This is a genomic window from Magnetovibrio blakemorei (genome assembly GCF_001746755.1).
In the GTDB taxonomy this organism is placed as follows: domain Bacteria; phylum Pseudomonadota; class Alphaproteobacteria; order Rhodospirillales; family Magnetovibrionaceae; genus Magnetovibrio; species Magnetovibrio blakemorei.
Window position 1 is genome coordinate 55,268 of the sequence record NZ_MCGG01000025.1, and the last position, 55,939, is coordinate 111,206.

A 55,939-nucleotide genomic window follows, 5' to 3' on the forward strand; every position below is an offset into this window, starting at 1 on the left:
CGTCACTGCGAGAGGCGGACGGTTTGATTCAGGGGAGTTTCGAAGCTTTTTCGTTGCTCCTGGGCAGCCGTTACGCTGTCCATGACTTGGGTCCTGAAAGCCGTCCTGCAAAATAATTAACAGGGCAGTCACGAAAGATGGCTGCCCGAGTCCGGCATCGGTATATAAGAAATTCACACTAGAAAAAAGGAAAAAAACCAAACTTTTCTAATATAATGGTGTTGCACGTGCGAAGTCGAATGGGTCAAAAACGGAAAATTTTATGAATTTAGCTCTCTTTCAGCCCGATATCCCTCAAAACACAGGCACGCTCTTGCGTACCTGCGCGTGCCTCGGCATAGAGGCCGATATCATAGAACCGTGTGGGTTTGTGTTCTCGGACCGTCATTTGAAGCGCTCTGGGATGGATTATTTGGACTTGGCGCAAATCACCCGACACGTCTCTTGGCAGGCTTTTCGCGCTAAACGCCAGGTTGCAGAGGGCCGTCGCTTGGTTTTGCTCACCACCAAAGGGGCTGTGCCTTATACTCAATTCAGCTTTATGCCGTCCGATGTGCTGCTGTTGGGATCGGAAAGCCAAGGGGTGCCCGACGATGTCCACGACGCGGTAGATGCGCGTTTGACCATCCAAATGCGGCCAGAGGCTCGCTCGCTGAACATCGCCGTGGCGGCGGCTATGGTTTTGGGTGAAGCCCTGCGTCAAATTGGAGGCCAAGCCCAGCTTCTAAGATGATGTGCCGTCGGAACGGGCTTTGATGAGTGCGTCCAACTGTTCCAAGCATTCGGTGCGATCTGGACGGAAGTCTTGTTCGCGCCACCAACTTTGCACCTGTTGGAGCAGCGCGCCCACCTGGGGGCCGCGTTGGAGGCCGCGATCCAAAACGTCTTGTCCGTGCAGGGGAAAGGAAACGGCAACAAAATCGCGGGCGGTTTCGACCATGGACTTCCAGCGTAGGGTGCGCTCCGGTGGCAGGTGGGCTTCCAGCGCCAATTCACCCGCCCAAGCGATCAAGGCGCGATCCACCATCGTGGCGTTCCCGTATTTGTCGCAGTGGATGCGCAGTTCATGATCCGACAGTTCGGACGATATTTTGGGCTCTGCTTTGCACATGGCTAAGAGGTGCGCACACTCTTTGTTGGAAAATTTTAAGCGCGCCGCCACTTGGGCCGTTTGCTCGGGCGTGATGTCGGGTTTGAGCAAGGCGGCCAATCGCCGCACCGGATCGATGTGCACGCCCTCAATTTTCACCGCGCGCTCCAGCAACCACACCAGCATGCGCAAACGACCAACATCGCCCGCCTCGGGCAAAATAAATTCGAGAACTCTTTCGCCGCGCATCAAAAATATGGTGTCGGCCGGGTGGGGGGCGGTGAGGATGCGAAACAGCTCGCCGCGGACCCTTTCGCCGGAAAGTTCGGGCAAGCGCGAGGCCAGCTTGCGACACGCGCGCAACGCCCTGCCGCTGGCCGGGGGCTTGCCGTACTGGGCGTAAAAGCGAAAGAACCGCAGCAATCGCAAGACGTCTTCGTTGATGCGCTGTTCGGCATCGCCGACAAACCGCACCCAGCCTTTACCCAAATCGGCCAGACCATCGTAAGGGTCGTAGACATTGCCCAACTCATCACACGATAAGGTGTTGATGGTGAAATCTCGCCGCGCCGCGTCTTGGGTCCAATCGTCGGTGAATTGCACGCGGGCATGACGGCCAAAATGTTCGACGTCAATGCGCAGGGTGGTGATCTCAAAGTGGTGGGCGTCAACGATCGCTGTGACGGTGCCGTGTTTGATGCCGGTGGGGATCACGTAAATATTAGCCGCTGCCAGGAGTTCCATGACCTGTTCGGGTTCTGTGGGGGTGGCGATGTCAATGTCTTTGGCCGGACGGCCCAGTACGGCATCGCGCACACACCCGCCGATAAAGCGGGCTTCGGCGCCTGCGGCACGAAACGCATCCATCACCGCTTTGGTGGACGGTGCCGTCATCCAGGGTTGGGGGGTGATCAGTCCGGTCGGTTCCACGCGCGCTGCCTCGGGTTCCTTGAATTTTTTGCCACTTACTTTGATTCTGGCTTCGATTTTGGGGTAAATCCACCCTCAATGATTACGCCGTCCTTTTCATAAGGCGCGTGATAGACGCTGTCGGGTGAATTTTGGGGGACAATAAAAACGGACAGCACCAATCCCACCACGGTCAGGGCGACGCCTGCCACGATGAGACGGAACCACGGCATTTTGATATCAAAATCCTCGGGTCTGGTGTGATCGCCCGGAATGCCGTCTGGATGACCTTCGGCTTTGGCTTTGGCGCGATTGGCCTTAATCTGTTTGCGCACCCATTGAATCCACATGAAATACAACACGCTTGGCAGGACCAAGGGCAAGATATAGGAAATGAAGATGCGGGCCATGAGCTCCCCCGTAAGGTTTTGAGCACTGTCTATGAGCACTGTGTTGCATACTGTATTTGTCGCCAATCGCGTCAAGGCTTATCAGGTCGTACTCCGTTCGTCTATGGCGCGAGATTTTGTTGACCTTTAAGGACGCGGTAGAGGTCCATGATCATGCCCGCCGTTGCTCCCCAAATGAAATGGTCTTGATACCCCATGGCGTGAAAGTATCGCTTGGTGCCCGCAAATTCGCGGGCATGACGTTGATGGTTGGTCGAATCCATGAGAAACGCCAGCGGCACTTCGAACACTTCGGCGACCTCGTGGGGGTCCGGAATGAGATCGAACGGGGGTGAGATGATGGCCACGATGGGGCTCACTTCAAATCCCGTTCGGGTCACATAGGTATCGAGCTTGCCGATGATTTCAATGTGGCTTGCGGGCAGGCCGATTTCTTCTTCGGTTTCGCGTAGGGCTGCGGCCACGGCGTCTCGATCTTCGGGTTCGATATGCCCACCGGGAAAGCTGACTTGGCCGGGATGGTGTTCCAAGTGATCGGTGCGCCGAGTGAGCAAAATGGTCAGGTGGTCACCGTGATCCACCAACCCCACCAACACGGCCGCCGGACGCAAAGGGGTGTTGGGTGGGAAATCCGGATTGAGGTCATGATCGCCATGGACGCGTCGCCCAGGGGTGAGATCTGGGGAGGTATCTGGCGCGTGCCGGGGCTTTGGTGAAGGGGCTTCATAAGCCGAGAGCCGTTGGATGATCCAGTCGCGGTTAAATGATCGTTTCAAGACAGAACACCTCGTTTTGAAGGCATCTGTTTGCTAGGCGTCAGAGTCCTGTAAGGACCCCAGTGGAAAAAAAGAGCCGGAACTCCACACGCCAAATATTTTTTCATCATCTAAATCCATCGCCGTGCCGTGTTCGACCAGATCGTAATACACGGCGCGTTCTATGCGGGCCTCAATCGCGCCCGGCATCGCTACATAAGGCGTAAGGACACCGGTCACGGGGCTTGGTTTCATTATTATGGGTACATCTTCGGAAATTGTGATCAGTTTGTCCACATTGGTGCAAAAGCTGATGATTTGATCTTCGCCTTCGCCATGGGTGAAGATTTGTGTGGCGATGAACGGCGCATCCTCGACTTCGATGCGGCCCATTTCCGTCGGTGAAATCAGCCAATACACGCCGTCTTCCGCGCGCATCAAAATGGAGGCAAACAAACACACCATCTCTTTGCGACCAATCGGCGTGCCGTTGTAATACCACACGCCCGCCTGATCGATGCGAATGTCCAAGTCGCCGCAATAACTGCGGCCTTCCAAAGGAACCGGTAAATCCAACGCGGACTGGGGGATCTCTTCGGAGAAAAAATCAAAGTCTCCCTCTTGCACGCGTCTGCCCATTGTTTTCCTGCCGCCCCTTCAACTGAAAGCCCTTGCGGACCTTTGTGGCTTCATCGGTAAATCCACACCGACAATGCTGATATAGGGATTGGACCAAGGATGAAAAGGGAAAAATGCATACAGTGAGGTGAAAAATCGTTTGGCTTTGCTTTAGCTTTCGGTCCAGCCGGGCGTGTGACGGAACCATTCAACCAAAAAGTCGACGAAGGCGCGGACCTTGGGCGAAAGGTTGCGGCTGGACGGATAAACCGCATAAACGCTAAGCGGATCATCATTAAAAGACTCCAGGGCGGGCTCCAATTTGCCCTGCAGCAAGGCGTGATCGACGATGAACGACGGCCCATAAAAAATGCCCACGCCCTGCACGGCGGCGGAACGGATCACAACATCGTTATTCGTCGTGAGGTTGCCGCTGATTTTCACACTCAAGTGTTTACCGTCTTCTTTGAAGGTCCATTCGCCGGGAGTGGAAAGATACGAATAGATGATGCTTTTGTGGTGGCGCAGCTCGCTGGGATGACTGGGTTTACCGTGTTTGCGCCAATACGCCGGAGACGCGCACAAGGTCATGGTAACAGGCGCGATACGCCGCGCAATGAGTGTGGAGTCTTGCAGTCGTGAAATGCGGATCACCGCATCAAAGCCTTCATCCACCAAATTGACCAGACGGTCAGAAAATTCGATGTCCACGTGAATCAGCGGGTAGCGTTCGATAAAGGCGGACAGGGCTTCGGACAAATGCATGGCGCCAAAGGTATGTGGCGCGCTGACGCGCAACTTTCCGCGGGGTTCTTCGCCAAGCGGGGAAACCGCGTCTTGGGCATCTTCCAAGTCGTTCAAAATGCCCCGAGCACGTTCCAGAAAAACCCGTCCTTCGTCGGTCAAGTGCAGCTTGCGGGTGGTGCGCTGAAGCAAACGCACCCGCAGATGATCTTCCAGGGCCGCCACTTGCTTGGATACGGTGGCTTTGGACGCCCCCAATTCGCGGGCCGCTTGGGAAAAGCTGCCCGAATCGATGGTGGCGACAAAGGCTCGCATGCCCGATAGAACGTCCATATCAACCGTTTCCCTTATTGAAACAGTATTGTTCAAAATGGCCTAATTGTCCATCAAAATGGTATGCCGTAAAGTGATCGTCACATGAACCTATCAGACTGTGGAGGACTGAATATGATCACCGTTTCAAATTTTCAGAACTTCGGCCATCAAGATCATGGATGGCTGAACGCCTGCCATCACTTTAGTTTTGCCGATTATTACGACCCCGCCCGCATGGGTTTTGGGCCGCTTCGGGTGTGGAATGACGATCATATCAAGGCGGGTACGGGCTTTCCGCTGCACGGCCACCGGGATATGGAAATCATCACCTATGTGCGTCAGGGTGCGGTCAGCCATGAAGACAGCCTGGGCAATCGGGGCCGCACGGCGGCGGGGCAAGTGCAAGTGATGAGCGCGGGTACCGGCATTCGTCACGCGGAGTACAACGTCGAAAATGAAGACCTGGATTTGTTTCAGATTTGGTTGGAGCCCGACGAGAGCGGGCATCAACCGCGTTGGGACATGCGCACGTTTGACCGGGATCATAATTCCCATGGCTTTGTGACGTTGGTGTCGGGGCGCCATGGCAAGCCTCAGCCAGACAGCCTGTTTATCCATCAAGACGCGGCCTTGTTGGCGGCGGTGATGGACCAAGGTCAAGTCCATCGCCTGCACATCGAGCCGGGGCGGCGCATGTATATCGTTCCTGCACGGGGTGAAATCGAAGTGAACGGCGTCAATATCACCGAGCGCGGGGCTGCCGAAATCAGCAATGAGAGCGAGCTGGTCCTCAACGCCTTGGTTGATGCGGAAGTGGTAGTGCTGGATCTTCCTTAAGCAACAATAATCAAACCTAAACGGGGATATATTTGCTAAACTGCAATCTGATACATGTTCCGGACCTAAGCGGCTGGGGCATGTGATTTGAGTGTTTAAGTTTAAGGAAGCAAAATGAAAGCAGAAGTAAAATGGCTGGGCGGGCGCGCATTTGAAGGCACGCCCGACAGTGGGCATAGCGTGATCATGGATAGTTCGCCGGCATTCGGTGGCGAAGACCGGGGCGTGCGACCCATGGAACTGCTGCTTTTGGGGATGGGGGGCTGTACCTCCATCGACGTGATGAACATCTTGGAAAAATCACGTCAAGATGTGAGCGGCTGCGTTGCCGAAATTTCCGCTGATCGTGCCGATGAAGATCCAAAGGTATTTGTGCGCATTCACGTGCATTTTAAAGTGACCGGGCGCAACGTGGAAGCCAAGCGGGTTGAACGTGCGATTGAACTGTCGGCGGAAAAATACTGCTCTGCATCCATCATGTTGGGCAAAACGGCGGAGATTACCCATGACTTTGAAATTATCGAATCCGATTAAGTTGGGCCTGGTGTTGGCTCTGGTGAGCAGCGCTGCGGCCTGCACATCGACCGGCTTCACCAACAATCCTCTGGAACGCAAATTGTCCTGGTTTTCCTACATGGAAGGTGGGGATATCCGGGCTGCGTGCGGACCGGCCACCCCCAACCGCTACCGTTTGGTCTACAACGGTGTTTATAACGAACAGGTGCGAACCTATGAGTTGATCGCTGAAAGACATCTGAATGTTGGCGTGATTGAAGCCGTGGACCTGACACAGTTTGGTGAAGGGATCGGTGGCATTCTTGCCCCTTGGCAGGCCAAAATGGTGGGCCGAGATTTGGATCAGGAGCAGTCCCGGGCACTGGTCAATGCGTTGGCTGTGGATGGTGCGTTTGGGCCACCAGCGGTGGATACCGAACTGTCGTCACGGGGCTTCTTTTGGACCATCGCCGCGTGCCATCAAGGGGCATATCATTTTACGGCGCTGGCGTGGCCGTCCCAAGCTTGGGATGACGCAACGTTTGACGATGTCCTTTTCGCTTTAGATCCGTCCCCCATTGCGGTGAATCCACCGCGCAAGACGCTTTTGGATCGCATCAATACGGGTGGGCCAAAAAATGTAGAAAGTATTTTCAACACCAAGGTGGGGGAAAACGGACTGGCGGGATTCCAGCCGCTTTTTTAGAACAGAACAAAGATTGCTGTGAGCGTCGGAGATGGCTAGACTACCCAGTCGTGGGAGAAACCAACGAGGGTAAAGGGGGCTAGAATGCCATATGTGATGCGCAACGCCGAAGGCCGGATCGTCGCCGTTTTGAGCGAACAGGTTGAAGGCAGCGAAATGGTTTCGGCCAACGATCCGGGTCTGGGACAATTCTTAGCCGCCGACAGTCCCGAGCAGCGTGCCCAACGTGAGCTGATGGAATCCGATCTGGGCTTGATCCGCGTGATTGAAGATTTGATCAACGTGCTGGTCGAGCGTGGTGTGATCATGTTCAATGACTTCCCCGAACCGGTGCAGCGCAAGTTGTTGATGCGCAGCGGCATGCGTAAAGAGTTTTCTTACGTGGACGATTTGTTCAACGCCGACGACAATGAATTTTTGCCACCACCGGATGAAGACGGCGAAGGCTTTCTTTAAGTTCTTCAAGTGCTTTTAGGCATTGATTCAGAGCGGTCTAATATTTGTGTGATCAAATAAAGATTGCGCACACCCCCAAAGAACAGTACTATTTTGTGGATTTCTGAGGGGGGGAATTGACCGTTCAATTTCTTGTGGAAATCTCCCTGCGCGTGCGCAGGTTAGAGACCCGTGAAAACGGGAGGGGACTTGTGCGTCTTCATTCATGGCGGCAAGTCGAAGAGTTTCGTTCACTTAAAACTCCAAAAAGGGGATTTTATAAATGTTGAAAAAAATCATGACCACAGCCGTTTTGTCATGTGTTGCCGCTGCGTTCATCGTTGTTGCTGTTCCGACAATGGTTAAAGCGGAAGACGATTCTTCCATCGCGCGCGGTGGAATGCTGTACGACAAATGGTTTAAGGTTATTGGGGCGCAAAAACCCTCTGAAACACATAAAGCGTGGCCTGCCGCCAACACCAAAAAATCCGGCGACGTGACCTGGCGCTGTAAATCGTGCCATGGCTGGGATATGAAGGGCAAAGACGGCGCTTACGCCAAAGGCTCTTATCTGACCGGTATCAAAGGTCTTGGCGCTATGGCCAATGCTGACAGCGCAAAAATCATTGCTGTCATTAAAGACGACACCCACGGCATGGGCGGTATGATGGCGGATCAAGATATGATGGATCTGGCCAACTTCGTCAGCAAGGGGCAGTTCGATATGGGCACCTACATCGACTATGCCACCAAAAAGGTTAAGGGCGATGTGGCCAAAGGTGCGGCTTATTACAACACCGTGTGCGCAAAGTGCCACGGTGCCGACGGTACCTTGCCCAAAGAAATGGAAGAAACCGTTGGTGGGTTGAGCAATGATAACCCGTGGGAAATCATGCACAAAATCATGAACGGCCAACCGGCGGAAAACATGCCGGCTATGCGGGCCTTTGGCCCTGAAGTGTCGGCGGATATTCTCGCCTACGCTCAATCACTTCCGGCCAAGAAGTAATTTGACAAAGCCCTCTTCTTAAGCCCGCTTTCGCGCGGGTTGGGAAGGGGGCTTTTTTCTTTCAGAAAACGGGCTGCACACGACTGTGGCCCCGACTGGTGGGGTTTTTTGATGATACGTACATTATGGCAAAGGTTGTGGCAGCCTTCCAAACGGTTTGCCATTGGGGTTATTTTTATCGTCGGTGGCGTTGGTGGGGTGATTTTTTGGGGTGGCTTTAACACCTTCATGGAACACACCAATACCTTAGAGTTCTGTATTTCGTGTCATGAAATGCGGGACACCGTTTATGAAGAATACAAAACCAGCGTGCACTATTCCAACCCGTCCGGGGTGCGCGCCATTTGTTCCGATTGCCACGTACCAAAGGCGTGGGGTCCGAAGTTGGTGCGCAAAATTCAAGCCTCCAACGAGTTGCTGCACAAAGTGCTGGGCACGATCGATACCCCTGAAAAATTTGAAGAGCATCGCTTGGAATTGGCACAGCGGGTATGGGCAGCTATGGAGGCCAACGATTCACGAGAGTGTCGCAATTGTCATAGTTTTGATGCGATGCACTGGGAAAAGCAGCGCCGCCGATCCAGCGAAAAAATGCAAGAAGCGGTCAAAAAGGGCCAGACCTGCATTGAATGTCACAAGGGCATTGCGCACAAGCGCCCCAAACAAGAACGCGACGATTAATGTTTCGATATGCAAAAAAATGAGGGCTCAAAACGGAGCCCTCATTTTTTTGTGCTCGCATTGCGTTGATCTTCGTGCGGAGGCAAGGGTCAATCATAGGATGAATGGGGAGGTGTTTTTTCATTTCTCGTCAACATATTTGTGTTAAGACGGTGCGGAATTGAGATGGCGCCTTAATAAGTCAAATGATTTTGAATAATGAGAAAGCAGGGTGGGGTTATGTCTGGAAACAATCAAATATTGAGTGACGAGATCGTCCAATTTTTGTCGCAAGGTCTATATCAACAAGCGATCGAGTTGGGGCAATCTGAAAATGGCGGAGACGCCATTGCAGCCCTGTGCCGTGTTCTTGAAGAAAATGATCGGACCAACCTGTCGGGAACCATCCAGGTGGCCGTCGAATGCGGTGATGCGATGGTGTCCATTGCAGAAATGACCCGCGACGTTCATGAAGTCAACAATCGTTCCCAAGCGATTGCCGCTGCGGCCGAAGAAATGGTTGCCTCCGTCAACGAAATCGCCCGCACCAGTGAGGCCGCCGCCGCCGATGCCAACACCGTTGAAAACAGTGCCGCCGAAGGCATGAGGTCGGCGGAACAGGCCGTGCAGACCATGGAAAATATTGCCAAGGCCGTTCAGGAAGCGGCGCACAAAGTGGACACGTTGGCGGAAGCCTCCACCAAGATCGGCCAAATTGTCGAAAGCATCGAAGCCATTGCCAAACAAACGAACCTTCTGGCGCTGAACGCCACCATCGAAGCCGCACGTGCGGGTGAGGCGGGCAAAGGTTTTGCGGTTGTGGCGGGTGAAGTTAAAAACCTTGCCAATCAAACGGCCAAGGCGACCGATGACATTCGCAGCCGTATCGATCACTTGCGTACCGAAATGACGGGCATCGTCACGTCTATGGAAAATGGCGCAGAAGCCGTTAAGGATGGTCAAAAAATCATCGTCTCTACGGGAGACGGAATGCGGGCCATCGGTGAGCAGATTACAGGCGTGACCGGCAAAATGCAGGAAATCGCGGCGATTTTGGCTCAACAAAGCGAAGCTTCTACGGAAGTGGCGCAAGGCGTAACCTCCATCGCGGATATGTCCAGTCGCAATTCCAGCGAAATCAATCAAGTTGCCGACGCAATGGACAAGGCCAACGCCGTGATCATTGGTCGTGTGCAGAGTTTGGGTGAGAGGGACATCTCTCACAAGGTCATCTATCTCGCCAAGTCGGACCACACGACGTTCAAGAAAAACATCATGGATACGTTGATTGGCCGCAAAGCGCTTAAGCCGGAAGACCTGGCAGACCACAACAACTGTCGTCTGGGTAAATGGTATTATGCCGTTACCGATAGCGACATTAAGAATTCAAGCGCTTTCAAACGCATGGCTGACCCTCATGAACGGGTCCATCGTTATGGTAAAAAAGTTCTGCAAGATTTATATGCGAACAACATGAACGATGCTTTGACCGCAGCCAAGAATATGGAGGAGGCCTCAAAAGAAGTCATCAGCCTCCTTGACGAACTGGCGGTTGAACTCGGCCATTAAGCCGTCGATCGGGCCGCGTTCATCGAGTGATGGCGCGTTGAAAATAAAAAGAGTGGCGGTCCTTATGGGGCGCCACTCTTTTTTTATGTGCAGGCTTTAAAGCCTGCACTCAGTTTGCGTCCGGGCTCCACCTCAACACCGGTTTGCGTGCGGCGGCGGTTTCGTCGAGGCGACGACGTGGGGTGAGCACCGGGGCATTTTTGAAGAACTGAGCGTCGCCGGACTGGGCGCGCGCGTTGAGCCCGCGGAGCGTTTTGATATACAGATCCAGCGTTTCCTTGGCTTCCGATTCCGTGGGCTCCATCAAAAGCGCGCCGTGCACCACCAGCGGGAAGTACATGGTCATGGGGTGAAAACCCTCGTCGATCATGGCTTTGGCGAAGTCCAAGGTGGTGACCCCGGTGTCTTTCAAGAAATGATCGTCGAACAGAACTTCGTGCATGCACATGCCGTCGAACGACACGCTCATTTGGTCTTGCAGCTCAGCGCGCAGATAATTGGCGTTGAGCACGGCATCGCTGGACGCTTGGCGCAAGCCGTCTGCACCGTGGCTCATCATGAACGCCAGGGCGCGGATGAACACGCCCATCTGGCCGTGATAGCCTTTCAGACGACCAAACGGTTTTGCGTCTGAATCCGCTTTGTGTTCTACCAAATCGAAGCCGTCTTTGCCGTGCACGATGTAAGGCAGGGGTGCAAACGGGGCGAGCGCTTCGGATAACACCACCGGACCGGCACCCGGTCCACCGCCGCCGTGGGGTGTGGAAAAGGTCTTGTGCAAATTCAAGTGCATGCAGTCGATGCCCAAGTCGCCGGGACGCACACGTCCGACAATGGCGTTGAAGTTTGCGCCGTCGCAATAAAAATATCCGCCTGCGTCGTGGATGGCGTCGGCAATTTCGATCACTTCGTTTTCAAACAGGCCGCAGGTGTTGGGGTTGGTGAGCATGATGCCCGCCACGTCCGGTCCTAATTTGGCTTTGAAGGCTGCAAAGTCCACCCGGCCCCGTTCGGTGGCAGGAATGGAATCGACGCTAAAGCCGCACGCCGCCGCGGTGGCGGGGTTCGTGCCGTGGGCGCTTTCGGGCACCAAGACACGCTTGCGGACGTCGGCTTCGCCGCGATCTTCAAGGGCGGCTTTGATGGCCATCATGCCACACAGCTCACCGTGTGCGCCCGCTGCCGGGCTCATTGCCACGGCGGGCATGGCGCACAGGGTTTTGATCCAGTGCGCCAACGTGTCGATCAGTTCCAGCGCGCCCTGGGCGGTGCTGGTGGGCTGCATCGGATGCAGATCGCCCAGGCCTTTCAGGCGGGCAATCTTTTCGTTGACCCGGGGGTTGTGCTTCATGGTGCACGATCCCAACGGATAGAAGCCGCTGTCGATGCCATAGTTTTTTTGGCTGAGACGGGTGTAGTGACGCACCACTTGCGGCTCAGATAAGCCGGGCAAGCCTACTTTGTCTTTGCGTCGCAGTCCGCCCAAGCGGTTGTCAGAGACTTTGACGTCGGCCAGATCAACGCCGGTGCGTCCGTCTTCACCCAATTCGAAAATTAGCGGTTCAGCAAAATCGAGCCCTTTGGAGCCGCTGATGGTTTGCTGGGCGGGGGCTTGAGAGCCACCCACAGGAACGTTGGTGCGGCCCTGAGAGAGATCGCGTGATTGATCGCTCATGACAAAATCTCCTCAAGGGCTTGGACCAGCGCGGTCATGTCCGCGTCGGTGTTTGTTTCGGTCACGGCAACCAACATATAATTTTTCAAATCATTTCGGTCTGGCAGCAAGCGCGTCAGGGGCACACCACCCAAGATGCCGCGCTTGGCCAAGGCTTCAACCACCTCTTCGGCGGGCTGGGAAAGCTTCACCGTGAATTCGTTGAAGAAGCTGTCGTTCATCAGTTCGACACCATCAATGGCAGCCAGTTTATCGGCCAGTGTGCAGGCGTTGGCGTGGTTGAGACGCGCCAAACGGCTTAAGCCTTCTTCGCCCAGCAAGGACGCATGGATGGTGAACGCCAGCGCGCACAGTCCGGCGTTGGTACAGATGTTCGAGGTCGCTTTTTCCCGGCGGATGTGTTGTTCGCGGGTCGATAGGGTCAACACCCAACCGCGTTGGCCTTCGACGTCCTGGGTTTGTCCTGTAACCCGACCCGGCATTTGCCGCACCAGCTTGGACGTGGTGGCAAACAGGCCCACGTAAGGGCCGCCGTAACTCAACGCAATGCCCAAAGACTGGCCCTCGGCGGTGACGATGTCCGCGCCCAAGTTACCGGGGGCCTCCAACAAACCCAGCGAGACGATTTCGGTGGTCACCGCCACCACCAGTGCGCCTTTGGCATGGGCGGCTTCAGCGATGGGGCGCAAATCGATGATGCGCCCAAACATGTCGGGGCTTTGCACCACCACACACGCGGTGTTGTCGTCGATTAAGTCAATGACACTGGCCGGATCGGCGGGGCGGGTGGGGTCAGAATCAGGATGCACCAATTCGATGTTCAACGAATGGGCGCTGGTCTTGGTGACGTCAAAATAATGTGCGTGAAGCCCACCCGCCAAAACCGCACGGTTGCGCCGGGTCGCCCTGGCCGCCATCAAAACGGCTTCGGCAGTTGCCGTTGCGCCGTCATACATGGACGCGTTGGCCACTTCCATGCCCGTCAACAGGGCGACTTGGGTTTGGAATTCGAACAAATACTGAAGCGTGCCTTGGGACACTTCCGGCTGGTAGGGGGTGTAGGCGGTGAGAAATTCTCCGCGCTGCACCATATAATCGACCGTCGCCGGAACGTGATGACGATACGCCCCCGCACCCAAAAAACTGGGTGCGATGGACGGCGACAAATTCTTGGCCGCCATGGCGCTAAAGGTGCGTTCGACCTCCATCTCACCGACGGCGAGGGGCAGGTCTACGGGGGCTTGCAACAGGGCCTTTTGGGGCACGTCGCAATACAGATCTTCAACAGTCTTTGCGCCAATGGCGTCAAGCATGTCTTTGCGGTCTTGTTCGGTATGCGGCAGGTAACGCATCAGCGCGAATTCCTTAAATTGAGAGCACTTAGTCGAGGCTTTCCACGTAAACGTCGTACTCTTCTTCATCCATCAGATCGTCAAGTTCGGACGGGTCGGACAGTCTGATTTTGAAGAACCAGCCGTCTTCTGCGGGGTCTCCGGACACAGTTGCCGGATCATCGGCAATGCCAGCGTTGCCTTCAATCACTTCGCCCGATACCGGAGCATAAACTTCGGATGCCGCTTTGACCGATTCGACAACGGCAGCTTCGTCGCCCTTGGACAGCATGCGGCCCTCGTCGGGCACTTCGACGAACACCAAGTCGCCCAATTGTCCTAAGGCATAAGCGGTGACGCCAACCGTAGCGATGTCGCCGTCTAAGTTGATCCATTCGTGGTCTTTGGTGAATTTGAGGCTCATGGTGAAATTCCCGTGTTTGTAAAGTGTGAGGTCGTTTTAAACTTTGTAGCTTTTGTCGGTGAACGGCATTTTGACGATTTTGGCCGCCAACGGTTTGTTGCGCACGATCAAGTTGACGGGCGTGCCGGGCGCGGCAAAGGCTGATTGAACATAGCCCATGGCGATGGGGCCTCCGACCGAGGGGCCAAAGCCACCACTGGTGATGGTGCCGATGGCATGGCCTTCTAAGTCTTGCACTTCGGTGCCATCCCGCGCAGGCGCACGGCCTTCGGGCAAGATGCCGACCCGTTGTTGCTCGGTGCCGTTTTGCAACTGCGCCAAAATGATATCCGCGCCGGGAAAGCCGCCTTCTTCACGGCGGCGCTTGTTCACCACCCATTTGATGTCGGCTTCAACAGGTGTCGTTTCCGTCGTGATGTCGTGACCGTAGAGGCACAACCCGGCTTCCAGACGCAAGCTGTCACGTGCGCCCAATCCGGCAGGTTCGACTTCGGGCTGGTCCAGCAATAATTTGGCGAAGGCTTCGGCCTGGGCACTGGGGACGGAAATTTCAAAGCCATCTTCACCGGTGTAGCCCGAGCGGGTGACGAAGCAGTCAATGCCATTGATGGTGACTTCTTTAAACGTCATGAAGGTCATAGCCGCGGTCTCAGGGGCCAAGCGCGCCAAAACGTCACCGGCTTTGGGGCCTTGCAGCGCCAACAGGGCGCGATCGGTGAGGACTTCAAGGGTGGCGCGACCTTTGGTACCCGCTTCGATGTGGGCGAAGTCTTGGTCTTTACATGCGGCGTTGACGACCAGATAAAGCCCGTCCGCAATGCGCGTGGCCATCAGGTCGTCCAAAATGCCACCCTGATCGTTCAGCAAAACGGTGTAGCGGGTCTTACCCACTTGCATCGCTTGGTAATCGCCGGGCACCAGGGTTTCAAAGGCTTGGATGGCATCCGCTCCGCGCAAGAAGCCCTGACCCATGTGCGAGACGTCAAACAACGACGCACTGGCGCGGGTGTGCAGATGTTCTTTGAGAATGCCTGCAGGGTATTGAACCGGCATGGCATATCCGGCAAACGGCACCATTTTGGCACCCAGCGCCCGGTGCAGGCCGTCTAAAGGCGTGATGAGTAGATCTTGCGGGTTTGTATCTTCTGAATTTGTGGCGGCGCTCATCTCAGGTCTCCTCACAGAATCTGGCAGCCACCAATCCACATGGATTTAGTGCTGCCCCACTCTGTCACGGAACCTGAAAGATTCCTCAGCTGATCCCATACGCGCGGGAGGCCAAGTTACATCTTCGGTGAGGGGGCCAGTTCTGCGGCCACCTACTTTCCAGAGCCTCGTCGCCATCACGGTCCATTTGCCTGAGAGATTCCGGGGCGGTTGCTCCTTCGGCGCTGACCTACCAAATGGTGGTGGCCAGTCTCTCCCGTGGCGGCTTTAATCGAGGAAACCAGTTTTTAATCGTTTTGTCCGGTTCTCCCAGACTCGTAACATTCTAGAGACAAGCCCACCAACGTCAATGGGGCATATGTTCTGGAAAACAGCCGATGTTGTGGATAGATAAGGACCGAATTGTCCGCTCAGCGGTTTTTGCGCTGATATTCAAGCTCGGATCGGGTGAGTTTCAGGCTTATGTAAACAAGGAAATTTTCCCCCGTTTGCCCTGCGCTCAACGGTAAAACATAGGCGTGCGGTTCCGGTTTTTGCCAGATCACGCGGGGGACGTCCTTTTGATAAGGAAGGACCAGCGGGTAGCTATATTTTTTCAAGATCGTTTTTTGCAGGTCCGTAATCGCGATAATATATTCAAAGTCCGCATCGTTGCTTTGATTGGCCGGGCCGCGGCTCGACATGATGGTCGGGGCGACAAGAACGGTGAGGGTGCCCGCGCCGATTTTATCGATATCATATACACACCCTTGGGCGAATCCGGTGAGTTCTTCTTCATGGAGAACATCGATGATGTCGGTGCCTGGGCCGGGCTTGAAGCGGGTGAGTTTTGCACCGTCGGCGGCGATCAAAACTTCCGGGCAAGGCGGCGGGGGAGCTTCGTCACTGGCGCAGGCCGCTAGCCCTAAGCTTATGCTCAGCAGGGCGAAGCCCACGAAGGGACGGCTGAAAAAAGCTTTGGCCGTGGGACGTTTGGGGAAACGTGAGGGCGCCATCAGATTTAGCCTTACAGGTTTTTGTGTTCGCCGTCGCACAATGCGCCTTTTTTGGACGCCCGACAGCCGCAAAAATAGACGTTGCCGGTTTTTTCAGCCGTATGCGCGGTCGGTGTGAATGAGCTGCCTTTGTGGCTGCCGTCGCAAAACGGCTGATTTTCGCTTTTACCACATGTGCAGTAATAGTACGTTTTACCCGCTTCTGCCTCAACAACATAAGGTGCTTTTTTGGTACAGATGGCTTCGCTCATAAATTTGTGCCTTGTTCACGTCTACAGAATTGTTGGAGGCACTCTAATGAAGCGAAGCGCTTGTGACAAGGCTGAGCCCAAGCAAAAATCCTGATTGAGGCCCCGGTCAAGGCTTAACGGGCATTGGGACGGTATGATCGGCAAGTGAGGTCATGGTCCCCGCCACTTTGCTGAGCGCCCGAGCCCGTCCCCAAGGGCTGGAAATGGTTTTGGCTTCGTCTAAGGCGACGTTGAAGACCGACCAGGCGGCATCCGTTTCTTTGCGATTTGCGCGATCTTCGGCGATGTCACACAGCATCCACACCCGGGTAAAGGGGCTGGAGATGTCGTCCGTCGCCGCGTTGGCAAAGTCTTGGGAGCGTGTGGCCCCCGCCAAATCGCCACCGCGACGGCGATCGTCAGCGATGGTCCAAAAAATGTGCGCTTTGAGGCGATCATCTTGAATCAAATGAGCCGAATTAAAGGCTTCTTCCAACAATGCAACGTCGTTGTCCAAGCTGATGCTGACGTCATTGAACGCTAAGGCGATGCGGGAATAGGCGTAGGCTTTGGCAAAAGGAAACTTGATGACTTTTGCGGCTGTTTTGGCTTTTTCCAGGGTCTCTTTGGCTTGTTCAAACTGTCCCGCACCTCCTTGGTAAGAAGCGATGCGGGCCAAAACCAAAGCACGGTAACGCATCTCTTCAATGCTGTCGGCGGTGATCAAAGCGGCGGCTGCATCCCCCGCTTGGGCCAGCCCATTGGCGGCCGCGATCAGAACGGGCGTGTCGTCGGCACCGCTTTTGACGGTCTTTAACACGTCCAATGCCTGTTGCGCCATGCCGATATCAGCGTAAGCCGCAGCAATATAGCGGCGCGCTTTGTTGAGGTTATGGGGATCGGTGATTTTGTCCAGTTGCCCTTGGCTGGCATGGATGTGGGCAAGGGCCTCTTGTTCAAATCCGGCTTTGGACAAGATGACGGCCATGCGAGCACGAAATGAAATCTGCGACAGCAGCGATTCAATGCGCTTTAAGTACGGTTCTAAATCTTTAACGGTTTGAGTCGCGTCAAACGTGTCGCTGTTTTGAGATTGAATTTCGGCGATGGCGACGTAGGCCTCGGCCTGTTGCACCGGATCGGGGATGATGTTCACGGCGGCCAGGGCTTCGTCGATTTGGCCGACCTCGGCGCGGGCTTTGGCGATGTCGCGCAACGCCACCATAATCAACCGCGGGTCATGGATGCGCCGGGTGGTGAGGGCGGCATCCTGCGCCAATCCGGCGCGGGCTTGGGCGGTCAAGATTTCGCCCAGGGCCCAATCGCGCATTTCCGGTTTGTCGATGTCGCGGGCGCTTTGCACCGCTTCAATCAGCAAGCACCGGGGTTCCGGTTTGGCCATGCAGGTTTTGGTGTCAACCTTGGCACCACGATTTTCTGGGCTGATGCCTTCGACAAGGTTGCGGGTTTGTGGGTTGGCCAGCAAGGCCTCGCGGGCTGCATCAATGGTTGAGTCGCGGGATTTTTCCAAGCGACCCAAAAGCTGGCCGACTTGTCCACCGGTTTCCAAATCACTTGCCAATTGCGAGGTGGCTTGACCATCAACTTTGAGGTCGGCACTTTTTTGGTAAGCCTTAATGGCGGCTTCGGTTTGTGGTCCATAACGCCCATCGATGGGGCCAAAGTAAAAGCCCTGATCGGCCAAGCCCTGTTGGACGCGGCGCACCACGTCTGTCGATGCAGAGCTTTGCGCAGGGGAGGTGGATTCGAGGTCTCCACCGGCGGCGGTCTCAAAGGATGCGAGACCTTCCGTATTGTCCATGGTTGACTTGCTGCCGCTGGATGCCCAAGCCAAAGGTGTGATGGTGAGCAGGACAAAAGCCATTAGAGCGGCTTCCCGTAAAACAGCTCTTGACCCTATTGGGCGGATTGGGTTTTTTTTGTTTTTGATCATGCGCCATACTAGCGCATCACCCGGGCCTGTCTACCAGGGTGTCTTTCGTTGCGCCATTATGATTTTATGATGAGGCAAGTGATTCGTTGCCCTTGCGCAAGCTTTAAGGATTTTCGCCATGGCTGTGTATACGGATATTTCAGATGAAGACCTCAGCGCGTTTGTTGCTGGGTATGGCATCGGGGAAGTCTTGTCGTGCAAGGGCATTGCGGAAGGTGTTGAAAATTCAAATTTTCTGCTGGTGACCGATCAAGCACCATTCATTCTGACGCTTTATGAAAAGCGTGTTGACGCAAACGATTTGCCGTTTTTTTTAGGGCTAACAGAACACCTGGCCGCCCAAGGCGTGCCGTGCCCGACGCCGGTGCGCGCCCAAGACGGTCAGGTCCTGCGCACGTTGAGCGGGCGTCCCGCCGCCATCGTGACGTTTTTAAATGGCATGTGGCCGAAGCGAATCCAAAATTATCATTGTGCCCAGTTGGGGCGCGCCATGGCGCAGTTGCATGTTGCGGGGGCAGACTTCAAGCTCACCCGCACCAATGCGCTGAGCGTGGAGAGTTGGCGGCCTTTGTTGGACGCCTGCCAGGGACGCGGTGACGAGGTCTTGGCGGGCCTGACGGACGAACTGTACGCGGAGCTGGATGTGTTGGAAGCGGAGTGGCCTGGAAATTTACCCCAAGGCATCATTCATGCCGACCTGTTTCCCGACAACGTGTTTTTTCGCGGTGAAAATCTTAGCGGCCTGATCGATTTCTATTTTGCCTGCACCGATCAATTCGCCTATGACGTGGCCATCTGTCTCAACGCTTGGTGCTTTGAACGCGATGGCGATTTTAATGCCACCAAAGCCCGGAAAATGTTGCAGGCCTATCGGGATGTGCGGGATTTTTCCAACGCGGAAATGCAGGCCTTGCCGCTGTTGGCGCGGGGCGCTGCCATGCGCTTTTTGCTGACGCGCTTGTATGACGGGTTGAACACGCCTGAGAACGCTCTGGTGACGCCGAAAGACCCGTTGGAATACTTAAAAAAGCTGCGCTTTCATCAGGCCGTCAGCGGCCCCGGCGCGTATGGATTGGATTGAACGATGGCTGAAGACGATGTTGTGGACATTTACACCGATGGTGCGTGCAGCGGCAACCCCGGCCCGGGCGGCTGGGGAGTGGTGATGCAATGGAAGGGTAATGAAAAGGAATTTTCCGGCGCGGAACCGGACACCACCAACAACCGCATGGAGTTGATGGCGGCTATCGTTGGCTTGGAAAAGCTCAAGCGCGGTGTTGATAATGTCCGCGTCCACACTGACAGCACCTACGTGAAAGATGGCATTTCAAAATGGATTCACGGGTGGAAAAAAAACGGCTGGAAAACGGCGGCCAAAAAGCCTGTTAAAAATCAGGACCTGTGGATGCGTCTGGACTCTAACCTTGCGGGTCATGCCGTTGAATGGCACTGGGTCAAGGGCCATTCCGGGCACCCGCAAAATGAACGCTGCGATGAACTGGCGCGCTTGGCCATCGCGCAAATGAAAGATGGTCAGACGCTTTAAGGGCGCTGAATGTGCTTTCCGATCAGCGTCGTCCTCCGCCGCCACCTCCGCCGCCACCTCCACCTCCACCTCCGCTACTGCTGCGGGATTGGCTTCCTCCGGAAAACCCTCCGCCATTTCCATTCGAAGATTTCGCGGTTTTCTGTCCACCAAAAGTTTGTGCTTTAGCCTGGTTGTGAAGCCGCTCTGTATTCTGGGTTTGCTTGCGCATACGTGTTTGCGCCATTGCTTGTGCTTCGTCCGATATGCTTTGGCGTTCATAATCACTTTGTGCGGCGTTTAGGCGTTCGCGAATCTGGTGTTGTTCTTGTACTGTCAATTGGTCGCGATAGGCGGGAGGCAGTTCGCGATTGAGTGCCTCTTGGCTGCGGATGCGCTCTTGGGTTTCCGCGCGCAGTTCGGTGCGTTCCACTTCCGTTTCGGCGTTGCGATAACGGTTTTGCAGTTCAGCGCGCTCTTGCTCCGCTAACGTGGCCATGCTGGGCAACGGTTCCACCACGACGGTTTGCGCGGGGGCCGTTTGGCTCAACACGCTGAACATGAGGGTGGCGCTGGCGAAGGTGAGTATTTTTTTCATCTCTTTCTTCTTATTGTTGCCTCGGAACATTGTTTATTAGTTTTATCTAATTTAATGGAGGGCAGCTGTGATGCCAATCACAGTCTTGTCATGTCTGCACAAAAAAAACGGGACCCACAAGGAGTCCCGTTTTTGCTGCTGAGGGAGGCGCTGTTTTAGAGCTTTGAGAGCTGAGCTTCAGCGCTGGAAACTTCAAAGGCACCGGGCGCTTCTCTGTCGATGGACTGCACCACGCCGTCCTTAACGACCATGGCGAAACGGTCGCAGCGCAGGCCGAGACCTTTGCCGGTGAGATCCAATTCGAGGCCCATTTTTTTGGTCAGTTCCGCACTGCCATCGGCAATCATGCGGACTTTTCCGGCCGTGCCTTGGTCTTTGCCCCAAGCCCCCATGACAAACGCATCATTGACGGCAAAACACACGATGTCGTCGACACCCTTGGCTTTGATTTGTTCGGAAAATTTGACGAAACCGGGCAAATGCGAAGCGGAACATGTCGGTGTAAAAGCCCCCGGAATGCCAAACAGAACAACGGTTTTGCCGTTAAATAATTCGGCCGTGGTGACACTGCCGGGGCCATCCGAACCCATTTCGTAAACGGTCGCGGCAGGGATTTTATCTCCGGGTTTGATGGTCATGGCGTGCTCTCCCAATGGAAAATGAACAAATGAAACGGGTTAGACCCTTAGTTGGGGTGGCAGGAGGCAAAATGCAACGGAGAATTTGCTTTATTCGCCGCGGGTTGTGCTCAGCGCCATTGCGCCGCCACCAGCTTTGTCGAGCGCTTCCAAAACCACCGACTGGCTGAGCAGTTCTGGCAAAGCAATGCCATCGGGCGCGCCCGGACCATAGACCGCGTTAAACGGAATGCCATAGCGCCCAAACGAGGACAAATACTGGGTGATGACGGGATCGGGGCGGGTCCAATCGGCTTGCATGGCAATGGTTCCGGTGGATTTGAGGCGGTTGTAGACTTCGCCTTTGCCAACGACTAAGGCCTTGTTGACTTGGCAGGTGATGCACCATTCGGCGGTCACATCGACAAAAACGACGTTGCCTTTTGCAACCTGCTGAGCCAAAGCGGATTGATCGAAATGCTGCCACAAGCCCTTTAGCGCGTTTGCCGAATGATCGATTTCCGTGCGCGGCGAAATGGTGTCGGGAACTGCGAACGCCAACACCGCCAAGACGCCGACAGCCACCCAATCCATGCGCCCATATCTGCGGTGCAGACGTTTGTGCACGTAAAGTGTAATGGCAATCACCACCAAGATTGCCCCGATCAGCATGGCGGCGATGTCACTGACTTGGATGGCAAGAATGCCGACCAACCAGACCCCCGTGATCGCCAAGGCAAAGCCCAACACCCGGCGTAAAATCAACATCCAGCGCCCCGGTCGGGGCATTTTGGTGGCGAATGTCGGGTATAGCGCCACCAGCAGATAAGGCAAAGCCAAGCCCACCCCCAATGCGGCAAAGATGGCGAGGATTTCGCCTACGCCGCGCGCCAGGGCGAAACCCACGGCGGTGCCCAAAAACGGCGCGGAACACGGCGTCGCCAGCAGCGTCGCCAAGGCTCCGGTCATAAAGTGGCCGCCCAGACCGTGCACGTGGGTGGTGGTGGTGCCAATCTCATTCACCGTTTCGGGCAAGTGGACTTCAAAAAAGCCCCACAGATTGCACGCAAACAAGGTTACCACCAAAGCCATGGCGACCAAAAACCAGGGGTGTTGGAATTGAATTCCCCAGCCGATGGCCAAGCCGGCGCTTTTCAACGCAATCAGCACCGCGGCCAAAACCATAAAGGATGTCACGATGCCCGCAGCGCTGGCCAGGAAACTGAGGCGCACAGTGCGGGTGTTGCCGCCGCCATGCCCGACCACGCCCAACAACTTGATGGACAGAACTGGCAACACACAGGGCATCAGGTTTAAAATCGCCCCGCCTAAAACCGCCAACGCCAACATCACCAAAAGGGATGGGCCTAGGGCCTGAGCGCTCGGGGTTTGATCTTGAAACAAGGCCAGGGTGTCTGAGGTGGCCGGGGTGGCGAAAACGCTCAGCTCAGCACCACGGGGGGCATCGGCGAGGGTGATGGTGAGGGGCATGGTGTCAAAGGAAGCCTGTGCGGCCTTCAGACCTTCAAAGCCAATTTCCAAAAATGCCTGATCCCCGTTTGTTGTGACGGTGGCTTTGGGTTTGCCAAAAGCCATGCCCTGGGGGCCTTCGATGTAGGCGTCAGGGGCTTGAATCGGCGTGTTTGAGGTGGCGGCAATAAACATCGTGCCGCGATCACCATCGCTGGCCGGATCAATGGTAAACTGCACCGTTTGAATGTTGAGATCCAAGGCTTCGTGCGTGCTGTCGATGACCTTGGGCACCAGCGTCTCAAAGCGGTTGATCAGATGGGCTTCCGCCGATGGCGTAGCGGGACCGGCGGGCAGGGAAAAGTCTAGGGTTGTATCATAAGGAATGCAGATGTCTGCACACGCCAAATAACTGATTTGGGCCTTCAGCGCCAACGTGTCGCCGGGTTGGTCCAACTTGACAATCAGCGGCAACACCACTTCGTCGGTATAGCCCAAGGTCTCAAAGCCGAGGATGGAAAAGCGTTCCGGCAGCGGCCATTGGATTTGGGTATCCGTGACGTTATAGGAACCGTCCCAATCGATCGACGGCGGAAAACCCGCATCGCCTGGGGCGCGCCAATAGATTTTCCAATGGTCTTTAAGTTTGAAGTGCAGCCCCAAGGTGACGCTGTCACCGTCTCCGGTGGCGTCCGTCTGGCTGATGATGCGCAGCGCCGTGTTGTCGGTTTCGGCCCACGCGCCGGATGCCGCCTCGGCGTTTGAGGCAAACAGGCCGAGTGTCAGAAGCAGAGCGCCGAACAGGCGGCCAATAAGGCGTGATGGGCAAAGCAGTGTTTTCATGGCCTCGGAGTTTATCCATATTTTCAATTAAGGTAAGTCCTGATCGTGGCCGCTTTGAGGCAAAATGAACTTTTAAACCGGGCCATTTTGAAGTTAAAGGCACATATGTCATACTGAAGCTTCTTTTTGGAGTGAAGCTAAAGCAGGTGTGGCCATGACCATACAGACCTCAAACAGTCCTTATTTTGTCGGCCATTTGCTGGTCGCCATGCCGGGCATGTCCGATTCACGCTTTTCCAAGTCGGTGATTTACGTGTGCGCGCACAACGACGAAGGCGCGATGGGTTTGGTAATCAACCAACCAATGAAAGAAATCACCTTTCCCGATTTGTTGGATCAGTTGAATTTGGTGCAAACGGACCCCGGTGCCGCGGTGTCCATTCAATTTGGCGGTCCGGTGGAACAGGGGCGCGGCTTCGTTTTGCACAGCGTTGATTATGTTCATGACGCCACCTTGGTGGTGGACGGTCAGGTGGCGCTGACGGGAACCGTTGATATTTTGCAAGACATTGCTGACGGTCGCGGCCCAAAGGAACGGATTTTGGCGCTGGGTTATGCGGGCTGGGGACCGGGCCAGTTGGACGATGAAATCCTCGCCAATGGCTGGCTCACGGTCGAAGCCGACGCCAACATCGTGTTTTCGGTCGAGCCCGAACAAAAGTGGCTGAGCGCCCTGGCCAAATTGGGTATCGACCAGAGTCTGCTGTCGGAAACAGCTGGCCACGCCTGAGCGGATATTGGGCAAATATCCTAAAACACATGCTTTAAGTTGCTTTATTTTATTTCATGGCAACTCATGAATGAATATGTATAGTGACGCATATGTGTTTCATGGGAGCCATACAAAATGAAAAAGTATTTTGCCGTGTTTTCGATGGTGGTGATGTCAGCTTGTGCATCTGTGCCGATGACAACACCCGAACAAGACCTGGCTGCTAAACAATTTCCAAAAGCGCCGAGCGATAAAAGTAATTTATATATTTTTCGAGATGAAGGTATGGGGGGGGCTGTACCGATGACGGTGGGATTAGATAATCGTATCCTCGGCAAAACAGCGTCCCTGTCGTATTTTTTTCTGACCATTGACCCAGGCGCGCACCAGATTACATCTGAAGCGGAAAATACGGATGTTTTGGATATAAACACTTCGGCTGGAGAAGAGTATTATGTCTGGCAAGAAGTGAAGATGGGGTTTTTGTTTGCGCGCACTAAACTTCATCTGGTTCCGCAGGACCGTGGTCAAAGAGGTGTCTTGAGAAGTAAGCGAATTATTGATCAATCCCTTTCAAGTGAATAACTTTTCACCTCTTTAAAGCGGCTTTGTAAATGCTCAGTTGAGCCGTTCCGTGATTTTGTTGAAATCTTCCAAGTGGGAAATGGGGCCCAGCGCGGCCACTGTGGGGGTGCCTTTGAAGATGCGCCCAGCCACCCGTTTGATGGCTTCGATATCGACCACTTCGATGTGGTTGACGGCCTCTTCGGTGGGGATGGGGCGGCCAAAAATCATCAATTGGCGGGCCAATTGTTCGGCCCTGGATGAGGTGCTTTCCAGGTTCATCAAAATTGACGATTTGAGCTGTGCCTTGGCGCGGTGCAATTCTTCGGCGCTGACATGGGCATCCAACTTGCCGATTTCATCGCAAACCACGGGGATCAAATCGATTACGTCTTTTTCGCCCGTTCCGGCGTAAATGCCGAACACACCGCCGTCGGCATAGGCGGCCATGAAGGAATAGACCGAATACACCAAGCCGCGCTTTTCACGCACTTCCTGGAACAGCCGTGATGACATGCCGCCGCCAAACAGCATCGACATTACCGATGCCGCGTAAAAATCTTCATCGAAATAACTGAAACCTTCAAAGCCCAACATCAATTGCACCTGTTCGATGTCGCGGCTTTCGCGCATATCGCCGCCGATGTATTTGGCGGGGCCTTGGGTGTCGCCGGGGCTTTTGGAGGGCGCACTGTCAAAGTGGGTGTGCGCCAAGTCGAGCAGTTGCTCGTGGTTCAGGTTGCCCACCGCTGACAGCACCATGGAACTGGGGCGGTAATGGTCGGACATGAAATCGACAATGTCGCTGCGGGGCATTTGACCGATGCCGTCCAGCGTGCCCAGAACCGGGCGGCCCAGGGCTTGATCCGGATAACAGGCATCTTGGAACATGTCGAACACCACATCGTCGGGGGTATCTTGGGCCTGATTGATTTCTTGCAAAATCACGCCGCGTTCGCGTTCCAGTTCTTCGGCGTCGAGCACCGCGTTCTGCACCAAATCGGCCACCATATCGACGGCCAAGCCTAAATCTTCTTTGAGCACCTTGGCGTAATAAGCGGTGTTTTCGCGTGACGTATAGGCGTTGATGTGCCCGCCGACGTCTTCAATTTCTTCGGCGATGGCTTGGGCGGAGCGTTTGCGCGTGCCCTTAAAGGTCATGTGCTCGAGCATATGCGAGACACCATTGACCTTTTGGCTTTCAAACCGTGCCCCGGCTTCGATCCACACCCCCGCGGAAGCTGTTTCGACGTTGGGCATCTCGTCAGAGATAACCCGCAACCCGTTGTCCAGGGTGGTGATGCGAACGGTGGTGTCGGTCAAAGTTTACCGCGCTCCTTAAGCGTTGTTTCGATATAGCCCTTAACGGCGTCATAGCTGCCGGGCAGTTGAGCGTATTTCTCTTCTCGTTCATATAGGTCGGAAAGATGAGATGGCAACTCGGGATGTACGCCGGCGGCGGCTTTTACCGCATCGGGGAACTTGGCGGGGTGGGCGGTCGCCAAAATGATCATCGGCACGGCCTTGTCCCAACGCCGGGTGCGCGCAGCTCCCACGCCGATGGCGGAATGGGTGTCGAGCAGATAGCCGGATTCTTTGTAAACGTCGCCAATCACTTGGGCGGTGGTTTCGTCGTCAAAGCGCGCGCCGTCCATGATCGCCTTGAGACGATCCATGAACGCATCGGTGACGGAAAAATGTCCGGTGTCTTTAAATTCCTGCATGGCATCGTTCAGCGCACTGCTGTCACGGCCCATCAATTCGAACATGAAGCGTTCGAAGTTGCTGGAAATCTGAATGTCCATGGACGGGCTGGTGGTTGCAAACACATCCTTGGATTGCATCCGCCCCGTTTCGATAAAGCGGATCAAGATGTCGTTGGCGTTGGACCCGATGATGAACTGGCTGATGGGTAAGCCCATGCGTTGCGCCGCATATCCGGCAAACACGTTGCCGAAATTGCCGGTGGGAACCGAAAACGCCACCGATGTTTCGGGGGCGCCGGCACGCAAGCCCGCCCAGAAATAATACACCACCTGGGCCATGATGCGTGCCCAGTTGATGGAGTTGACGGCACTTAAATGCACGTCGTCTCTGAATTTTTCATCGGCGAACAGAGCTTTGACTATGGCTTGGCAGTCGTCAAAATTGCCGTCCATGGCGATGTTGTGGACGTTGTCGCTCAGCACCGTGCTCATCTGGCGGCGCTGCACTTCGGACACTTTGCCATTGGGGAACAAGATGAAAATTTCGATGTTGTCTCTGTCACGGCACGCTTCGATGGCGGCAGAGCCGGTATCGCCCGACGTGGCCCCGGCGATGGTCAGCTTGGCGCCGCGCTTGGTCAAAACGTGGTCGAACATGCGGCCCAAGAACTGGAGAGCATAGTCCTTAAACGCCAATGTCGGGCCGTGGAACAGCTCCAACACCCATTCGTTTTCGCCCAGTTTCACCAGCGGGGCGACGTCTTCGCTTTCAAACGCACCGTAGGTGTCGGTTACGATTTGGCGCAGCTCGTCTTCGCTGACGACCTCTTCGACGAACGGCAGCATGACTTTGACGGCCAGCTCGACGTAGCTTAAGTCTTTCATCTGGGCCAAATCGGCGGGGGAAAAATGCGGCCACGTTTCGGGCAAATACAAGCCCCCATCGCGGGCTAAACCGGTCAAAAGGACGTCGTCAAAGGCGAGTTTGGGGGCGTTGCCCCGGGTGCTGATGTACTTCACGGCTGAGCTTCCGTTGAAATTGTCAAAAAAGTGCTCCCTTTCTTAGTGTTGTGAGACCAAAATAGCAATCGAGAAGCGTTTATCAGCGTCGGTTTTTAAGGGACAAAAGTATGACACTCGGCTTTATCACGTGGTTGTTGGTGTTCCAATTGCTGGGCGAGGTGATCTCCAAGGGCTTCGGTTTGCCGTTGCCCGGACCGGTGGTGGGCATGGCGTTGTTGTTTGTCGTGCTGGTGGTGCGCGGCGAGCTTCCCGATGGATTGAAGGACACCGCTGCGGGGTTGTTGAAGCATTTGTCTTTGTTGTTTGTGCCTGCGGGCGTGGGCGTGATGATGCATCTGCACTTGCTGCAAGACGAATGGCAGGCCATCAGCGCGGCGCTGTTGGTGAGCACCTTGGCGACCATCGCCGTGACCGCCTTGGTGATGAAAGGGTTGATCAAACTCAAAGGACAAGCGGAACAGGACCAAGCCGATGAGTGAGAATTTCACGGAAATTTGGGTGTATCTGGCCGCATCCCCTTTGTTGGGGCTGACGTTGACGTTGGTGGCTTATCAGGTGGGGATGTGGATTTACACCCGCACCCACTTGAACCCGTTGTTCAATCCGGTGTTGATTGCAGTGGTGGTGTTGGTGGCTTTGATGATGGGCACCGGGACCGAATACGGGACCTATTTTGAAGGGGCCAAGTTCGTTCATTTTATGCTGGGACCGGCGACGGTGGCGTTGGCGGTGCCTTTGTATCGGCAATTTCAAAAGGTGCGGGGATCGTTTTTGATGATTTTGGCGGCGATCCTTTCGGGCTCCGTGACGGCGGCGCTGAGCGCCATCGGGGTGGCCTGGGCGTTGGGGGCGTCGCGCGAAACCCTGTTGTCGCTGGCGCCAAAATCGGTCACCGCCCCCATCGCCATGGGTATCGCCGAGGCCACCGGGGGGGTGGCGTCGCTCACCGCCGTGTTGGTGATTTTGACCGGCATCATCGGGGCGGTGTTCGGCACCTGGACGCTCAACGCGCTGGGCGTCAAAGACTGGCGTGCGCGCGGTCTCGCCATGGGCACAGCCAGCCACGGCATCGGCACGGCACGGGCCCTGCAAGTCAACGAAGTTGCCGGAGCCTTCGCCAGTTTAGCCATGGGCCTCAACGGCTTGGCGACGGCCGTGCTGCTGCCGCTGATTTTGCAGCTGATTTTTTAATCGCGGCTCTAATCGAAAATATTGATTAAACCCATCAAGCAATTTCATTATGCGCAAGCTTAGGGACGCGGGTAAATTTAGGCCGTGGCAGAACGTGTCTGCCCCGTCATCCATGAGGCCGCTATGAGCAATAAGTTCTCTAAAGACAATAAGCACATTGAAAAAGAATACGATGATGAGCGCAAAAAGCGCAAACAATCGGGTTTGCGGCGCAAGGAACAAAACGCCAAACGCGCTACAAAATACAAAAACGTCGGTTCTTCGGACGCCCAGTCCTGATCTTTTTGAAGGCACCGCACTTTAAGGGCGTTGCAACAAAAACGGGGGAGCAGAAACCGCCCCCCCGCTTTAAGCGTTTTGCAAAAGTGTATTGGGGTTATTCGGCAATACTGAGTTCACCACCCGCAATGATCACCATGTCGGTGTTCTTGGCTTGGACGATTTGTCCGTCTTCCATAAAGATTTCACACCCTTCACAGACTTCGGCGAGATCGCTATTGGCATCGAGCACGATCGTTTTTGTCACGTCGTTGGCTGTGACCATGATCGTATAGTTGACTGCATCATGGTTTGAAATGTCGGTGGCATTTGCCCCCATGCTGGCCAAGCTAAGGACAGCAGCGGAAAGGACGGAAAGGGAGGCGGGGAATACGCGGCGCATGTGACTAAGTCTCCTCATGCAAAAATGTGAGTCGCAACGGGGGAGAACCTGCAGCCGCAATGCTTATTTAACAAACGAAATTGTTCGATGCTATGTATTTGCTAATTCGATTAACGAAGGAGGAGGTTCCGTGGGGGGGCGCAAACCGGATTTGTCATCAAGAGCCCAGGTAGCGGGCCTTGAGGTGCGCTTTGAAATGCGCTGCGTTCAGCGGTTCGCCGGTCGCGTCTTGGATTAAATCAGAGGTGCTGAGCAAGCAGCCTTTGGCGTGGACGTGGTCGCGCAGCCAGCCCAGCAGCGGGGCAAAATCGCCCTTGGCGATGGAGGGCAGGATTTCCGGTTGGTCGGCTTTGGCCTTGGCGAAGAACTGGGCCGCGGTCATGGCACCTAAGGTGTAAGTGGGGAAATACCCCCACGCGCCATCAAACCAGTGGATGTCTTGCAAACAGCCTTCGCGATCTGAGGGCGGGGTGATGCCCAAGATGGCCTTGAGGCCGTCGTTCCACGCTCCGGGTAAATCCGCCATTTGAAGATCGCCTTGAATGGCGGCGCGTTCCAAGTTGAAGCGCAGGATCACGTGGGCGGGATAGGTCACTTCGTCGGCATCGACCCGGATGAAGCCTTTTTCCACCTTGGTGTAGAGCCGGGTTAAGTTGTCTTCGCTCCACGCCTCACCGGAACCATTAAAGGTTTCGCGGAGCAAGGGCGCGGCGTAGTGGAGGAATTCCGGCGAACGACAGGCTTGCATTTCCATCAGCAACGACTGGCTTTCATGAATGCTCATGCCCCGGTCCGCACCCACCGGCTGGCCCCGCCATTGTTTGGGCAGGCCTTGGTCATAGAGCGCATGTCCGGTTTCGTGCAGCACGCCCATGAGGGCCGATATAAAATCCGCTTCGTCGTAGCGTGTGGTCAGGCGCACGTCGTCATAGGTGCCGCCACAAAAGGGGTGGTGGCTTTCGTCCAGGCGTCCATGGTTGAAATCAAAACCCAGCGCCGTCATGAAGGTCTTGCCTAAGGCCTTTTGCTGGGCCGCCGGGAAAGGGCCTTGCAGGGGCAGAAGCGCCGGACCGGATGCTTGCCTGGACAAAACATCATCGAGAAAGTCCGGCAAGAAGCCTTTCAGGTCGGCGAACACCACGTCGATTTCGGCGGCGCGCCCCTGAGGTTCGTATTGATCCAACAGGGCATCGTAAGGGGACACGCCGAGTTTGTCGGCTTTGGCCTCGGCTTGCTGGCGGGTTAAGTTGAGGACCTCTTCCAAATGCGGCAAAATGGTTTTGAAATCAGAATTTTTGCGGGCGTCGCGCCAGACGGTTTCGCATTTGGCACAGGCCCGGCTGGTGGCTTCCACCAAATCCGCATCAATAGCGGCGGCGTGCACCCAGGTGCGTCGCATGCCTTGGACGTTGGCTTGCTGCCAGATGTCCAAGTGCACATCGGCTTGGGCACCGTCCAGCAAATCCGGCACGGCGGGATCGGTCAACATGGCGTGATGCAAGGTTTGTAACACGGCCAATTGTTCGGTGCGGCTGTCAACGCCACCGGGTGGCATCATCGCCGACATATCCCAGTGCAACATGCTCAAGGCACCGCTGACGGCATCCATGCGGCGAAAGCGGTCTTCTAAGTCTTGGTAGGGTGTCTTGCTCATTTACAAGGTAATGGGCATGGGAATCCACGCCACCCGGTCAATCAACAAGAACGCAAAAATTAAGGTCAGATAGAGAATGGAAAACAAAAACGTCGGTCGGGCATGGGCGTCGGTTTTGTCCTTCAACAGTTTCCAGCAATGATGCAAGAACAAGGCTCCCAACGCACCGGCACCCGCCGTATACAAAAGCCCCGACATGCCGATGAAGCCCGGCAGCAAGGTCACCGGAACCAGCAGCATGGTATAGATCAGCATTTGCAGTTTGGTCGAGTGGCTGCCCACCACCACCGGCATCATCGGCACGCCGACGCGTTCGTAATCGCCATGGCGGAACAACGCCAACGCCCAGGTGTGCGGCGGCGTCCACAAAAAGATGATGAGAAACAACAGTCCTGCTTCAAAGGCAAAATCACCGGTTACCGAAATCCAACCGATCATCGGCGGAAAAGCCCCCGACGCGCCACCGATGACGATGTTTTGCGGGGTCGAGCGTTTCAGCCACATGGTATAGAGAAACACGTAATACAAGATCGTGAACAGCAACAAGCCTGACGCTTCGCTGTTCACCGCGAAATACATCACCACCACGGAAACGGTCGCCAGCACCACGCCGAACACCAACGCACGGGTGGGTTCGACTTTGCCCGCCGGAATGGGACGTCTTTGCGTGCGCGCCATGAATTGGTCGATGTCGCGATCATACCACATATTGATCGCCCCTGACGCCCCTGCGCCGATGGCGATGCACAAGATCGAAGCGAGGCCTTGCCACAAGGGGATGTGACCGGGCGCCAGCACCATGCCGGTAAAGGCCGTAAAGACCACCAGCATCATCACCCGAGGTTTTAACAAATTGCCATAATCGGCAACGCGAAAGCGATACGTTTCGCCGTTGTCGGGATCGTCTGGATTTTCCGCCGTCTTGTTTTCGCTAGTCTCTGCCACGTGAACCTTACCCCTAACATCGTGCCCAATTTAAATGTATAGGCATCGGGCCGAATATCGAATGATTATTTATCGTGCGCTGCGTTTACCCAGCAGCGCGGTAACGCACACCCACACAAACAAGGCCCCACCAATGATGGCCAAAAGACCCGCCCCGCCGTTGAGGCCCATGCCCAACTTGGCGGAAAATTCCGTCAGGCCCTGTTCGGCACCGGCCACTTTGCGCGCCGCTCCGTGACCGCCCGCGATGAACAGCCCGGTGCTGGCCAAGGCTTGACCCACGCCGAACAGCCAGACAGAGGCCAAGCTGAGCCTGGGCGACGTGATGGGGCGGTGCAGAAGCGGCAGAAACACGGTGTAAAACAAGGCCATAAATGCCAGCGTGACGCCCGCGATCATGCCGTGATAGTGAGCCGGCGTGCGGGTGTCTAGGCCATCGACGAATAAACCCATGACGCCGCCGATGCCAAAAACCAAGGGGCTGAGGATCAGTGCCACGTAGCCGGGGTTGTTCCAAGGGCGCGTCGGGCTTTGCAAAATCGACTTAAAAAGCGGCAGGGCAACCAGCAGAGCCGCCGGGCCAAAAGCGTATTGCATGTTGGTGAAACCCAACAGCCAGTCTGCGGAAAAAACCTCATAGAGGAAGAAAAAAACACCGGTGGCAAAAGCCGCTACGACCAAAAAATCAATGGACAGAACCGTCGCCATGGGATGCGCCGGGGTGCGGTTGAAGACCGCCGCACTCACCGTATACCAAGTCCCCGCCAGCAACACCACGTTTAAGAACTGCAGCACATGGCCCCCGGCCCAAAACAATTCTTCGTTAAATTGATGGGTGACGGGCTGGCCGTTGAGCAGGCTCCAGGCATAGAGAAAATAAGCAAACGCCAAAAGATAAATCAGCGCCCCTGCAATACCCGCAAGGCTCAGCATATCGATGCCATAAGCGTGGGTTTGGAGGTCTTTTGGGGGGCGGTTAAAAAGGTTCAAGAGGACGAACACGGCCATCAATGCCATGGCGCCTGCCAGTACCAACAAAGACAGGTAAAACAACCCACTGGTCAAAACCGGCACATAATTGCTCATCACCGGTTCGCCCTCGGGCATGATGAACACGGGGATAAACAGACCGGCGACGGCCACGACCGTGGCGCGAAAAGCCAAGTATTGCAGGACCATGTAACGAGGTTGCCCGGCGGCCAGACGGTGCGCGGTGATGTGCGCTATGGCGGCGAAAATGGTCAGGAAAAACACCACAAAGCTATAATCGACGTGGACCACCAAAAAACGGTGAAAATTGTCCACAAACCAAGGGAAGTGGTCGCTGAGTCCCGGGGCACGTCCAAAAGCCAAAGGCAGCGCGAACAGCCCCGCCGTACCCAGCACGATCAAGGCCACGACCACCCAGCGGGTCAGCCAGGGGCGCGCAGAAGGCTCAGCCATGGCCTCGTTCAAGCGGTCCATCAATGGGGGAAGGTTATGGTGTTTCGTGCCCATAGTGATTGCCTTGTACTTTCAAACAAATTATGGCCCTAAATCATCGACCAGGAAGGCTCAATCCCGATGCCAAACATGGCCCGGTGCAGGGCCACACATGGACCGCCATGGTGTAAACCAGAACCCCCGACACGGCGACAAAAAACCAGATCGGCCACGCCCATTTGACAATGCGTTTGTGGGTGGCGCGGTTGTTTTTGACCGCGTGATATACGGCCCAGGGCACCAGCGGAACGATTGCCACGGCGCCGATGACATGAACGATCAAAATTGTAAAGTAGACCGGACGAATGAAGCCTTCGCCACCAAATCGCGCGAGACCGGAATTGAAGTGATAAACCAGATAAAAGCCCATGAACACCATCGAGACGCTCAGCGCCGCAATCATGGTTTTCTTGTGTGCAGTGATGTTGCCCGCCTTAACATGACGGCGCGCAATCCACAGCAAAACAACGGTCGCGGCGTTTAAGACGGCGTTGATGTGTGGGATGGAGGAGATATCAAGCATAAGGGATGGTCCGCATCAGTTGGTCAATTTTGCGTCTGGCGTGATGGGCTGGTCTGCCCCCACACCAACATAACCGTAGTGCTTAATTCGGTACATGGTCCCGGCATACATGGAAATGGCAACGAAAAAGAATAAAGCCCCGAACAGCCAGATCTTTGCGCGTGGAATTTGGGGCCGGATGGGCACCTGCGGTGGCGTGGCTTTCGTGGCGTCGTGCATGCGTTAGGGCTCCCGGTTTGAATGGTCGTGTTGGTATAGCGCTCTGGGGTGTTTTTCGCAAGGAGAGAGCGCATTTATCCTCACAATGCAAAGGGCTATAGGGTGCAAAAACAAAGCGGGGACCCAAAGGCCCCCGCTTCATTTTGATCAGATCGTGAGATCTTATTTGTTGTACTCGTATGGCGTCCAGTTTTCGTCGACCACCACATCGGTGTCGCCGAAGTTGCCGGGTCCCGGAGGGCTCACGGTGTGGGTCCATTCCAAGGATCTGGAGTTCCAGGGATTGGTCGGTGCCGGTTTGCCTTTAAAGGCCGAGTGGATGAAGTTGTAGGTCTGCATAATCATGCCAATGGCAATGATACCAGCGCCCACCGTTGCGACTTTGTGGAAATCTTCAAAGGGGTGGCCCATGACGAGCACGTCCTTGAACATTTCGTAATCCCAATAGCGCCGCGGCATGCCTTCTTTACCGATGATGAACAGCGGCCAGAAGGTCACGTTCACGCCGATAAAGTTCATCCAGAAGCTGAACGTCGCCAAGGCACCGTCGGCATAGCGGCCGGTCATTTTGGGGAACCAGTAATAAATGCCACCAAACAGCGCAAAGGCAGAGAACAAAGCCATAATGAAGTGGAAGTGCGCGTGCACATAGGACGTTTCCGACAGGTGCAGCGTCATCGACGGCAGCGCCAGCGGAATACCCGTCAAACCACCGATCAACAGAAGATACAAGCACGAAGCCGCATACATCATGGCGGTGTTATAGGTGATTGCGCCTTTGTACAACGTGCCCCACAGCGACAGCACCAAGATGCCGACCGGAACCGAGATCAGAAGCGTCGTCACCATGTGGCCAAGACGAATCCAGTCGGGCATGCCGGAGATATACAAGTGGTGAATCCACACGATACCGGAAATGGCAACGATGCCCCAGATGCCTGGATAGACGGCGGCCTTGTAGTTGAACACGCGGTTTTTAGACATGGTCGCGATGATTTCAAACAAGATGCCGACGGCCGGCAGGAAGATCACATACACGGCGGGGTGTGAGTAGAACCAAAACAGGTTTTGGTACAACAGCACGTCGCCACCCGCAGACGGGTCGTAGAAGTGCGTGCCCAGATACTTGTCAAACAGCAACAGCGTTACCGCGGCGGCCAGCACCGGAATGAAGACCAACTGCAAGACAAATGCGGCAACGGTGGTCCAGACGAAAATATTCAACTGGTTCCAACCCATGCCCGGTGCGCGCAAATAGATCACTGTGACCAAGAAGTTCACCGCACCCAAGATTGACGAAAAGCCCAACAAGTGAACGGTGAACACGTAAAATGCGGTGTTGCCGGACGTGTTGACGGAATACGGCGGATAGCCGGTCCACATGATGTCGGGCGCGTCCGGAATGACAAAGCTCAACAACGCCAAGATGATGGCGAAGAAGAACAGCCATACGCTAAACGCATTGATGCGTGGGAACGCGACGTCTCGCGCGCCGATCATCAGCGGCAGAAAGTAGTTGGCCGCAAAACCAGTCAAACCGGGGATCAAAAAGGCCAGGATCATGGCTGCGCCGTGGAAGTACAAAAAACTGTTGTACTGGGTGCCGGACGTCACGATCTGCATGCCCAATTCCATCTGCTCTGCGCGGATGATCAGGGCCATCAGGCCAGCGACGCCGAACGCGGCCATGGAACCGACCAGATACATGATGCCGATACGTTTGTGATCGGTGGTCAGTAGCCACTCTTTCCAGGCTGGGACAGCAGCGTGTCCGGCCGTGGTTGTGTGTGTATTCATAGGTAAATTCTCCCTCTCGGCTACGCCTTAGCCTTCAGCCGCGGTTTTCGCGAGCCAAGCCTCAAACTCATCTTGCGGCACGACATGGATCGGATTGGACATTTTCGAGTGGTTTTCACCACAAAATTCAGCGCATTGCAAAACGGCATCGGTCTGAGCTTCTTCCGTGTTGATCCACACGTAGGTAATACGTCCCGGCATGATGTCTTCCTTGACGCGGTAGTAAGGCAAGCCGAACGAGTGCAGCACGTCTTCCGAGTACATCCGAAACACAACGGGTTGACCCTGGGGGACCAAAATTGGTTTGGGCAGGTCATCGTCACCCAAAAGGCCATCGGCCACAGTGCCATCGGGGTATTCAAATTCGAAGTACCATTGATAGGCTGTGACTTTGACTTCCATGGCATTTTCAGGAACGCGGCGATACGCATTCCAAACGGTCCAGCCGTTTGCGGCCAGATAGAAGTCATCAGCCATGAACACAGCAGCCGGGATCAGGGCAAAGGAAATCGACTGAACAGTGGTCAACTTTTTTGCTGTGCCGACTTGGTCTGGGCTGGTTGCACGGTATTTGATCAACATCACAATGGCTGCGATCGTCATAATCACGCCGATGATGGTGATGTCCATCATCACCTCATCCCACAAGTGTTCCCACTCTTCGGCCGGATTGCGGATTTCCTGAGCAAGAGCTTGACCCGATGCCAACGCCGCACCCGCCAATCCCGTCATTGCTGACAGAAGTTTCCTCATTTACTTAATCTCCCTCTCCTCCGCCTGCGAAAAAACAGGACGGAAACTGCAAAGGACGTGACGCCTAAGGACAAGGCGCCCGTACCAACAAACAACGGAATGCTGACCGTGTATTTTCCTTCAGCATAGTTGTAACTGTAACAAAGGCTCACGGCGAAATCGATGATCTCACCCGGCTTGAACTCACCGGCCTTCGCATCAAAAACGGCAAGTTTGATGTCTTGGGGCGAGGAATTGAGTGCATACAACACCCGCGCCATACGCCCTTCAGGCGTCAAGAACATAAAGGCACCCGGATGGAAAAAGGTGCGATCTTGGGGCGACCAAAAATATGTAAAGCCGATTGAATCGGCGAACGACTTGATCTGGTCTGTGTTTTTGAACGTCGCAAACGTCCACGATCCGTTCATGCTTTCGGTCATTTTCAAATGTTGTTTGAATACGCCCAAGCTGTCGAGGCCATCGTGTTCGTCAAATGAAATGGTCAACACGTTGAAATCTTCACCCGGGGTGAGACCTTGCAAGTCGGCCAACTGGGCGTTGAGATCTTGATTGATGATGGAACAGCTGCCATCACATGTGTAATAGGACAAAACCAATATGAGCGGCTTGCCAAGTTTATCGGCCAGTTTGAATTCCTGACCCATGGCGTCGATCAGCTGAACATCACCGTTCACCTTCGTGCCGAGAAACTTTTTTTCGTCGATTTGGAAAATGGATGGGTCGATGTCCGACACGGGTACAGCTCCGCCGTACTGTGCTTTGGCTGGAAATGCAGCCAAAGCACAGCTGAGCAGAGCTGCTGAAATGAGAGTCCGTGTCCAAAACATCGACCGATATCCGTCCGTTTTGGCTTACCAGAAGTAAATCTGAGAAGCGACAAAGAACCAAACCACGTCAACGAAGTGCCAGTACACGGACACACAATTGACGAACGTTTTGTTCGTACGGCCACCCAACGCCGGGATCAAAACCGCGATGAAAGCGCCAAGACCGAGCAGCACGTGTGAAGCGTGGAAACCGGTGATGGTGTAAAACGCGGTGGAATAGGCGTTGGTGGAGGGGATGAAGTCCAGATGGATCAGGTGTTGCCACTCATATACCGTGAAACCCAAGAAGATCGCGCCTAAAATAATGGTGTAAATCCACCACTTATTGAAACCGGACAGATCTCCATGATCGAGTTTTTCCTCGGCAATGTGGCAGGTCACGGAAGATGACACCAAGATGACGGTCATGATCAACGGGATGCCCTTTTCCAAACCGCCATCGGGCGTGCCTTCGGGGGGCCAAGACTGACCCCCCAAACGCAGCATCCAATAGCTGGAAAACAGCGACAGGAAGATGAAGATTTCAGACAGGATGAAAATCGGCAGACCGATGTTCGCAACGCCCGCCAGCAGCGGCGTTTGTGTCAGACCTTCGTTCACCCAAATGGACACACCAGCCAGGAGCAGAACGGTCCCCAAACCAGCGAAAATCGCCGTATACATCAAACTGTCATAAGCAAAGTAAAAACCAAACGAGATCGGCAGAAGGAAAAACGTACCGGCTACCACAAAAAGCGGTGCCCAGCTCCATTCCCAATGGTGCTCATGCACATGGGCTGTTTCAGCATCAGAAGTCATAGTCTCTCCCCAATGTCGGACGAAGTGTGTGTCATGTTGTTAACGATGTTTATTACACTAAATAAAGTGTAGTAATGACGATAAAATCTCACCCCCGGGGTGATTTTCGGGGGATTGTACAGACTTCGTAGTATGTGAATTGACCAGTGTCAATTGATTGTCCTTTTGCAGTGCACAATGACCGCACTCAAAATAGGGGGACAATAGGGGGGGGATGGGTTGAGATTCTAGGAAAGCTGCGCCACATGTGCGTGCATATGGATGGGGTGGGCCTGTGGATCAAAAATAGAGTTTTTGGAATTTTTCTTAAAAAACCTGAATTTTTAAAATAACGCATCACAGATGGAGGCGAGTCCCTTATAAAAGTGGTGGATAAGGAGGGGACGAGGTGAACGAGCCGTTAGAACTTTTGGTCGAGATTGGTCGGCACTTTGCCGCCACCTTAGACATTGAAGCCACCATGAGCCTGGCGTTGAAGCGCATTGCCCATTTGATGGCGGCCGAAGGTGGCGCTTTGTTTTTGTTGGAAGGCGATTTGGACGGCGGCCAACTGGTGTGTCGCGCCAGTCACGGCCCGGTCGATGTGCGCGGTTTGTCGATTCCCGCCGGTACCGGCATCGTGGGGCGATCAGTGGCCAACAATGCCCCGGAAATGGTTTGGGACGTGCAAAACGATCCTCATTTCAACAAAAGCCTCGATAAACAATTTGATTTTACCACCCGCTCAATCTTGTGTGTGCCGTTGTCGGTCAAGGACGAGATCTTGGGCGCGCTGGAAATGGTCAACAAGTCCGGTGGCGATGCTCTGTTTACGCAGGAAGACCTAACGCTGCTTGAAGCCTTGGCGGGATCGGCGGCGTTGGCCATTTCCAACGCGCGCATGGCGGGTGAGCTGGCGGAAAAGGAAGTCATGCGTCGGGAACTGGCGCTGGCTGCGGAAATTCAGCGTGGCCTGTTGCCCGCACCCGCTGGGGAAGACTTTCCCGTTTGCGGCGTCAACCGCCCAGCCCGGGTGGTGTCGGGTGATTTTTTCGACTATTTCACGCTTTATGACGGCCGCATTGCCTTCACCTTGGCCGATGTGTCGGGCAAAGGCATGAATGCGGCGTTGTTGATGGCGAAAACCGCCAGTTTGTTTCGCTGCTTGGGCAAAGAGGATTTGCGTCCGGGGCGGTTGCTGCAGCGCATCAACGCCGAAGTGTGCGAAACGTCGCTCAGGGGCATGTTCGTGACCATGGTGGCGGGCATCTATGACCCGACCACCGGGCGCTTGGTGCTGGCCAATGCGGGGCACGAGCCGCCCTTGCTGCATTCCACCGACGATCAGTTCCAAGCTTTGGAGGCCACAGCCCCCCCTGTGGGCATTCCTCCCGAACTCACGGGCGGTGGACCCGTGCCGGAAGAGGTGATTTATCTGGAGGGGGGCTCACTTTATATTTTCACCGACGGTGCGACGGAGGGGTACGTGGAACCCGGCGTCGAGTTGGGTGCGGATGGTTTTAAGGCGATGGTGCAGAGCGGGGTTGCGGCCGGTCAGTCCGCACAAACCCGCATCGATGCGATTGCCGATTGCCTGACCAAGGACGGCGTGGTGTTGCGCGATGATATAACGGTTTTGGTCATTGATGACGCCAAACCCTTGCAAGAGCGCTTGAAACGTGGCGACAATACGGCCCTGAAAGTCGTGAAGAGGGATCAAGCGATGGGGGAAAACGGCGAGGACAGTGTCTTTGAAGGCTCCTTGTGCGCTCTGACCGTTCCGGCGCGGGCGGAAAGCTTGAAACTGGTGCGTCGCGCGGTAAGCGAAACGTCAACGGCTTGCGGCTTTTCCCATGAACAATGTCAAGATTTGGTGTTGGCCGTGGACGAAGCCTGCCAAAATGTCGTGCGCCATGCCTATGGGGGCGGGGATCGGGGCGGTCAGGGCAATCAGAGCCAAGGCGATATTGCGGTTGATCTTCGCCGCGAAAAGGGGTCATTTGTGATATTAATTCGGGACTATGCACCCGCCGTAGACGTCAAAAAGATTAAACCGCGTGATTTGGATGACGTGCGCCCAGGGGGGCTTGGGGTTCATTTTATTCGCGAAGTCATGGATACGGTTGAACATTTGCCGCCTCCAGATGGACAGGGTAACTTGTTAAGATTAATCAAAGCCATCTAAGGCTTGGGGGAACAAAAAAATGGAAATCAACATTTCTCAGCAGGGGGCACTACAAGTCGTTGCCATATCCGGTGAAGTGGATTTGAGCACTTCGCCAAAGGTGCGTGAAGCCTTGTTGAGCTGCATTAAGGGCGCTCACGGTGTTGTCGTTGATTTGTCGGCGGTGAGCTATATCGACAGTTCCGGCGTGGCGTCATTGGTCGAAGCCTTCCAAACCGCAAAAACCAAGGGCTTGGGTTTTGCTTTGGCTGAGGTGAGTGAAACGCCGATGCGGGTTCTCAAGCTGGCGCGCCTCGATCAGGTGTTTGTGATTTACCCCCGTGTCGACGAAGCCGTCGCGGCCATGGCGTAACACGCTGATGCGTTCGGGGATGCAATCAGATCGATTTTTCTGCTAGGAGCAAGGGACCGTATGGCCGAGGGTTCAAACCAAAGCGTTGCCTATCGTTTTTTCGATAAAATCGGACGTATGTCCACGTCCGCGCTCGAAGAAATGGGCCGTCATGGGGTGATGATCGCCGAAAGCCTGTATTGGCTTATCATCGGACCGCGCATGAACCAGCCGGTGCGCCTGGGCGCGGTGTTCAGCGAAATGATGGAAATCGGCGTGCGCGCCATCGGCATCATCGGCATTATGGCCGCAGCCATCGGCGCCATGTTGGCCATTCAAGGCATCTACAGTTTGAAAATTTTTGGTGCCGAAGGTCACGTCGTGGTGGGCGTGGCGTTTTCCATGGTGCGCGAATTTGCCCCGTTGATTACGGGGATATTGGTTGCGGGCCGATCCGGTTCGGCGTTGTCGGCGCGGTTGGGGACAATGAAAATCAACCAAGAACTCGACGCCTTGGAAGTCATGGGCATCAACCCGGTGCGGTTTCTGGTGGTTCCGTCGCTGCTGGCGTCGTTGATCATGGTGCCGGTGTTGACGTTTATGTCGATGGTGTTGGGTTTGTATGCGGCGGCGTTGTATGTCAATGCCGCCTTGGGCATGTCGCTGGCGGCCTTTTTTGACCAAACCGTTGATGTTTTGTCGGTTGATGATCTCACCCATGGCCTTGGCAAGGCCGCGATCTTCGGCATTTTGATTGCGTTGATTGGCGTGCTCAACGGATTTTTGGTCAAGGGCGGGGCCGAAGGGGTTGGCAAAGCCACCACCCGCTCCGTGGTGCAATGCATTTCCGCCATCGTTGTGACGGACATGCTGTTCGCGCTTGTGGCAACGTTTTAGGGGGAGGGGCGCATGACCGATCAAACTGACCCTAACCCCCCGACAGTCATCGAAGTCCGCGACTTGGTCACGCACTACGGTACCCGGCAAATTCTCAACGGTGTCGACGTTGATATCGTCGAAGGCGAAATCATGGTCATCATGGGCGGGTCCGGTTCGGGCAAGTCCACGTTCTTGCGCCACTTGATGGCGCTGCAACGTCCGACCTCCGGGACCATCAAAATCCTCGGCCAAGACGTTTGGCGTCTGCCGCAAAAGAAGCTGTTTGAACTGCGTAAAAAGCTGGGCGTGACGTTCCAAGGTGGAGCGTTGTTCAGTTCCATGACGGTGGGCGAAAACATCATGCTGCCGCTTTATGAACACACCAAGCTGGACCGCATGACCATGGAAATCATGGCCCGCATGAAGCTGGAAGTGGTTGATCTGGCCGGCTTTGAAGATCTGATGCCGTCAGAGCTGTCGGGCGGCATGATCAAACGTGCGGCGGTGGCGCGCGCGGTGATCATGGATCCGCGCATTTTGTTTTTTGACGAGCCGTCAGCGGGTCTTGATCCGGTGGTGTCATCGCAATTGGACGATTTGATTTTGCGTCTGCGCGACGCCATGGGCATGACCATTTGCGTGGTCACTCATGAACTGGAAAGTGCGTTTAAAATAGCTGATCGCATCACTGTGTTGGACAGGGGCAATATCTTGTTCGTCGGCACGGTACAAGAACTGCACGATCATCCCAGTGAACGCATTCAAAACTTGCTCAATCGCCGTTCGGAAGAAGCGGAAATTGATGCCGATGAATATCTGCGCCGCTTGACCGGTGATAAAGAAGAAGCTGAGGGAATGCCAAGATGAATACGGCGAGAATCAATTATGTAGCAGTCGGGGCTTTTGTCATCCTCACCCTGGTGGGGGTCGTGGTGTCGATTGCCATGCTGACCGGGCGAACGGGGGCGACGGATGCCTATTATTCCGTCTACAAAAATGTCACCGGCGTGAAATTCGGCACCCAAGTGTTTTACGAAGGCTATCCCATCGGCCAAGTGGAAAAGGTCACGCCCATCGCCGATGGCGGGGCGATGTCCTTTCGCGTGGATTACGAAGTGTCCCAAGGCTGGCAGATTCCGGACAACAGCATCGCGCGCATCGGTGCAGCGGGACTTTTGTCGGCGATTTCCATTAACCTCGACGCGGGCGATAGTCCCATTGCCCACAAACCGGGCGCTATGGTCGAGGCTCAGGAGGCTTCCGACCTGTTTAAAGTGATGTCGGGTGTCGCGGGCGACATTTCCAACATGGCCGAGCACGATATCCGCCCGCTTTTGGGCACCATCAACGTCGCTGTTACCAACTTCGCCGCGACCATTGAAACCGTGGGCAATCTGTTGGATGAAGACGGACAGCGGATGGTCAAGCAATTTGGTGCGGTGGCCAGCGACCTGTCGAATTTGGTGGTGGACTTAAACGAACGGTTGCCGCGCATCGTTGAAAATGTGGACAATTCAACGGCCAATTTTGCCGATTTGTCGCGCGATTTGTCGGCGACCCGCATCAAGATTGATCAATTGCTGAACTCCAGCAACGCGATGATCGGTGAAAACCGGAGCGAAGTACGCCAATCCATGGAAGACTTAAAACACGTCACCGATTCCTTGGCGCGTCATATTGATTCGATCAATCAAAATATTGAAGGCGCTGCGCGCAACATGAACGAGTTCTCACGTGAAATTCGCCAAAATCCTGGGCTGCTGTTGTCGGGTACAGCGCCTCAGGCCAAAGGCAACCAGTAAGGTCTTTAAAACATGAAACACTTCATTCGCACGTCTCTCCCTACCTTGTTGCTGGTTGGCTTGGTCGCCGCGTGCGCGTCTGCACCGCCCGCGCCGGAAGACGCGTTTTATCGCTTGAGTCCGCGCGCCGCCGCTCCGCTTGCCGGGACGCCAGTATTGAAGGGCGCCATCGAAGTGGATCGCTTCGTTGCGTCGGGCTCGTTGGCAAATCGTCCGGTATTGTTCGTCGAAGCGGGTTCCAATGCGGTCAGTGAATATCATTATCACTTCTGGATCGAAGCGCCGCCCATCTTGCTGCAAAATGCCTTGGTGTCCTATTTGCGGTCTGCGGGCGTTGCCGAACGGGTCGCGACCCCGGAAATGCGGGACACCCCCGATTATACGGTGCGAGGGCGCTTGATGCGTTTGGAAACCCTGGTTGGCGAGACGCCCAAAGGGGTCGTGGAATTTGAGCTGAGCTTGCGCCGCGAAAGCGATGGCGCGTTGTTGGTGTTGGGTGAATATTCATCCGAAGTGCCTTCCACCTCCAATGGCGTGAAGGCGGATGTCTTGGCTATTGAAAAAGCCGCCAACAACGCCTTTCACGATTTTGTTGCGGACATTCAGGCTCAAGGCATGGAAATTCAGGGGTCACAAACTCGGGGAGCAGAGGCAAAGTGAGCCGCCCTTCCAAACCCAGGCCGGGTGGCGGGCGCGGTCCAAAAGGACGGCGCAAGCGTCCTGACGCCAAAGCCCCATCCCTGACGGTCCAAGTGAGCATCGACAAACTTGGTGCACAGGGTGATGGCTTGGCGAAAGCCAGCATTTTGTCACGCCCCCAAACCCTCTACATTGCGGGCGCGCTGCCCGGTGAAGTGGTGTTGGCGCAGACCGTTTCCAAACGCGGTGATGGCTTGGTGGCCCAATTGATCGAGGTTCAGCAGGCCAGTCCGCTGCGCAAGGAACCGGGCTGCCCGCATTTTAACACCTGCGGGGGATGCGCGCTTCAACACCTTGAACTCAATGCTTACGCAGCTTTTAAGCGCGACCGGGTGGTGCAGGCGTTGGTCCAGCGGGGTTTTCAAAACCCACCTGTGACCGAACCGATTTTGACCGGTGAAGGGACCCGCAGGCGGGTGATCTTCACGGCGCAAAAACGCGGCAAGCTGGTTCTGTTCGGCTATAACGCCCATGCCAGTCACGACATTGTCGCGGTGAACCGTTGCCCATTGTTGGTCGACAGCCTCAATGCTTTGATTGAGCCGCTGAACCAAGCGCTGAACTCCATCTTGAAAGACGGCGAGCGCACCCGCGTTCATGTGACGGCGTGTGAAAATGGCGCGGATGTGATGATCGAAGGCTCCGAAACGCCGGGGTTGGCGGCGCGTGAAGCCTTGGCCACGTTTGTTCAAAGCACCGATGCGGTGCGGGTCAGTTGGAAAGAAGACGGCCAGAACCCTGAGCCCATTGCGCAAGAAAGCCCGCCGATGATTTATTTGTCGGGGGTTCCCGTGGAATTGCCTCCGGGGGCGTTTTTGCAGGCCAGCGTCGAAGGGGAGCACGCCATTCGCGATGCGGTTTTGGCGGGTATTGGACCCAAGGCCGGCCGTGTGGCTGACTTGTATTGCGGCTTGGGCAGTTTTTCCATTCCCTTGGCGCAGCAAGTCATCGTCGATGCGGTGGACGCGACGGAGGCCCCGGTCAAGGCCCTGGAACGCGCCGCCGGACGGGCTGGGTTGGGCGGGCGGGTGAAGGCTCAGGTGCGCGATCTGGATCGGCAGCCCTTTGATGGCAAAGAGCTGGCGAAGTTTGACGCGGTGGTGTTCGATCCACCGCGCTCAGGTGCCGCTGAACAGGTTTCTCGCTTGGCCGGCGCCGATGTGGACCGCGTTGTGGGGGTGTCGTGCAATCCGGCAACGTTTGCTCGCGATGCCCGCATTTTGGTGGACGGCGGCTATGAATTGTTGTCGGTCCAACCCATTGACCAGTTCACCTATAGCCCGCATGTGGAGTTGGTGGCGCATTTTTCGCGTTAGCCTGCACGTCATAAATTTACAAATCAACACGGCTATATTATACCAAGCCCAGGTCAGCTAAGCCCCAATACCGTTGACCTGTTGTGACCTCCCCCCATAGCCATAAATACGGCCTGCAAAAGCAAGAATTGAGGACACAATGGTGCACCCCACGAAAACGGCTGCAACGTCAGCGATAACCACCGACGCCTTTCGCGATTCAGAAAAGAAGATTTTGCCCGGTGCGTGCGACCTGCGTGACGAACTGGCCGATCGGCTGGTCCTCTTTCAGCGCGAAGCACGGGAAAATCATCTGCAATCCCCGACCCGGCGGATGGCCCTGCACGTTTCGTGTTTGGCCCAAGACGGCCAGGTATCGGTTAGCGATCTGTCCGACTTGGTGCGGTTGCTGACCATCAACGCGTTTAAATATCGTTCGGAACGCCTGCGTGCTTATGTCGGTGAAATCGATCGTGAACGCAACGAAGCCACGTTGCGCACCCTGTTTCAGGACTTGGCGTGTCAGGACGGCAAAACCGTTTCGTTCGACGCGTTTAAGGCCCGTGTTGAGCGCGAAGTGTTTGGCATCGTCATCACCGCACACCCGACCTTTACGGTGTCACAAGACCTAACTTGTGCCGAGGCCACCTTGGCGGCGGGGCGCGGGGTGGACGGCGTGCCGTTATCGTCTGCCGACCTGGATGCGCTGGTCAGAACCATCGCCGAAAAACCCCACGGTACCCCTGATCAAATCGGACTGGATGATGAACAACGCTTTGCCCTTATGGCGATTGGCAACATTCACAAGGCGTTGCGGCGGATTTATGCGGTGGTGTTTGACGTGGCCAGGGATTTGTACCCCGATCAGTGGCAGACCCTCACCCCGCGTCTTTTGACCGTCGCCAGCTGGGTGGGCTACGATTTGGATGGCCGCGCCGACATTCGCTGGTCGGATTCTTTGTCCATGCGCATGGACGTGGAGCGTTTGGCATTGGAAGGCTATCTGCACAGCCTTGCCGATATCGGTGGGGCTGAAGTCGCCCCCGCCCAAGCGATGCTGCAAACGGCTCTCGATAACTTGGCTGCCGACATGGAGCGCCTCAAACTCAACCCCGATAACGCCGATGAAGTTGGTGCGTTCAGCCGGACTCTGTCGGCCAGCCTTGAGCACCGCTTGGTGAACATCGCCCAAGTTACGGATATGCTGACGAACGCCATCAACGGGGGTGCGGCCAAAACGGCGGAGCTGGCGGTGCTGCGCGCCGAAATGGCGAATTTTGGCTTGGCCTTTGCGCACACCCATATGCGCATCAACGCGACCCAGCTGACCAACGCCGTGCGTCACGATATCGACATCACCACGTCGCCGGAAGATCCTGCCAACCGGCGGCGCTATTTGGTGGAAATATCGGCCCTGCTGGACAAGGTTCAGCCCGTCAAAATCAACTTTGGCACCATGATGAATGAACGCGCCACCGCCAAGCGGGTGTTTATGTTGGTGGCGAAGTTTTTGAAGTACGTCGACGCTGCGGAACCGGTACGGTTTTTGATTGCCGAATGCAACACGCCCTTTACGGTTCTGACGGCGTTGTATTTTGCCAAGCTGTTTGGGGTTGCCGACAAGATCGACATTTCACCCTTGTTTGAAACCGGGGTGGCGTTGGATCAAGGTCACGAAATCATTGCGGAACTGCTCAAAAACCCAACCTACGTGGACTATGTCAAAACCCGCGGGCGCATTTGCATGCAGACGGGCTTTTCCGATGCGGGGCGTTATATTGGGCAGGTTCCGGCGTCTTTGGCCATCGAACGCATTCGCATTAAATTGGCCAAGAGCATGCAAAAAAGCGGCGTTGATGGCGTTGATTTGCTGATTTTTGACACCCACGGTGAATCCATTGGCCGGGGCGCGCATCCGTTGAGTTTTGCCGACCGGTTGGACTACACCTATCCGCCCCACGCGCGGGCGTGCTTTAAAAATGCGGGCATTCACGTCAAGCAAGAGGTGAGCTTCCAAGGCGGTGATGGTTATGTCTACTTCTCCCACCCCGACCTGGCGTTCGCCACCGTGTGTCGGTTGATCGAACATGCCCTGTCCGAGCCCAAGAATACGGGCTCATTGGATGTGTTTTACGAAGACACCGATTATTCGTTGGATTACTTCATGACGGTGAAGGGATTTAATGAACGGCTGATGGAAAATGCCAATTACGCCGCGACCTTGAACTTGTTTGGCACCAACCTGTTGTATCCGACCGGATCGCGCAAGGTGAAGCGCCAGCACGAAGGCGGTGCCCAGGTGGACCTGGAACACCCCAGCCAAGTGCGGGCCATTCCCCACAACGCGATTTTGCAGCAGCTCGGTTATTTTTCCAACACCATCAGCGGCCACGGCAAAGCCATGGCCAAAGACTTAGATCGATTTGTCGAAATTTTTCAGCTTTCCGACAGATGTCGCCGTTTCACCGCCATGGTGGCGTTTGCCCGCCACCTGTCCAACTTGGACGCTTTGCATGGCTATGTGTCTTTGTTCGATCCTGCCATCTGGTTGCGTCGTGCGGCGATTGAACCCAATGCAAAACGCGCCGAGCAGATGCAGACGCTGGCCAATATGCTGCGTCATTCCAGTCGTCACGAAAAGGTTAACCGGGTGTACCGGATTTTCTTGAACGACACCTTGTATCTGGACCAAGGCCTGAAAGCTGTGGGCGCGGATCAAATGCTGCCTGAATTGGTGGATGAGTGTTATCCCGACTTGCTGTTGTTGCATGCGGTGCGCATTGCGTTGATCCATGAAATGTTTCTTATTGTGGCGCGTTTGCCGAAATTTTCTGATCGCTACGATACGTCGTCCGATGACTTGGTGAATGAACTGTTGAACTTAGATGTTGAACACGCGCTGGGCGTGCTGCGTCAAGCCTTTCCGGTGTCCGGTGTGCCTGCGGATGCAAAGGCCTTCGGCGAGGAATCCACCTACCGTACGGGTGATGAGCGTGGCTATGAAAAAGAGCATCGTGAACTGTTTGAGCCTCTCGAACAGCTCTATGACCTCACCCGTCGCATTTCCATCGCAGTTGCACACATGTCTGGCGCGGTGGGCTAAGTTCCCAATTTCATTTGTAAAATTATTGGATGTCTTTGTGAAAATTAGGGAATTGTGCAGTGCGGTATATTATCCTTTCAATATATATGGATAAACTGAAATAATTCTCTATTATAGTCGGACTGGGACATAAAAACTTTTAGAGAAGAGGTAACCCAACATGAAAATTTCGACGATCCTTCTGCGCAAAGGTGCCAACGTGATTTCATTGCGTCCTGAAGACACCGTGCAAACCGCATCGGCCATTTTGACGATCAATAAAATTGGTGCGTTACCGGTGCGAAATAGCGCTGAAGAATTGGTTGGCATTTTGTCCGAACGTGACATCGTTAAAGGCATGCATCAAATGGGGGCGGCCTGCATCAATTCTTTGGTGCAAGATTTGATGTCGACGAAAGTGACGACCTGTACTGAAGACGAAGATGTGCAAAGCGTTCAGCAAAAAATGCACAATGGCCGCTTCCGCCATATTCCGGTGATCAAAGAAGGCAAACTCATTGGCGTGATCAGCCAGGGTGACGTGATGCACATGTGCATCGAACAAGCGCAAACCGAAGCCAGCGTGATGCGCGAACTCGCCATCGCACGCGGCTAAGACAAACCCGGTTTCACGCTCAAAAAAACGATTCCAAACGAAAATACGGCGCGGTGCCCCAGCCCCGCGCCGATTTGCGTTGTTTGGTCTTCTGTCATTAACGACGGATGATCACATCCCCAGCGCGCGTTTGTAGACGTCGAGCAGGTCTTCTTGTTCTTGGCGTTCTGAAACGTCCATTTTGCGCAGACGCACGATTTGGCGCAGGATTTTAACGTCGAAGCCGGTGCCTTTGGCTTCGGAATAGACTTCGCGGATGTCCGCAGCCAGAGCGGCTTTTTCTTCTTCCAGGCGCTCGATGCGTTCGATGAAAGAGCGTAAACGGTCGCCGGCAATGCCACCAACGTCGGTCATGGTGAAGTCCTTTTCTACCCTGTTGCAACATGAGCTGTTGGGCTGGACCATAACCGGGGCGAAATGCGCCGTCTATGTGGAAAACTTGGGGATAACTATAGATCTTCCACGGTGGTTGAGATCAGCCAATCGACAACTGATTTAAAGGCCTCTTCGTCGGAGGCGCCAACACCCTTGGCCGTGTCAAAGACCGCGCATTGTTCGTGTGCGCTGGTTGATACGTTTAAGATGGTGGGGATGTGGGCGAGCTCATCGACGCAATTTAAAGCCTCGGCGTCTTCGGCCAAGATGTTGAGCAATTCATCGATCAACTCATGAAACGGCACCATTTCTCCGCGACCAAAGTCAATCATGCCTTCATCGATGCCATAGCGTTGCGCTCGCCAGCGGTTTTCATTGATCAGCATATTGGCGTAAATGCGCCAGCGTTGGTTGCCCCGGCGTAAGCGGTACAGCATGCGCAAGATGCACTGAAACAGCGCCGCGATGGCGGTGGCGTCTTTGAGTCGGGTGCACACGTCGGTGATGCGCATTTCCAGGGTGGGAAACTTCGCCGAGGGGCGCAAATCCCACCACAGCATGGAGGCGTCGGGAATGACACCAACCTTGATCAAGATATCGACGTGACGCTGGTATTCGGTGAAGGTGTCGAAATGACACGGCAAGCCGCTGCGCGGCAATTCATCAAAAACGCTGAGGCGATAAGATTTTAACCCGGTGTTGGCTCCGCGCCAAAACGGCGATGAGGTCGATAATGCCAGCAGATGGGGCAAAAAATAGCTGGCCTGGTTCAACAGATCGATGCGCAGGTCGTCGTCATCAATGCCAACGTGCACGTGCATGCCGCAAATCAGCAAGCGCCGCGCGACTCCTTGCATGGCGTCGGCCAGTTCGTTGTAGCGCTGCTTGTCGGTGTGGACTTGATGGGACCATTCGGAAAATGGATGGGTGGATGCGGCAATGGGGGCTAAGCCAAAATCAGCGGCGACATCCGCGACGGTACGGCGCAGATAGGCCAATTGTCCGTGGGCTTCGCTGGCGCTGGCGCAGACGGTGGTGCCAACTTCGATTTGGGCTTTGAGAAACTCCGGACGCACCAAATCTTTGATGCGGTGCTCGAACGCGACCAGCATTTCGGACGGGGGTTCACTGGCCAAAGCCCGGGTTTGCGTATCGACCAGCAGGTATTCTTCTTCGATGCCAATGGTGAAGCTGGGTTCTTTGACGGTCATTGCATTGGACCCTCCGCACAAATTCTTGTCTTCAGTTCAGTATGTCCGGACCTCAAACAGGCCGTCCAGGGCTAAAATGGGCCGCAGGGCATCGGCCAGTATATCGGCCCAATGGCTGGCGTCTTCAGGGGTTGCGCAATGGTCTTGGCGAATTTCGACGGCGCAATTGGCGAGACCGCCCGCCCCCCCGTGGGTGTTGATGGTGTAAGCGATATCGCGGCCCGAATACGGTTCGTTGTCACCAATGCGCAAGCCGTCCCAAAGGCCTAGATTTTCGATTAAGGGCACCGCCAAACGTGGATCGCGGTTCCACAACACACCAATATCCCAGATGCGGTCTTGGCCGTTCATGGTGGGGGTGAAGCTGTGAATGGAAAACACGGCTGGGGGCTTGTCGTCGCGCCGCCACAGCGCGGCGATTTCTCGATTAATGGCGGCGTGATAGGGAGTGTGCAAGGATTCGACCCGACACTGAACTTGTTCTTCGCTGAGGTCCTGGTTGCCGGGAATTAGGATGTTGTCACTGATGGTGGGAATGCAGCTCGGATCACTGGGCAGGCGGTTTACGTCGATGACAAGGCGTGAATAGGTGCTCATCACCGCACGTGCATTCAAACGGTCGGCCAAGCGGCGTGTGATCAGCTCCGCACCAATGTCATAGGCGATGTGTTTGTCAAAGTTCCCGTTCGCCAAACCCAGGTCGCCCAGAGCGCGGGGCACCCGACGGTTGGCGTGATCCGAAACGATGATCAGTGGAGCCTCGCCGCCCGGATTGTAAATTTCGAACGCGCCGCACTCATCGTCTCCCAAAAGGGCAAGGCTGCACTTGGGCGGGGTTTCTTCGATCAGTGTGCTCATGAGACCAGTATAGAAGATTTTCACCCCCGTGGGCACCGGGAATCAAACGTGGATCTGTCGGACAAAAAAATGCACGCCCCGCAGGACGTGCATTTTTAAGAAAGAAACCAAAAGCCGATTTGTGTTTTCAGGCGGCTTTTGTTTTTTTATTGGGCAGGTGTCGGAGCAACTGCGGGAGCGGGCATCGGATACGGAGCCGGGCCATAACCATAGGGCGTCGGGCCGTAAGGACCGTATCCGTTATAACCGTTGTAGCCATTGTAACCGTTCCAGCCGTTGTAGCCGTTACCGCTGCCATACCCGTTGCCGGACATTCGGCTGCTGGAGCGACCAGAGAAGTTCATGTTGAAGTTGCCATCGGCGTTACCGTCGCCGGCACCTTGTCCATACCCGTTGCCGTTGCCGTAACCATAGCCATTGCCGTTGCCGTAGCCATACCCGTTGTCACCATAGCCGTAAGGTGCGCCGTAAGGCACGACGGGAGCATTGGCGATGGCCGGAGCGCCAGCATTGTCGGCTGTCGGGGCGTCAGGAGCTTTTGCTGCATTTTCGGTCGGTGCAGCGTTCGGGTTGCCCATCATGCCATATGGAGCCTGACCATGAGACGGGCCAAATGACGGGTGGTTTTGCATGTTGCCGTACGGCCCCATACCATTGCCCATGCCGTTACCCATATTTTGATGCATGTTGTCCATCATGTCTTGGTTCATGTCAGGGTTCATGCCTTGGTGCATACCATTCATACCCGGGTTCATGCCGGGGTTCATACCCGGGTTCATGCTGGGGTACATGCCTTGGGGCATTTCACCCATTTGCGCTTGAGCGGTGGTGCTTTGTTGAGCAGCGTCGGCTTGGGCGGAATTTGTAGGCGCCACAGCAGCTTCTTTTGCGGTAGAAGTGTCGGATGTCATGGCTTTGGTGGTTTCGGTGCTGGTGTTGGACTGTTCAAATCCGAAGTAGTCCTGAACACTATCTTGCTGGGCAAAACCATAAACGGCCAAGACCAGCACGGCGGCGAGTGCCAGATAGCCGGGCTCTTTGAAAACACTGCGGTTGTTGACAGGGGCCGAGAAGGCTTTTGCAGCAGGTTTCGCAGCGGAAGCTGCAGCAGCAGGCTTTGCAGCAGGGGCAGCAGCAGCTGCGGGTTTTGTGGCCTCAGCTTTGGCAGGCTCTGCTTTGGCGGCAGGCTTTGCTTCTGTTTTGGTGGGCGTTGTTGCGGCGGCTTTGGCCGGAGCCGGTTTGGCAGCAGCTTTTTTTGCAGGTGCCTTTTTCGCCGGTGCTTTCTTGGCGACAGCTTTGGCTTCAGCTTTTACGGGGGCCGCTTTTGCAGGAGCCGCTTTCGGAGCTTCCGCTTTTGCAGGCTCGGTCGGGGCAGGGGTGGTTTCGGTTTTATCAGTCGTCATGTTGATAACCTCCATTGGGGCGGGCGCTGTGGCACGTGGCTTTGTGGGCATTTGGGTGTGCGCAACGACGGTCGCCGAGTTGTTGTGACGGGAAGCCTTTTGGGCATTGATGGGGGACGCATTGATGGGGCCGTCATCACCAGCCAGTTCTTTGGCTGCGGATATGATGAGTGTGGCGCGCTCTTCATCAAAGCCGGGAACGGTAGCGAGCTTGGCCGGATCGGCCATCGCGACATCGTCAATTCGGGTATATCCAGCTTCCATAAGGCGCACAGCAGCGGCTTGACCAACACCACGAATATCACTCAGTGTAGGCTTTTCCATCAGCGGCCTTGTCCGTTCATCATTAGAATCTCGGGCTTCACAAAAAATAGGCGCGTGTAAGAAAGCAAAAAAGCCGACAGCATCGTCAGCTCATCCTTCCTGAACACCAACAGTTAAGCAACGATCACACCGAGTTGCAAGAGCAACCCGGTGTGACGATGTTTGCTTATTTGTTTTCGGCAGGAGCCGGAGCTTGCTGACCCTGAGGACCAAACTGGCCATAAGGTGCATAGCCCTGAGGAGCTTGACCGTAAGGCGCCTGCTGCGGTGCGCCGTAGCCATAAGGTGCATAGCCGTAAGGTGCGCCGTTGTAGCCGTTGTAGCCATTGAAGCCGTTCGCGCCATTGTAGCCGTTATAACCGCTACCGTTGTAGCCGTTGTAACCGTTGCCAGCAGCGTTGCCGTTGCCTTTACCGGACATGGAGAAGTTGAACGCGCCGTCGCCGCCGCCGTTGCCATTGCCATAACCGTTGCCGTTGCCGTTGCCCCAGCCGTTGCCGTTGTTGTAACCGTTGCCGTTGCCATTGTTCCAGCCCCAGAAAGCCTGAGCGGAGGTGGCGGACAGAGCTGCAACGCCGATGATGCTGGCGATAGCGATTGTTTTGATGCTTTTCATAAACGTGATCCTCAATAAGTTTGCAATGTTGACCTTCTTGGAAACCCACCATGGGCACCAAGATTTAATTTTGAACTTTTTTGGGGGTACTTTTTTTATGGGGCTCTTTGCGGCCGGGCGCTATTTATTAGCTGCAACTTATTTAGAATAATCTAATACACGCGTCAACGTCTTAATTCACCGTCTCTACAACTTTTTCGGACATCTAGGCGTTAAGAAGTCATTAACTATCTGGAATCTCACCCAGATTCAGAAAGCAGAACAACAAAAAAATATTTCAGAAATTGGCGCGAAATGGGCAAGCCTTTGGGGGGATGCGAAGGTAAACTCCAAAACTTACCTTCATTGGCGAATTGTTCACGGAGTCTGATGGGCGCTTCCATGAATCGGTACGGTGACATACGACCAAGCGGCTGACCTCCAGCTTGTTGTTTGCCAGTTTGTTGTTTGCCAGTTTGTTGTTTGTCAGTTTGTTGTTTGTACGGGGGGCGTGGGTGATGACCTGCCCTTAAATTAAAGTAATCCACACGGATTGAGCGTTTCGGATTTATGTGAAGCGCTAACCTATGGGGCAAATTGGGGGCTTTACAGAAGGGATCGATATTTATATGTTAGTTATAGGTAACTAACTAAATGGGCGTGACCATGTTTTGTGGATACCCTTTTGGGCCTGGAGGCGCTTAAGTCAGGCAGCCTGTTTTGAGCCGTGATGAATCAGATATTGATGATGGAGATATGTCATGCATTCCGTTAAGCGCCCGCACTGGATGACGGGTCTTGTGATAGTTTCCGGCGCTTTTGGTGCCATGACGATTTATTCCGGCGGGGCGGTTCTTTTTGTTGATGGAGCTGCACGGGCCGCGGCGGGCAACTACGTGCCATTTGTGCTGTGGTTTAATTTTATGGCCGGTTTTGCGTATTTGATTGCGGCGTATGGCCTCTTTAGATTGCGGCCGTGGACGGTTCCGGTGTCGACCGCGATTGCGGTCCTGAGTTTGGCCGTGTTTGCCGCCTTCGGCGTCTACGTCATCAGTGGCGGTGCGTTCGAGGCGCGTACGGTGGTGGCGATGACGGTGCGTTGCACTTTATGGATAGTCATTGCCATAGTCCTCAAGACTTCCACCAGCCTAAAACAACCGCGTTAAATCAAAAAGGGGGTTCATATGGGCGCGAGAAAGACCGCAGAAGAGCGCAAAGACCAAATTGTTGAAACGGCCATTCGGCTGGCCGATGAAGTGGGGCCGGACCGCCTGACGACGGACATGATTGCCAAGGCGGTCGGCCTGACGCAGCCCGGTATTTTCAGGCATTTTTCTAAAAAGGAATACATTTGGCAGGCCGTCGCGGTTCATCTGAGTGGGCAAATGAGCAAGGCCTGGGGCAAGGCGCAAGACGCAAAGACTTCACCTGTAGACCAGCTTCAAGCCGTGGTCATGGCCCAACTCGATCTTATTCAAAAAACACCGGCCCTTCCGGGAATTATCTTTTCTCGTGAATTGCACATCGAGAACAAAATTCTGCGGCAAGCATTTTACAAAATCATGAACCATTTTCACACGCGGTTGACGAAAATAATCGAGGCCGCGATCGAAGAGGGACAGTTCAAGCAAGACCTTCCTTCTGAAGACGCTGCATTTCTGTTGATTGGCATGATCCAGTCGCTTGCCATGCGGTGGTCGCTCAGTGGTCGAACGATTGATTTGCCGACCACGGGAGCCCGTCTGCTTGCGCTTCAACTGGAAGGTTTTGCAGCACCGGGCGCCACGCAACAAAACGGAACAAAACGATGACACAGAAAAGGCGTTGGATACTCGGACTTGGCATTGTGGTTGGACTCGCCGCCATTGTGATCGGCGTGATCAAAATTGTGCCGCTAAAGGTGGAGGTGGCGCAGACGGAACAAAACGTTCCCGTACAGGTCTTCGGTCTGGGAACGGTCGAGGCCCGTATCCTGTCTGACGTCGGGTTTCAGACGAACGGCACGCTTGTCGAGCTGTTAGCTGATCAAGGTCAAAGGGTGCGCGAGGGAACCGTCTTGGCTCGCC

General features: G+C 55.0%; 59 protein-coding genes and 1 riboswitch (1 of these 60 only partly in view). Of the genes, 27 read left to right on the forward strand and 32 right to left on the reverse strand.

The annotated features are described in order from the left end of the window. Window positions 1-262 precede the first annotated feature (262 nt). A complete protein-coding gene (locus tag BEN30_RS08635) occupies window positions 263-733 on the forward strand; it encodes a tRNA (cytidine(34)-2'-O)-methyltransferase (protein WP_069957943.1) in 471 nt (156 codons plus the stop codon). Here BEN30_RS08635 and BEN30_RS08640 read toward each other — a convergent pair. From BEN30_RS08640 to BEN30_RS08660, 5 genes are all read right to left on the reverse strand, one after another. Continuing rightward, complete coding sequence (locus tag BEN30_RS08640; protein WP_069957944.1) at window positions 725-2,020, reverse strand: CCA tRNA nucleotidyltransferase; 1,296 nt, start codon at window positions 2,018-2,020, stop codon at window positions 725-727. The two genes, BEN30_RS08635 and BEN30_RS08640, sit on opposite strands and share 9 nt — an antisense overlap. A 35-nt stretch (window positions 2,021-2,055) precedes the next feature. Next, window positions 2,056-2,409 carry a hypothetical protein gene (locus BEN30_RS08645; protein ID WP_069957945.1) on the reverse strand — a complete coding sequence of 118 codons (354 nt, stop codon included), beginning with the start codon at window positions 2,407-2,409 and terminating at the stop codon, window positions 2,056-2,058. 101 nt (window positions 2,410-2,510) lie between these two features. Continuing rightward, window positions 2,511-3,185, reverse strand: a complete 675-nt coding sequence (locus BEN30_RS08650) for a CoA pyrophosphatase (protein ID WP_084005283.1) — start codon at window positions 3,183-3,185, stop codon at window positions 2,511-2,513. Between the two features lie 33 nt (window positions 3,186-3,218). Further along, window positions 3,219-3,803, reverse strand: a complete 585-nt coding sequence (locus BEN30_RS08655; RefSeq protein ID WP_069957946.1) for a DUF1285 domain-containing protein — start codon at window positions 3,801-3,803, stop codon at window positions 3,219-3,221. A gap of 150 nt (window positions 3,804-3,953) precedes the next feature. Beyond that, window positions 3,954-4,859 (reverse strand): LysR family transcriptional regulator, encoded by a 906-nt coding sequence (locus BEN30_RS08660; RefSeq protein ID WP_069957947.1) that lies wholly within the window; start codon window positions 4,857-4,859, stop codon window positions 3,954-3,956. A gap of 114 nt (window positions 4,860-4,973) precedes the next feature. Between BEN30_RS08660 and BEN30_RS08665 the strand changes: the two genes are divergently transcribed. The 7 genes from BEN30_RS08665 (at window position 4,974) to BEN30_RS08695 (ending at window position 10,552) form a co-directional block, all read left to right on the forward strand. Then, entirely contained in the window at window positions 4,974-5,678 is a 705-nt protein-coding gene (locus tag BEN30_RS08665; RefSeq protein ID WP_069957948.1) for a pirin family protein, read from the forward strand. Between the two features lie 114 nt (window positions 5,679-5,792). Further along, the gene (locus BEN30_RS08670) at window positions 5,793-6,212 is read left to right on the forward strand and encodes an OsmC family protein (protein WP_069957949.1); all 420 of its coding nucleotides are present in this window, start codon (window positions 5,793-5,795) and stop codon (window positions 6,210-6,212) included. Next, window positions 6,184-6,879, forward strand: coding sequence for a hypothetical protein (locus BEN30_RS08675; RefSeq protein WP_139134936.1), 696 nt, complete (start codon window positions 6,184-6,186; stop codon window positions 6,877-6,879). Before BEN30_RS08670 ends, BEN30_RS08675 begins: the two co-directional genes overlap by 29 nt. Before the next feature lie 84 nt (window positions 6,880-6,963). After that, entirely contained in the window at window positions 6,964-7,335 is a 372-nt protein-coding gene (locus tag BEN30_RS08680) for a hypothetical protein (RefSeq protein WP_069957951.1), read from the forward strand. 262 nt (window positions 7,336-7,597) lie between these two features. Further along, the gene (locus tag BEN30_RS08685) at window positions 7,598-8,323 is read left to right on the forward strand and encodes a c-type cytochrome (protein WP_069957952.1); all 726 of its coding nucleotides are present in this window, start codon (window positions 7,598-7,600) and stop codon (window positions 8,321-8,323) included. Window positions 8,324-8,434: 111 nt separating this feature from the next. Further along, a complete protein-coding gene (locus BEN30_RS08690) occupies window positions 8,435-9,004 on the forward strand; it encodes a NapC/NirT family cytochrome c (RefSeq protein ID WP_069957953.1) in 570 nt (189 codons plus the stop codon). Window positions 9,005-9,223: 219 nt separating this feature from the next. Further along, a complete protein-coding gene (locus BEN30_RS08695) occupies window positions 9,224-10,552 on the forward strand; it encodes a methyl-accepting chemotaxis protein (RefSeq protein ID WP_069957954.1) in 1,329 nt (442 codons plus the stop codon). 109 nt (window positions 10,553-10,661) lie between these two features. Here the strand turns inward: BEN30_RS08695 and gcvPB are convergent, their stop codons facing one another. The 7 genes from gcvPB to BEN30_RS08730 all read right to left on the reverse strand — a co-directional run bounded on the left by gcvPB (window position 10,662) and on the right by BEN30_RS08730 (window position 18,259). Continuing rightward, window positions 10,662-12,227, reverse strand: coding sequence for an aminomethyl-transferring glycine dehydrogenase subunit GcvPB (gene gcvPB / locus BEN30_RS08700; protein ID WP_084005287.1), 1,566 nt, complete (start codon window positions 12,225-12,227; stop codon window positions 10,662-10,664). Beyond that, window positions 12,224-13,579 carry an aminomethyl-transferring glycine dehydrogenase subunit GcvPA gene (gene gcvPA / locus BEN30_RS08705; RefSeq protein ID WP_069957955.1) on the reverse strand — a complete coding sequence of 452 codons (1,356 nt, stop codon included), beginning with the start codon at window positions 13,577-13,579 and terminating at the stop codon, window positions 12,224-12,226. Before gcvPA ends, gcvPB begins: the two co-directional genes overlap by 4 nt. 28 nt (window positions 13,580-13,607) lie before the next feature. Then, a complete protein-coding gene (gene gcvH, locus BEN30_RS08710) occupies window positions 13,608-13,982 on the reverse strand; it encodes a glycine cleavage system protein GcvH (protein WP_069957956.1) in 375 nt (124 codons plus the stop codon). 36 nt (window positions 13,983-14,018) lie between these two features. Next, window positions 14,019-15,149: a glycine cleavage system aminomethyltransferase GcvT gene (gene gcvT / locus BEN30_RS08715; RefSeq protein WP_069957957.1), complete on the reverse strand. Its 1,131-nt coding sequence runs from the start codon at window positions 15,147-15,149 to the stop codon at window positions 14,019-14,021. A 169-nt stretch (window positions 15,150-15,318) separates the two neighbouring features. Then, window positions 15,319-15,418, reverse strand: a riboswitch (glycine riboswitch). A gap of 141 nt (window positions 15,419-15,559) precedes the next feature. Beyond that, on the reverse strand, window positions 15,560-16,144 hold the full coding sequence (locus tag BEN30_RS08720) for a hypothetical protein (protein WP_069957958.1): 585 nt from the start codon (window positions 16,142-16,144) through the stop codon (window positions 15,560-15,562). Between the two features lie 11 nt (window positions 16,145-16,155). Then, entirely contained in the window at window positions 16,156-16,395 is a 240-nt protein-coding gene (locus tag BEN30_RS08725) for a CDGSH iron-sulfur domain-containing protein (RefSeq protein ID WP_069957959.1), read from the reverse strand. A 106-nt stretch (window positions 16,396-16,501) separates the two neighbouring features. Next, on the reverse strand, window positions 16,502-18,259 hold the full coding sequence (locus tag BEN30_RS08730; RefSeq protein WP_069957960.1) for a peptidoglycan-binding protein: 1,758 nt from the start codon (window positions 18,257-18,259) through the stop codon (window positions 16,502-16,504). A gap of 187 nt (window positions 18,260-18,446) precedes the next feature. Between BEN30_RS08730 and BEN30_RS08735 the strand changes: the two genes are divergently transcribed. Beyond that, a complete protein-coding gene (locus tag BEN30_RS08735; RefSeq protein ID WP_069957961.1) occupies window positions 18,447-19,409 on the forward strand; it encodes a homoserine kinase in 963 nt (320 codons plus the stop codon). Between the two features lie 3 nt (window positions 19,410-19,412). After that, complete coding sequence (rnhA, locus tag BEN30_RS08740) at window positions 19,413-19,874, forward strand: ribonuclease HI (RefSeq protein ID WP_069957962.1); 462 nt, start codon at window positions 19,413-19,415, stop codon at window positions 19,872-19,874. 22 nt (window positions 19,875-19,896) lie between these two features. Here rnhA and BEN30_RS18620 read toward each other — a convergent pair whose 3' ends face one another. The 3 genes from BEN30_RS18620 to BEN30_RS08755 all read right to left on the reverse strand — a co-directional run bounded on the left by BEN30_RS18620 (window position 19,897) and on the right by BEN30_RS08755 (window position 23,381). Next, a complete protein-coding gene (locus tag BEN30_RS18620) occupies window positions 19,897-20,451 on the reverse strand; it encodes a hypothetical protein (protein ID WP_069957963.1) in 555 nt (184 codons plus the stop codon). A 155-nt stretch (window positions 20,452-20,606) separates the two neighbouring features. After that, window positions 20,607-21,089 carry a peroxiredoxin gene (locus BEN30_RS08750; RefSeq protein ID WP_069957964.1) on the reverse strand — a complete coding sequence of 161 codons (483 nt, stop codon included), beginning with the start codon at window positions 21,087-21,089 and terminating at the stop codon, window positions 20,607-20,609. A gap of 90 nt (window positions 21,090-21,179) precedes the next feature. Next, window positions 21,180-23,381 (reverse strand): protein-disulfide reductase DsbD family protein, encoded by a 2,202-nt coding sequence (locus tag BEN30_RS08755; RefSeq protein ID WP_069957965.1) that lies wholly within the window; start codon window positions 23,379-23,381, stop codon window positions 21,180-21,182. Window positions 23,382-23,535: 154 nt separating this feature from the next. On the opposite strand from BEN30_RS08755, the gene BEN30_RS08760 reads away from it, so the two are divergent. Together BEN30_RS08760 and BEN30_RS08765 are read left to right on the forward strand one after the other, a co-directional pair. Beyond that, window positions 23,536-24,111: a YqgE/AlgH family protein gene (locus BEN30_RS08760; RefSeq protein ID WP_069957966.1), complete on the forward strand. Its 576-nt coding sequence runs from the start codon at window positions 23,536-23,538 to the stop codon at window positions 24,109-24,111. Between the two features lie 117 nt (window positions 24,112-24,228). Then, window positions 24,229-24,678 carry a DUF2846 domain-containing protein gene (locus BEN30_RS08765; RefSeq protein ID WP_069957967.1) on the forward strand — a complete coding sequence of 150 codons (450 nt, stop codon included), beginning with the start codon at window positions 24,229-24,231 and terminating at the stop codon, window positions 24,676-24,678. Window positions 24,679-24,711: 33 nt separating this feature from the next. Here BEN30_RS08765 and BEN30_RS08770 read toward each other — a convergent pair whose 3' ends face one another. Next, a complete protein-coding gene (locus BEN30_RS08770; RefSeq protein WP_245649022.1) occupies window positions 24,712-25,980 on the reverse strand; it encodes a M16 family metallopeptidase in 1,269 nt (422 codons plus the stop codon). Continuing rightward, window positions 25,977-27,383, reverse strand: a complete 1,407-nt coding sequence (thrC, locus tag BEN30_RS08775; RefSeq protein WP_069957968.1) for a threonine synthase — start codon at window positions 27,381-27,383, stop codon at window positions 25,977-25,979. The genes BEN30_RS08770 and thrC overlap by 4 nt, the downstream gene beginning before the upstream one ends. Before the next feature lie 110 nt (window positions 27,384-27,493). Between thrC and BEN30_RS08780 the strand changes: the two genes are divergently transcribed. From BEN30_RS08780 to BEN30_RS18625, 3 genes are all read left to right on the forward strand, one after another. Beyond that, window positions 27,494-27,865 carry a CidA/LrgA family protein gene (locus tag BEN30_RS08780; RefSeq protein WP_069957969.1) on the forward strand — a complete coding sequence of 124 codons (372 nt, stop codon included), beginning with the start codon at window positions 27,494-27,496 and terminating at the stop codon, window positions 27,863-27,865. Further along, window positions 27,858-28,577, forward strand: coding sequence for an LrgB family protein (locus BEN30_RS08785; protein WP_069957970.1), 720 nt, complete (start codon window positions 27,858-27,860; stop codon window positions 28,575-28,577). Before BEN30_RS08780 ends, BEN30_RS08785 begins: the two co-directional genes overlap by 8 nt. Before the next feature lie 123 nt (window positions 28,578-28,700). Continuing rightward, entirely contained in the window at window positions 28,701-28,856 is a 156-nt protein-coding gene (locus BEN30_RS18625) for a hypothetical protein (protein ID WP_170827001.1), read from the forward strand. Window positions 28,857-28,953: 97 nt separating this feature from the next. On the opposite strand, the gene BEN30_RS08795 is transcribed toward BEN30_RS18625, so the two are convergent. From BEN30_RS08795 to BEN30_RS08840, 10 genes are all read right to left on the reverse strand, one after another. Beyond that, complete coding sequence (locus tag BEN30_RS08795; protein WP_069957972.1) at window positions 28,954-29,238, reverse strand: hypothetical protein; 285 nt, start codon at window positions 29,236-29,238, stop codon at window positions 28,954-28,956. A gap of 157 nt (window positions 29,239-29,395) precedes the next feature. Next, complete coding sequence (locus BEN30_RS08800; RefSeq protein WP_069957973.1) at window positions 29,396-30,892, reverse strand: carboxypeptidase M32; 1,497 nt, start codon at window positions 30,890-30,892, stop codon at window positions 29,396-29,398. After that, the gene (locus BEN30_RS08805) at window positions 30,893-31,837 is read right to left on the reverse strand and encodes a heme o synthase (protein WP_084005291.1); all 945 of its coding nucleotides are present in this window, start codon (window positions 31,835-31,837) and stop codon (window positions 30,893-30,895) included. 69 nt (window positions 31,838-31,906) lie between these two features. Then, window positions 31,907-33,334 carry a cbb3-type cytochrome c oxidase subunit I gene (locus BEN30_RS08810; protein WP_069957974.1) on the reverse strand — a complete coding sequence of 476 codons (1,428 nt, stop codon included), beginning with the start codon at window positions 33,332-33,334 and terminating at the stop codon, window positions 31,907-31,909. Between the two features lie 40 nt (window positions 33,335-33,374). After that, window positions 33,375-33,842, reverse strand: coding sequence for a DUF420 domain-containing protein (locus tag BEN30_RS08815; protein WP_069957975.1), 468 nt, complete (start codon window positions 33,840-33,842; stop codon window positions 33,375-33,377). 15 nt (window positions 33,843-33,857) lie between these two features. Continuing rightward, a complete protein-coding gene (locus tag BEN30_RS08820; RefSeq protein ID WP_069957976.1) occupies window positions 33,858-34,061 on the reverse strand; it encodes a hypothetical protein in 204 nt (67 codons plus the stop codon). Between the two features lie 162 nt (window positions 34,062-34,223). Continuing rightward, entirely contained in the window at window positions 34,224-35,858 is a 1,635-nt protein-coding gene (locus BEN30_RS08825; protein WP_069957977.1) for a cytochrome c oxidase subunit I, read from the reverse strand. A gap of 27 nt (window positions 35,859-35,885) precedes the next feature. Continuing rightward, a complete protein-coding gene (locus BEN30_RS08830; protein ID WP_084005293.1) occupies window positions 35,886-36,611 on the reverse strand; it encodes a cytochrome c oxidase subunit II in 726 nt (241 codons plus the stop codon). Next, window positions 36,608-37,441 carry an SCO family protein gene (locus tag BEN30_RS08835; RefSeq protein ID WP_139134937.1) on the reverse strand — a complete coding sequence of 278 codons (834 nt, stop codon included), beginning with the start codon at window positions 37,439-37,441 and terminating at the stop codon, window positions 36,608-36,610. The genes BEN30_RS08830 and BEN30_RS08835 overlap by 4 nt, the downstream gene beginning before the upstream one ends. A gap of 24 nt (window positions 37,442-37,465) precedes the next feature. Beyond that, a complete protein-coding gene (locus tag BEN30_RS08840) occupies window positions 37,466-38,239 on the reverse strand; it encodes a cytochrome c oxidase subunit 3 (protein WP_069957980.1) in 774 nt (257 codons plus the stop codon). A 388-nt stretch (window positions 38,240-38,627) separates the two neighbouring features. On the opposite strand from BEN30_RS08840, the gene BEN30_RS08845 reads away from it, so the two are divergent. The 9 genes from BEN30_RS08845 (at window position 38,628) to BEN30_RS08885 (ending at window position 49,107) form a co-directional block, all read left to right on the forward strand. Continuing rightward, entirely contained in the window at window positions 38,628-40,403 is a 1,776-nt protein-coding gene (locus BEN30_RS08845) for an ATP-binding SpoIIE family protein phosphatase (protein WP_069957981.1), read from the forward strand. 19 nt (window positions 40,404-40,422) lie between these two features. Further along, window positions 40,423-40,755, forward strand: a complete 333-nt coding sequence (locus tag BEN30_RS08850) for an STAS domain-containing protein (protein ID WP_069957982.1) — start codon at window positions 40,423-40,425, stop codon at window positions 40,753-40,755. Window positions 40,756-40,815: 60 nt separating this feature from the next. Beyond that, window positions 40,816-41,631 carry an MlaE family ABC transporter permease gene (locus BEN30_RS08855; RefSeq protein ID WP_069957983.1) on the forward strand — a complete coding sequence of 272 codons (816 nt, stop codon included), beginning with the start codon at window positions 40,816-40,818 and terminating at the stop codon, window positions 41,629-41,631. A gap of 12 nt (window positions 41,632-41,643) precedes the next feature. Further along, a complete protein-coding gene (locus BEN30_RS08860; protein ID WP_069957984.1) occupies window positions 41,644-42,480 on the forward strand; it encodes an ABC transporter ATP-binding protein in 837 nt (278 codons plus the stop codon). Further along, complete coding sequence (locus tag BEN30_RS08865) at window positions 42,477-43,415, forward strand: MlaD family protein (protein ID WP_069957985.1); 939 nt, start codon at window positions 42,477-42,479, stop codon at window positions 43,413-43,415. The genes BEN30_RS08860 and BEN30_RS08865 overlap by 4 nt, the downstream gene beginning before the upstream one ends. Before the next feature lie 12 nt (window positions 43,416-43,427). Further along, the gene (locus tag BEN30_RS08870) at window positions 43,428-44,075 is read left to right on the forward strand and encodes an ABC-type transport auxiliary lipoprotein family protein (RefSeq protein ID WP_069957986.1); all 648 of its coding nucleotides are present in this window, start codon (window positions 43,428-43,430) and stop codon (window positions 44,073-44,075) included. Next, window positions 44,072-45,430 carry a class I SAM-dependent RNA methyltransferase gene (locus tag BEN30_RS08875; protein WP_069957987.1) on the forward strand — a complete coding sequence of 453 codons (1,359 nt, stop codon included), beginning with the start codon at window positions 44,072-44,074 and terminating at the stop codon, window positions 45,428-45,430. The genes BEN30_RS08870 and BEN30_RS08875 overlap by 4 nt, the downstream gene beginning before the upstream one ends. A 139-nt stretch (window positions 45,431-45,569) precedes the next feature. Beyond that, on the forward strand, window positions 45,570-48,512 hold the full coding sequence (locus BEN30_RS08880; RefSeq protein WP_069957988.1) for a phosphoenolpyruvate carboxylase: 2,943 nt from the start codon (window positions 45,570-45,572) through the stop codon (window positions 48,510-48,512). Window positions 48,513-48,672: 160 nt separating this feature from the next. Continuing rightward, window positions 48,673-49,107 carry a CBS domain-containing protein gene (locus tag BEN30_RS08885; RefSeq protein ID WP_069957989.1) on the forward strand — a complete coding sequence of 145 codons (435 nt, stop codon included), beginning with the start codon at window positions 48,673-48,675 and terminating at the stop codon, window positions 49,105-49,107. Between the two features lie 111 nt (window positions 49,108-49,218). On the opposite strand, the gene BEN30_RS08890 is transcribed toward BEN30_RS08885, so the two are convergent. The 5 genes from BEN30_RS08890 to BEN30_RS08910 all read right to left on the reverse strand — a co-directional run bounded on the left by BEN30_RS08890 (window position 49,219) and on the right by BEN30_RS08910 (window position 53,894). Continuing rightward, the gene (locus BEN30_RS08890; RefSeq protein ID WP_069957990.1) at window positions 49,219-49,461 is read right to left on the reverse strand and encodes a DUF2312 domain-containing protein; all 243 of its coding nucleotides are present in this window, start codon (window positions 49,459-49,461) and stop codon (window positions 49,219-49,221) included. A gap of 95 nt (window positions 49,462-49,556) precedes the next feature. Then, window positions 49,557-50,693 (reverse strand): carboxylate-amine ligase, encoded by a 1,137-nt coding sequence (locus BEN30_RS08895; RefSeq protein ID WP_069957991.1) that lies wholly within the window; start codon window positions 50,691-50,693, stop codon window positions 49,557-49,559. Between the two features lie 36 nt (window positions 50,694-50,729). Beyond that, window positions 50,730-51,551 carry an N-formylglutamate amidohydrolase gene (locus BEN30_RS08900; protein WP_069958029.1) on the reverse strand — a complete coding sequence of 274 codons (822 nt, stop codon included), beginning with the start codon at window positions 51,549-51,551 and terminating at the stop codon, window positions 50,730-50,732. A gap of 146 nt (window positions 51,552-51,697) precedes the next feature. Further along, window positions 51,698-53,278 carry a helix-hairpin-helix domain-containing protein gene (locus tag BEN30_RS08905; protein ID WP_084005295.1) on the reverse strand — a complete coding sequence of 527 codons (1,581 nt, stop codon included), beginning with the start codon at window positions 53,276-53,278 and terminating at the stop codon, window positions 51,698-51,700. Window positions 53,279-53,444: 166 nt separating this feature from the next. Then, the gene (locus tag BEN30_RS08910) at window positions 53,445-53,894 is read right to left on the reverse strand and encodes a sulfur globule family protein (RefSeq protein WP_069957993.1); all 450 of its coding nucleotides are present in this window, start codon (window positions 53,892-53,894) and stop codon (window positions 53,445-53,447) included. A gap of 740 nt (window positions 53,895-54,634) precedes the next feature. Between BEN30_RS08910 and BEN30_RS08915 the strand changes: the two genes are divergently transcribed. The 3 genes in view from BEN30_RS08915 to BEN30_RS08925 are tightly spaced (at most 18 nt apart) and all read left to right on the forward strand, a layout consistent with a single transcriptional unit that may run on beyond the window. Further along, the gene (locus tag BEN30_RS08915; protein WP_069957994.1) at window positions 54,635-55,039 is read left to right on the forward strand and encodes a hypothetical protein; all 405 of its coding nucleotides are present in this window, start codon (window positions 54,635-54,637) and stop codon (window positions 55,037-55,039) included. Window positions 55,040-55,057: 18 nt separating this feature from the next. After that, window positions 55,058-55,684 (forward strand): TetR/AcrR family transcriptional regulator, encoded by a 627-nt coding sequence (locus BEN30_RS08920; protein ID WP_069957995.1) that lies wholly within the window; start codon window positions 55,058-55,060, stop codon window positions 55,682-55,684. Further along, a protein-coding gene (locus BEN30_RS08925; protein WP_069957996.1) for an efflux RND transporter periplasmic adaptor subunit crosses the window boundary here: on the forward strand, window positions 55,681-55,939 show its 5' portion. The gene runs 908 nt beyond the window's last position; only the first 259 of its 1,167 coding nucleotides appear in the window; it begins with the start codon at window positions 55,681-55,683; its stop codon lies off the right edge, out of view. Before BEN30_RS08920 ends, BEN30_RS08925 begins: the two co-directional genes overlap by 4 nt.

Bases quoted from the DNA above. Each gene is read 5' to 3' on its own strand.
- BEN30_RS08890 (WP_069957990.1), bottom strand. From the start codon at position 49,461: ATGACCGACGTTGGTGGCATTGCCGGCGACCGTTTACGCTCTTTCATC.
- gcvH (WP_069957956.1), bottom strand. From the start codon at position 13,982: ATGAGCCTCAAATTCACCAAAGACCACGAATGGATCAACTTAGACGGC.
- BEN30_RS08690 (WP_069957953.1), top strand. From the start codon at position 8,435: ATGATACGTACATTATGGCAAAGGTTGTGGCAGCCTTCCAAACGGTTT.
- BEN30_RS08670 (WP_069957949.1), top strand. From the start codon at position 5,793: ATGAAAGCAGAAGTAAAATGGCTGGGCGGGCGCGCATTTGAAGGCACG.
- BEN30_RS08880 (WP_069957988.1), top strand. From the start codon at position 45,570: ATGGTGCACCCCACGAAAACGGCTGCAACGTCAGCGATAACCACCGAC.
- BEN30_RS08765 (WP_069957967.1), top strand. From the start codon at position 24,229: ATGAAAAAGTATTTTGCCGTGTTTTCGATGGTGGTGATGTCAGCTTGT.
- BEN30_RS08870 (WP_069957986.1), top strand. From the start codon at position 43,428: ATGAAACACTTCATTCGCACGTCTCTCCCTACCTTGTTGCTGGTTGGC.
- BEN30_RS08800 (WP_069957973.1), bottom strand. From the start codon at position 30,892: ATGAGCAAGACACCCTACCAAGACTTAGAAGACCGCTTTCGCCGCATG.
- BEN30_RS08795 (WP_069957972.1), bottom strand. From the start codon at position 29,238: ATGCGCCGCGTATTCCCCGCCTCCCTTTCCGTCCTTTCCGCTGCTGTC.
- BEN30_RS08785 (WP_069957970.1), top strand. From the start codon at position 27,858: ATGAGTGAGAATTTCACGGAAATTTGGGTGTATCTGGCCGCATCCCCT.
- BEN30_RS08920 (WP_069957995.1), top strand. From the start codon at position 55,058: ATGGGCGCGAGAAAGACCGCAGAAGAGCGCAAAGACCAAATTGTTGAA.
- BEN30_RS08810 (WP_069957974.1), bottom strand. From the start codon at position 33,334: ATGGGCACGAAACACCATAACCTTCCCCCATTGATGGACCGCTTGAAC.
- BEN30_RS08665 (WP_069957948.1), top strand. From the start codon at position 4,974: ATGATCACCGTTTCAAATTTTCAGAACTTCGGCCATCAAGATCATGGA.
- gcvPB (WP_084005287.1), bottom strand. From the start codon at position 12,227: ATGAGCGATCAATCACGCGATCTCTCTCAGGGCCGCACCAACGTTCCT.
- BEN30_RS08830 (WP_084005293.1), bottom strand. From the start codon at position 36,611: ATGAGGAAACTTCTGTCAGCAATGACGGGATTGGCGGGTGCGGCGTTG.
- BEN30_RS08720 (WP_069957958.1), bottom strand. From the start codon at position 16,144: ATGGCGCCCTCACGTTTCCCCAAACGTCCCACGGCCAAAGCTTTTTTC.
- BEN30_RS08660 (WP_069957947.1), bottom strand. From the start codon at position 4,859: ATGGACGTTCTATCGGGCATGCGAGCCTTTGTCGCCACCATCGATTCG.
- BEN30_RS08635 (WP_069957943.1), top strand. From the start codon at position 263: ATGAATTTAGCTCTCTTTCAGCCCGATATCCCTCAAAACACAGGCACG.
- BEN30_RS08725 (WP_069957959.1), bottom strand. From the start codon at position 16,395: ATGAGCGAAGCCATCTGTACCAAAAAAGCACCTTATGTTGTTGAGGCA.
- BEN30_RS08755 (WP_069957965.1), bottom strand. From the start codon at position 23,381: ATGAAAACACTGCTTTGCCCATCACGCCTTATTGGCCGCCTGTTCGGC.
- BEN30_RS08825 (WP_069957977.1), bottom strand. From the start codon at position 35,858: ATGAATACACACACAACCACGGCCGGACACGCTGCTGTCCCAGCCTGG.
- BEN30_RS08915 (WP_069957994.1), top strand. From the start codon at position 54,635: ATGCATTCCGTTAAGCGCCCGCACTGGATGACGGGTCTTGTGATAGTT.
- BEN30_RS08900 (WP_069958029.1), bottom strand. From the start codon at position 51,551: ATGAGCACACTGATCGAAGAAACCCCGCCCAAGTGCAGCCTTGCCCTT.
- BEN30_RS08655 (WP_069957946.1), bottom strand. From the start codon at position 3,803: ATGGGCAGACGCGTGCAAGAGGGAGACTTTGATTTTTTCTCCGAAGAG.
- BEN30_RS18620 (WP_069957963.1), bottom strand. From the start codon at position 20,451: ATGAAAAAAATACTCACCTTCGCCAGCGCCACCCTCATGTTCAGCGTG.
- BEN30_RS08760 (WP_069957966.1), top strand. From the start codon at position 23,536: ATGACCATACAGACCTCAAACAGTCCTTATTTTGTCGGCCATTTGCTG.
- BEN30_RS08910 (WP_069957993.1), bottom strand. From the start codon at position 53,894: ATGAAAAGCATCAAAACAATCGCTATCGCCAGCATCATCGGCGTTGCA.
- BEN30_RS08820 (WP_069957976.1), bottom strand. From the start codon at position 34,061: ATGCACGACGCCACGAAAGCCACGCCACCGCAGGTGCCCATCCGGCCC.
- BEN30_RS08675 (WP_139134936.1), top strand. From the start codon at position 6,184: ATGACTTTGAAATTATCGAATCCGATTAAGTTGGGCCTGGTGTTGGCT.
- BEN30_RS08885 (WP_069957989.1), top strand. From the start codon at position 48,673: ATGAAAATTTCGACGATCCTTCTGCGCAAAGGTGCCAACGTGATTTCA.
- BEN30_RS08695 (WP_069957954.1), top strand. From the start codon at position 9,224: ATGTCTGGAAACAATCAAATATTGAGTGACGAGATCGTCCAATTTTTG.
- BEN30_RS08855 (WP_069957983.1), top strand. From the start codon at position 40,816: ATGGCCGAGGGTTCAAACCAAAGCGTTGCCTATCGTTTTTTCGATAAA.
- BEN30_RS08895 (WP_069957991.1), bottom strand. From the start codon at position 50,693: ATGACCGTCAAAGAACCCAGCTTCACCATTGGCATCGAAGAAGAATAC.
- BEN30_RS08835 (WP_139134937.1), bottom strand. From the start codon at position 37,441: ATGTTTTGGACACGGACTCTCATTTCAGCAGCTCTGCTCAGCTGTGCT.
- BEN30_RS08815 (WP_069957975.1), bottom strand. From the start codon at position 33,842: ATGCTTGATATCTCCTCCATCCCACACATCAACGCCGTCTTAAACGCC.
- gcvPA (WP_069957955.1), bottom strand. From the start codon at position 13,579: ATGCGTTACCTGCCGCATACCGAACAAGACCGCAAAGACATGCTTGAC.
- BEN30_RS08685 (WP_069957952.1), top strand. From the start codon at position 7,598: ATGTTGAAAAAAATCATGACCACAGCCGTTTTGTCATGTGTTGCCGCT.
- rnhA (WP_069957962.1), top strand. From the start codon at position 19,413: ATGGCTGAAGACGATGTTGTGGACATTTACACCGATGGTGCGTGCAGC.
- BEN30_RS08850 (WP_069957982.1), top strand. From the start codon at position 40,423: ATGGAAATCAACATTTCTCAGCAGGGGGCACTACAAGTCGTTGCCATA.
- BEN30_RS08840 (WP_069957980.1), bottom strand. From the start codon at position 38,239: ATGACTTCTGATGCTGAAACAGCCCATGTGCATGAGCACCATTGGGAA.
- BEN30_RS08905 (WP_084005295.1), bottom strand. From the start codon at position 53,278: ATGGAAAAGCCTACACTGAGTGATATTCGTGGTGTTGGTCAAGCCGCT.
- BEN30_RS08780 (WP_069957969.1), top strand. From the start codon at position 27,494: ATGACACTCGGCTTTATCACGTGGTTGTTGGTGTTCCAATTGCTGGGC.
- BEN30_RS08645 (WP_069957945.1), bottom strand. From the start codon at position 2,409: ATGGCCCGCATCTTCATTTCCTATATCTTGCCCTTGGTCCTGCCAAGC.
- BEN30_RS08860 (WP_069957984.1), top strand. From the start codon at position 41,644: ATGACCGATCAAACTGACCCTAACCCCCCGACAGTCATCGAAGTCCGC.
- BEN30_RS08730 (WP_069957960.1), bottom strand. From the start codon at position 18,259: ATGGCTTTTGTCCTGCTCACCATCACACCTTTGGCTTGGGCATCCAGC.
- BEN30_RS08750 (WP_069957964.1), bottom strand. From the start codon at position 21,089: ATGACCATCAAACCCGGAGATAAAATCCCTGCCGCGACCGTTTACGAA.
- gcvT (WP_069957957.1), bottom strand. From the start codon at position 15,149: ATGAGCGCCGCCACAAATTCAGAAGATACAAACCCGCAAGATCTACTC.
- BEN30_RS08865 (WP_069957985.1), top strand. From the start codon at position 42,477: ATGAATACGGCGAGAATCAATTATGTAGCAGTCGGGGCTTTTGTCATC.
- BEN30_RS08680 (WP_069957951.1), top strand. From the start codon at position 6,964: ATGCCATATGTGATGCGCAACGCCGAAGGCCGGATCGTCGCCGTTTTG.
- BEN30_RS08735 (WP_069957961.1), top strand. From the start codon at position 18,447: ATGGCTGTGTATACGGATATTTCAGATGAAGACCTCAGCGCGTTTGTT.
- BEN30_RS18625 (WP_170827001.1), top strand. From the start codon at position 28,701: ATGAGCAATAAGTTCTCTAAAGACAATAAGCACATTGAAAAAGAATAC.